Genomic DNA, 48,777 nt, shown 5'->3' with positions numbered 1-48,777 from the left:
TAGTAAGAGAATGATCAAGGTAACCAGATAGTAAGAGTACATAGACATGAACACAGAATTCATACAAAAATGAAAGGAGATCAGATTATGAAAGAGAGATATGAAGCACCGGAGATGGAGATTGTAGAGTTTGAAACGGAGGATATTATTACAACAAGTGGTGATCCAGAGACCCCTTTTGTGCCGTTTTCAGGAAATTGATAAAGGCTGTGGGGGTCATGTAGAAAGCGAGAAAGAGATGAAAAGCAGGAAAAAGATAATTACAGTATCAGGAATCTGCATCGTTGTGCTGGCAGTCGCGATTGGAGCTGCAGCAATGTCTCGGAAAGCCGGTCAAAGGATCACGAGTGACAAAGCTGCGTCGGGACAGACCACGGCTGATGATAACAGTGAGAATGGTGATCTGCCGATGATGCCGATTGCAAGCGGCGACTTAGAGGCGGATGGTGCGGCGGCACAGCAGAGAGAGAAAAGTTCTGCGGAGAAATCTGCACCGGAGGACGCTGCGGATATGGAAGAGCAGAAAAGCAATGCGCAATCAGACGATCAAAGCAGCATTGTTGCAAAGGACGGTAAGGCAAAGCAGGATCAGAGTTCGCCTGCGGCAAACATCCAAAAGCCGTCGAAGCCTCAGGGAGACAATCCTAAGGACGATGCGCAGCAGAATGCGGGAACCGGAAACGATCAGGCAGGTTCCAACAACTCAGGCAGCTCCGGTAAGACGGATGCCAAGTCGGATTCGACTACCAAGACGGATACTGCGTCCGGGGATGCCAAGAAGGATAATGACTCCAAGAAGTCTGATGGGAAGAAGAACGACAAGTCCAACAATAATACTTCTGATGGAAAGAAGAATGATAAATCGGATGATCAGGATTCTGGCGGGAAGAATGATAAATCGGATAATAAAGATACTGATCAGAAAAGTCCGGATACGATAGAATTACCGTTTATCCCGGCAAAATAATAACAGTAACGATACAGGAGGGCGGGGAATCCTGCCTTTCTGTTATATTGCGGCATTTGAAAAATCCATTTTAGAGAACATTACGGACACGCATATTTACAGTCGGAATGGGACATAATTCGAAGCGTTGAATACAGAAAGGATACATGATGACTGAACAAAGATCATTTACGATACAACTGGCAGAGAAAAGGATCCGTATCAAGCCGTTGTACGACATGATAAGAGAATATTGTAAAGAATACATTGTCTCAGACATTTGTGAGAACACTGAGAAGGCAGGCGGCAGTGAAAACGAAGATAAGACCGTTATTCCTTTCGCAGATCTGATCATTCAGACATCTCCCGAGGATATCGCGTATGAGAGAAAACGTTCTGCGAGTGAAACGGATCAGAACGGACATGCGGCAGAATACACGGATGCCTATTTGGAAACTCTTGCCGTATATCGGAAGATTGCAGAATGGATGCCAATGTATAACACGTTATTGTTTCATGGTTCTGTGATCGCAGTGGATGGGAAAGCGTATCTGTTTACGGCGAAAAGCGGTACCGGAAAATCTACCCACACAAGACTTTGGAGGGAGTATTTTGGAGAGCGGGCGGTGATGATCAACGATGATAAGCCGTTGCTCAGGATCACGCAGGAGGGCGTGTTTGCATATGGGACTCCGTGGGACGGAAAGCACCGGCTGAGCACGAATATCTCTGCACCGTTGGCTGGCATCTGCATTTTAAAAAGAGGAAATGATAATTCGATCCGGAAGATTACGGCACGCGAAGCCTGCCCGATGCTTCTGCAGCAGTGCTATCGCCCGATCGACGCGGGGGTGTTGGCGGTTACAGTGATGGTATTGGAGGAGTTAAAAAAGAAAACGAAATTCTATGAGCTTTTCTGTAATATCAGTCAGGAAGCGGTCGAAGTGGCGTACAATGGAATGAAGCAGGAATGAACATGTCGTCAAAATGAACGTTATGTCCTGACAAGTGTGAAAAGGAGTCACAATATGTGATTGAAAGATTCAGCTTTGACACTAAGAAATTATCACATTATTGTTTGATAAAATGTTGATAGGAATACATTTTAATATTCCAAAATGTTGACACAACACGATTTCGGAATGATAAAATGTTGATGCATGTTTTGACAGATAGATGTGAGGTGCTTTATGCTGAAAAGAAAAGTGACAGCATTTATGGATCAATGGATTCGTACAAAGGAAAAGAAATGTCTGGTCGTACAGGGAGCCAGACAAACTGGGAAAACCTATATAATCGAGCGTTTTGCGGAGGATAACTATGAGGAGTTGGTTGAAATTAATTTCAAGCAGCTTCCGTCGGCAATGGATATTTTTAGCGGAGATCTTACGGTGGACAACATGGTTATGGCGATGCGGTTCCGCTTTCCGGAAAAGAAGATCACGCCGGGAAAGACCCTGATTTTTTTGGATGAGATACAGGAATGTCAGGAAGCAATTACATCACTTAAGTTTTGGGCAATCGACAACAGGTATGATGTGATCGTATCAGGGTCCCTTCTTGGAATAGACTACAAACGGGCATCTTCATATCCGGTTGGATATGTTGATTATCTGAAGATGTATGGAGTGGATTTTGAAGAGGTTGACAAAATCCAAAGAAGCCTCTTGCAGGGATATCTGTACGATATCGCACATTACGCAACAGCAGAGGAGAAGGTAAAAGCAGAAAAATGCTACCTTTCTCTTGCCAAGCAGTTATTAGATAAGGAAAATCATAAATTTCAATATAAGGAAGTAGAGCATGGGGGCAGAGCACAAAAATATTTTTCCAGCATTGAGTGGTTACTTCGCGCTGATATGGTACATTTGTCCAAGCGCGTGACAGATGTTAGATTTGATCTGGATGATTATGCAAGAGAAGACTTTTTTAGGGCATATGCGACAGATTTGTCATTGCTGATGGCGATGAAAGACTTTTCGTTAAAGCAGCACATTGTTGAAAATACATTAGAAGGAAACTCAAAAGGCGGTATCTATGAATGTGCGATCGCAGATGCATTGTATAAGAAGGGGTATTCGTTATACTTCTATAAAAATGAAACATCCAAAAGAGAGATTGATATTATTATCCAAAAAGATGGAAAGGTGGTTCCTATTGAGGTTAAAAGCGGTAATACAAGGGCAACTTCATTACAATCGCTTCTGAAAAATAAAAAAGATATTTCTTTTGGATATAAGTTTGCAGATGGCAATATTGGTGTAAACGAAGATGGAATTATTACATTGCCATTGTACATGATTACATTTGTCTGAGCAGTTTTGGATTCGTTCAAAGAGATAAGGAGGCACAATATGCGATTAAAAGAAGGATTTATTACCCATGAGGGAGCCGATGAACATATCACCGTTCCGGTGGGAGGCTTGTCCTTTAGCGGCATGGTAAGAAGCAATAAGACCGCAGGGTTTATTGTCGAATGCTTAAAGGAGGACGTAACAGAGGAAGAGATCATCGAAAGGATGCTTGCAAAATATGACGCGTCAAAGGAGCAGATCACAGGGGATGTTGAGGATGTGCTTGATAAGCTTAGAGGCATCGGAGCGATTGAGGAGTAAAGCAGTTGTTGGATGGAATGGTTGCACAGGAGAAGGATATGGAAAAGTCTACATTTGAACAGGAACTGGAGCGAAAGGGGAACATTACTTATACCTGCCGGGGGATCAGTATGCTTCCTTTGCTCAGACAGAAGAGAGATCTGTTTACGATCACCAAGAAACAGGGGAGATGCAGGAAGTATGATGTGGCACTTTACAAGCGTGCAGATGGGGCTTATGTACTGCACCGCATCGTCAAGGTGCTGCCGGATGGATATGTATTTCTGGGAGACAATTGTCTGAATAAGGAATATGGAATTACCGATCAGGATATTCTCGGTGTGATGACCTCGTTTGTACGCGATGGTAAGGAGCATGCGGCAGATGCAGGAGGCTGTCGGCTGTATGCGAAGCTCTGGTACATGCTTTATCCGGTCAGAAGCCTGTGGAAGCGTTTGAAGATGAGAATAAGGAACATCATCCATAAATAGACTGCTTTTTGAGGAGCTATAGTTGTCGTGAAGAACGCATAAGGATCGTAAAGGAGGGCGTCGGTGAAGGAACAAACAATGAGTACGATACAATATGATATGCTCTATCTGCTTAGCTGTGGAGTGAACAAAACAAAGCCGCAACAAAACATTTTGGAGCAATACAAATCCGATGACCGGAAGCGGATGCTGTTGTACAGGTTTAGTAAGCATCATTTTGTGGAGGCACTCACCAGTACTGTTTTAAAGCAGGCGGGGGTTCCATTGCCCGACCCATGGGAGAAGGATATGGCAAAGGCGGTACGCAAGGTGATCCTGTTTGATGCGGAACGCGCCCGGATCCTTTCTTTTATGGAGCAGCGGGGAATCTGGTATCTGCCGCTCAAAGGCATTATTCTGAAGGAATTTTACCCATCCGTCGGGATGCGGCAGATGTCTGACAATGACATATTGTTTGACGAAGCCTTTGCGGAGCAGGTCCGGGAGTATATGGTTTCTCTTGGTTATGAGGTGATTTCGTTTGGGGAAGGCAATCATGATGTTTATGAAAAAGAACCGGTCTATAATTTTGAACTGCACCGTGCGTTGTACGGGGCTGCGCATGACAATAACTGGGAGCAGTATTACCGTGACGTAAAGGAACGGCTGATCCGGGAGGAGGGCAGTTCCTATGGATATCATATGAAGCCGGAAGACTTTTATATTTATATTATGTGTCACGGCTATAAGCATTATCAGGGCGGCGGAACCGGCATACGGACGCTGTTGGATTTCTATGTGTATTTAGAGAGCCTACATAGTGAAATGGATTTTGCATATATCGAGAAGGAATGTGAAACACTTGGTCTGTCAGAGTTTGAAAAGAGAAATCGGGCGTTGTGCCGGAAGGTATTTGGAGACAATGCATTTGCGGAGCTGCCGGCAGAGGAGAGAGTGCCGGATACAGCAGCACATACAACGAAGGAGATCATAACAAAGGCGCTGTCGCAGGAGGAGTTAGACATGTTGCAATATTATATGACCTCCGGTGTGTATGGTACTTTTGACCGCCGCATTGAAAATAATGTGAAAAAGTACAGTAAAAACGGCGGTTCGTCAAAGCTTCGTTATGTGATAAAACGTATTTTTCCGGGCATGGAGACATATCAGTATTATCCGTTTTTTTACAAGCATAAATGGCTTTTGCCGGTATGCTGGCTGTATCGTCTGCTTCGCGTTGTTTTCCAGAGGGAGCGCAGAGAGCGGATTCTGCGGGAAGCAGATGCGGTCAGGAAAGTGAAGGTGTGAAAAAAGCTTGACAAAAGGAGAGGATACGAATATAATCTAACCCAGTTAGATAACGGAGGTGTAGTATGGCAACAGATCAACAAATATCCAATTTGCTTCAGCAAATGGCAGCGGCACATCCGGGAGAGTTCTATAAGCATATGGGTGACACAAGAGCGGGGATCGGTGCAGTATTAAAACTGTTATATACGGCAGATACTTCTATTACCGCAGGGATGATCAGTGACCGTCTTGACATCAGTACTGCCAGAGTTGCAGTACTGCTAAAGAAGATGGTTGCGAAGGGTCTTATTACAAAAGAGAAAGATCCGATTGATGCCAGAGTAACGATCGTAAAGCTTACCGAATATGGGAGAGAGACGATTGAACACATGTGGGCAGACGTGAAGGCGCAGATGGGAAAGGTTATTGACGAGATCGGAGAGGACAGATTGTTAGAATATATAGAAATCAATAAAGAAATCCGGCGAATTGTTACTCCGCCGGTGTATCATCTCTGATCTGTATCGCATAAACATAAATAGGAAAATTAAAGTGTACATTTTTATTGTACACTTTGTTAAACGATAAATACCTAACTACGTTAGCAAAGGGTTAGATATTTGTTAAAAAAGTATAAAGGAGTAATAAACAAATGATTAAATTATTTAAAAATTTAAGAAAGCAGGAGTGGGGACTGATCGTGCTTGCACTTGTTTTTGTTGTGGCTCAGGTGTGGCTTGATCTGACAATTCCTGACTATATGGCTGATATTACAAGACTGGTGCAGACAGATGGAAGTACCATGAATGAGATCCTTACCGCAGGAGGGAAGATGCTTCTCTGTGCATTGGGAAGTCTCGTATCAGCTGTGCTGACAGCAATATGCGCTGCCAGGATCGCGACATCATTTGCGGCAACGATACGAGGAAAACTGTTTTCGAAGGTGCAGTCATTTTCGATGGAAGAGATTGGACATTTCTCTACGGCAAGTCTGATCACACGATCTACCAATGATGTTACACAGATACAGATGCTGATCGCTATGGGACTTCAGATGTTGGTAAAGGCACCGATTATGGCGGTTTGGGCTATTATGAAAATATCCGATAAGAAATGGCAGTGGACATTTTCAACGGCAGTAGCAGTGGTTGTGCTTCTCCTGATCGTAGGTGTGTGTCTGATGTTTGTAACACCGAAATTCAAAAAAATACAGTCATTGACGGATGATTTAAATCGTGTGACAAGAGAAAATCTGACGGGACTTTCCGTGGTACGCGCGTATAATGCCGAAAAATATCAGGAAGATAAGTTTGAAAATGCGAATGAGGCACTTACCGGAACAAATCTGTTTGCCCAGAGGACACTGGCATTTATGATGCCGGGTATACAGATTGTGATGAGTGGACTTACGCTGGCAATTTACTGGATCGGAGCAGTGTTGATCAATGATGCCGGGATGGTGGATAAGGTTCAGATATTCTCTGACATGATGGTATTTTCACAGTATGCGATTCAGGTTGTTATGTCATTTATGATGCTTGTTATGATATTTATGATCCTTCCAAGGGCATCCGTTGCTGCCAACCGTATTCAGGAGGTACTGGATACAAAACTTACCATAGAAGATGGTTCCGGTGTGCATGGCGATCCGGACAAAACAGGAGAAATTGTATTTGACAAGGTATCTTTTCGATATCCGGATGCAGAGGAAGATGTGTTAAAGGATATTTCATTTACCGCAGGAAAAGGTGAGACGGTTGCTTTGATCGGTGCAACCGGATGCGGAAAGAGCACAGTGATAAATCTGATTCCGCGCTTTTATGACGCAACAGAGGGGACGGTATCTGTCGACGGTGTAAATGTAAAGGATTATTCCCAGAAAGAATTGAGAAATAAGATAGGCTATGTGTCACAGAAAGCAACGCTGTTTACGGGGACGATAGAGTCAAATGTAGCATACGGTGATAATGGACAGAAAAATGCTTCAGAAACAGATATAAAAAAAGCTCTTGATATTGCACAGGCAAGTGAGTTTGTGGATTCTCTGGAGGATGGAAGTAAGGCATATGTGGCACAGGGAGGCTCCAACTTCTCAGGAGGACAGAAGCAAAGGATGTCAATTGCCAGAGCCATCGCCAGAAAACCGGAAATTTTAATCTTTGATGATTCATTTTCGGCACTTGACTATAAGACGGACCGGGTATTGAGAGAAGCATTGGCAAAATCCTGCAAAGATTCTACGAGAATCATTGTGGCACAACGGATCGGAACGATACGTGATGCGGACAGGATCATTGTGCTGGAAGATGGGAAGATAGCAGGAATGGGCAGACATGAAGAATTGATGCGTGACTGCGAGGTTTACCGGCAGATCGCACTTTCACAGCTTTCAAAGGAGGAACTTGCGTAATGGAAAATAAACAGTATAGACCAAGACGTGGCCCGATGGGGCGTTCAATGCGTGGTGGAGAGAAACCAAAGGATCTTGTGGGAATATGGAAAAAGCTGCTTGGATACTGTAAGAAATATACGGCTTTTTTCATCATTGCAGTAATATGTGCATCGGTGGGAACCGTCTGCACCCTTGTCGGACCGGACAAGCTTTCTGATATGACGGATGAAATTACAAGTGGCATCAAACCGGATACCGACGAACTGGAAAAGATAACAACAGCAGTGTCAGATAATATTTCGGACAATATGCAGAAAGTGCTTGGGAAGATAGCGGCGAATATGTCAGATCCTCAGAACATGAAACCGGAGATTAAGATCAATGGTTCTGACATTTCGCTGGAGGATCAAAAAGAAGCTTTAAAGCTGATCCGGGGAATGAATAAAAACAACTCCGATGCTGCTCAAAACATCATTAATAAATTACCTCAGTCTGTAAGAGCGGCATTATATACAGACATAGCAGTAGACGGCGTTACTATTACGGCACAGGATCAGTCCGATATGCTGGCAGTGATGGCAGATATCGATGCGAAGGCGCAGGAAAGCAGACTGAAGGCTTTTGATAAACTGCCGGACAGCGTACACGGACTGGTAAAACCTTCGATCAATATGGACAAGATCATGCAGATCGGACTGTTCCTTGTGGGGCTGTATGCTCTGAGTTATATTTTGTCCGCATTACAGGGCTGGATCATGTCAACGATCACCCAGAAGGTTTCTAGACAGATGCGGTCAGATATATCGTATAAGATCAACCGGCTGCCAATGTCATTTTATAATAAAACGACAACCGGTGATGTACTTTCTCGTGTGACAAATGATGTGGATACGATCGGGCAGTCATTAAATCAGAGTATAGGAACTCTGATCACAGCTGTGATCCTGTTTGTCGGAAGCTTGTTTATGATGATAAAGACCGATATATGGATGACTCTGACTGCGGTGTGCACCAGTCTGATCGGTTTTGCGATTATGTTTACGATCATGGGGCGCAGTCAGAAATATTTCCGGAGACAGCAGAAGAATCTTGGAGAAATTAATGGGCATATTGAAGAGATTTATACCGGACACACCGTGGTAAAAGCGTATAATGGAGAAGAACGTGCACAAAGTAAATTTGACGTGTTAAATGAGAAATTAATGCACAGTGGTTTTATGGCACAGTGCCTTTCCGGAATGATGATGCCGATCATGAATTTTATCGGAAATCTCGGCTATGTAGCTGTTTGCGTAGTGGGTGGTGCCATGGCACTGGATGGAAGGATCAGCTTTGGTGTTATCGTGGCATTTATGATGTATGTCCGATATTTTACACAGCCTCTTTCGCAGATGGCACAGGCTGTTCAGTCGATGCAGTCGGCAGGAGCTGCAGGAGAGCGTGTATTCGAGTTCCTCGGGGCAGAGGAAATGGAAAACGAAGATGGTAAGCTTGAAAAACTGGAGCTGGTAAAAGGCGGGGTAACTTTTGAACATGTAAAATTCGGATACGACGATTCGGATCGCATCGTTATTCATGATTTTTCGGCAAAGGCAAAACCGGGACAAAAAATAGCCATAGTAGGTCCTACCGGTGCCGGAAAATCAACGCTGGTCAATCTTCTTATGAGGTTTTATGAGATACAGGGTGGTAAAATAATGATCGACGGCGTACCAACAAACCAGATCAAAAGAGAAACCGTACATTCACAGTTTTGTATGGTGTTACAGGATACATGGCTTTTTGAGGGAACCGTCCGGGAAAATTTAGTTTACTGTACACAGAATGTGTCGGAAGAAAAGATGAAACAGGCATGCAAAGCGGTAGGTCTTGATCACTTTATCCGGACACTTCCCAAAGGGTATGATACGATATTAAATGATCAGGTAAATCTGTCACAGGGACAGAAGCAGCAGCTCACAATAGCGAGGGCAATGATCGCGGATAAACCGATGCTTATACTGGATGAAGCAACGTCATCCGTTGATACGAGAACAGAGCAGCAGATTCAGGCTGCAATGGACAAGCTGATGGAAAACAGAACGTCATTTGTGATCGCACATAGACTTTCCACCATAAAAAATGCCGATCTGATACTGGTGTTGAAGGATGGTGACATTATAGAGAGCGGAAATCACGAAGATCTTATGAAGCAGAATGGATTTTACGCTTCCCTGTATAACAGTCAGTTTGAACGGGTTTCGTGATACGTAATCTATAAATAACAGAAATATACAGACTCCCCATATGAACTATTTGTATGGGGAGTTTTTGATGCCGGAGCACGGAGGTATCGGAGTTGCTTGAAAAGTATAACGTGAATCCAAAGATCTGCTTTACAATCCGGGAAGATTATGCGATTATGTCAATGGTTGAGAAGGAATTGTGCTATGACCGGATTTTCATATGCAAAGTAATTTTGATATACTAAGAATAATCAGGAGAGATTGTTATGATTTTGGACATGGGTAAAAAGAGTCTGCAGATACTTCGGTCTGCGGCTGCCGCGTTGTTGATCGGAGTGATCGTTGGTGCGATCGATGCGGTATTTGGTCGGGGACTGTTAGCGATTACTGACTTTCGGACAGAGCATTTTAAGTATCTGATCCCGTTTCTGCCGGTGGCAGGTCTTTTGATCGTCTGGCTGTACCGGAGCTTCAGTGAATTGAGTCAGAAGGGAATGACACTTGTCCTGGAAACGGGACAGGGAAGGAGAGATGACATTCCGCTTCTTCTGGCACCATTGGTGTTAGTCACAACCTGGATCACGCATCTGTTCGGAGGCAGTGCCGGCAGAGAGGGTGTGGCGGTGCAGATCGGTGCTGTTGTTTCGTACCGGGTAGAGCAGAAGTTTCATCTCTGTGACGATGAGAAGAAAATGCTGATCACCGGTATGGCGGCGGGCTTTGGCGGCTTATTCCAGACACCGCTTGCGGCAGCGTTTTTTGCGGTTGAGGTGATCACGGCAGGGCGGATGGAGTATGAATCACTGGGATGTGCACTGCTTTCTGCGTATACGGCATCCCAGACATCGCATTTTCTGGGGCTGGAGAAGTTCGCCGTACCGGTTAAGGGGAGCTTAAAGCTGACGGACATCCGTGTTCTTTTGCCGGTGCTGGTGCTTGGCATTGCCTTTGGGCTGACCGGGCGGTTATTTGCAGTGCTGTTAAAATGGGCGAAGGAGAAGATGGCGAAAACCTTTACCAATCCATACATACGGATCGGACTGACAGCGATCCCGCTTGTGCTTTTGCTGGTGCTGTTTCATATGGGACGCTACAGCGGTCTTGGCACGAATCTGATCGATGCGGCGTTTCATGGTGGAACGATTCATTCCTATGACTGGATCGTGAAGTTGATTCTGACGGTTTTGACGCTTTGCATCGGATTTCAGGGCGGCGAGGTTACGCCGTTATTTTCGATGGGAGCATCCCTTGGCATTGTTCTCGGAAGTCTGCTTGGACTTCCGGGAGTGGTCTGTGCTGCGCTTGGATATGCGGCAGTGTTTGGCGGTGCAACGAATACACTGATCGCGCCGATGCTGATCGGGCTTGAGGTGTTTGGCGTGCAGAATGCACTGGCATTTGTGATCGTCTGCAGCGTGGCTTATATTGTAAATGGAAATCGTTCCATTTACACGGCACAGCAGCTTGCCGGGGAGACAAAAAGAAATGTGTGTCCGTAAAATGGGACAGATAAAATGGAGGTATGTATGACAACAAGAGAAGAAGCACTGGAGTATGGACTTTCCCTTCCGGGTACGTATCAGGATGCTCCGTTTCGGGACGATAACTGGCAGCTTGTCCGGGTGAAGGGCAGTAAGAAAGCATTTCTCTGGACCTATGAGAGAGAGGGGCTGCTGAATCTGAATGTCAAGGCAGACCCGGAGTGGCGCGATTTCTGGCGCAGCGCTTATGAGGCGGTGATCCCGGGATGGCATCAGAATAAGGAGCACTGGAACACGATCATTCTGGATGGAAGCATTCCGGAAAAGGACATTCGCCGGATGATCAAGGAAAGCTATGATCTGGTGACGGACAGCCCGTCAAAGCGGATCTATGAAGCGGTGAAGCGGATTCCGAAGGGAAAGGTGGCAAGCTACAGTCAGGTGGCGGCGATGGCAGGTAATCCGCGAATGTGCCGTGCTGTTGGCAATGCACTTCATCATAACCCGGATCCGGAGAATATTCCGTGCTACCGGGTTGTCAATGCAAAGGGTGAATTATCCGGTGCTTTTGCATTCGGTGGAGCCGACGAGCAGGAGAGACGTCTCGCTGCGGACGGAATCCCGGTTATCAATGGAAAAGTCGATCTGGAAAAGTACGGATATTATGAGAAATAAAAGATATCGTGGACTACTTCACTCGTAATGAAGGGGTTGCCGATGCCATTTAATAAGGAACCAAGACTTTCCATATCTTAAAATGGTGTACGCCCATAATATTTCTTATGTCCGCTTATTTAGAAATCATATTTTGCCTGCCAATATATTAAAAATCCGTGAGTTATGATCAAAAAATTGTCTTGTCACTTACGGATTTCGAAAAATCTAATTGCTTTGCTGCTTTGATCCTCGATAAACGCATCCTGCCGTACTCGCCCCAAGGTGGGAATCAGATGTTTCGAAAGGCACTTGCACCCGCCGGTACTTACGCCCCATACAATTCAAATATTATTCTGTTCTAAATATAAATTTGTATGGGGCGTTATGTACCGCTGCGTGGTGCAGTGGTAGCGGGAGCGTGCCGTCCGAAATAGCTGAGTCCACCTATGGGGCTCAGTCGTGCGGATGCGTATTTATCAAAGCATTGCAAAGCAAAGATTTTTCAGAAATCCTACTGATCTGCGTCAATTTTTTGATCATAACTCACGGATCAACTTATTCCTCAGGCAAAATAGATATTTTATTTTTCGGACATAAGAAATATTATGGGCTGTCTCTATTCTGATAATGGAAAGTCTTGGTAAGGAATTAAAACGAAGAACAATTGGTCTAAATCAGTCCGGCAGACTTGGAATCAGCTCGACATAAACCTGATCGAAGGACTTTTTTAATTCTTCACGGATCTCGTTGCGAAGCTGCAAAAGGATCGTGGTATTGATCAGATTGTTGTGGCTTGTCATGTAGATTTCCACCCAGGTTTTGCGCCCGGTCTGGATCACGTCGAGAAATTCAATGTCATAATGGACCTTATCCATATGATGTTCGGCAACGTGGCGGATCATATCCATGATCTCCTCTTCCGGTGCAAACAAAACGAGACTTTTGAGGTTCACAATGATCATCTTGACCGGTTCGACCAGAAGCAGACATGCCATGACAATCGCAACGACCGGGTCAACATAGGCGGCGAGCCATGCGTAATCGGTCCGGTGAAGTGCCATCTGGACGAAAAAGGCAATCGATACACCGAGACTGGAGATCACATCCAGCTTCCAGATGTAGATTTCCGCTTTGATCGTAAGTGATGCATAGCGCCTACTGAAATAGTGCAGCAGAAGATAAATGATCAGACAGCCGAGACAGACGGCAAGCTCAAAAAAAGCAATCTTGCCGCCGTCCACCTGACGTCCGCCGTGCAGCAGGGAACGGATATTGTCCCAGACAAGGCTGGCGGTGATCGCCAGCAAAACACTGTATTTGATCACGACAAACAAAGACTCTACCTGGGAAAAGCCGTAGGGTCTTTTCTCCGTGACCGGCTTGTAAAGCAGCGGTACCAGCAGAAGAAACGGTCCGATCATGATCAGATCCGTTACGTCAAAAATACAGTCCATCAACAGGGAATGTGATTTCGTGACATATGCCATGATTCCCTCTGACAGCATGAAAAGAATACTGCCGATCAGAGAAATATTCATGATCCTTTTTTCGTTTTTCATTTTACTTTCATTTTCATTTTTCAATGTGATTTACCAGCCTCTCGTGCATATATTTTGATCTGCCGATCAGAGATGTTTTTCGTATTTGCCGCCAATGCCGATGCCGTCTTTCTCAACAATAAAGGCATGTTCATCGATCTGGCGCAGCTCACGGCGCAGATGGGCACATTCATATTTGGAAAGAACTGCCATGACCATGTAGGTCTTACCCTCGGTATAACCGCCGCGTGCCTCCCACCAGGTTGCATCCCGGTTAAAATCCTTTACGATATAATCCATGATCTTTACCGGATTGTTCTTGGTGAATATTAATACCTCCGTGTTAATATTCTGTGTGTGTGCCCGGTCGGTCATTAACATGCTGACTGCGGAATAAATGATACAGTAGATGGCAGTCTGGACACCGAACAATACTGCGCAGATCCCGTAGATCACAGCATTGACGCAGAGGGAGATCCTGCCGACGCTGAAATCCTTGAATCGCTTGGTAAAGTACATGCCGATAATATCAAGTCCTCCGCTTGAGCCGCCGGCGCGCAGGGCGATGCCAATGCCGGAGCCGGCAACGATGCCGCCGATAATGCTTGCGGTCAGTGTGTCGTTGACCAGTGGCGTGGATGGGATTGGCAGAAAGCTCAAAAATATCGTCTGACTGATCACGCAGATCAGCGTCCGTACAAAGAAGGAACGACTGACATAGTGCCATGCGATAAAGCACAGAGGAATATTAAAGATCATGTTAATGATACCGGCAATGTCTGTGGAGCCGGAAAATAAATGAAGATATTTGACCAGAACTGTCCGGATCAGCTGGCTGATTCCAAGCATGCCGCCGTTATACAGATCGGCGGGAACGATGAAAAAATTAATGCCGGCGGAAAAAATCAGCATTCCGGCAATTGCAAGGGTGATCTTGCCTAAAAAGTCTTTTTGTGTCTGTTTCATATGCTGCCTCATACTTTCTCCTGTGTGATTATCAGATCTGGCGGGACGATCCCGTGTAAGTTCATTATAACCGAAACGCACGGTGTTGAAAACCTTTCTTTGTTTTGGTACAATATTTTACAGACTGGCAAGAAACTGAAGAAACGAAAGAAAAGGTCTGATCCCTGGTGCGCCGGGACAGATTGCAGAAGCAGTGTGCGCACGGAAATGAGGAAAAACATGGGCGGATTTTTTGGAGTAGCGTCAAAGCAGGACTGCGTATTTGATCTGTTTTTTGGAATTGATTATCATTCCCATCTGGGAACAAGACGTGGAGGAATGGCAGTGTATAAGGATGGAGTGTTTAATCGTTCCATTCATAATATTGAGAATGCACCGTTCCGGACAAAGTTTGACAAGGATGTTCAGGAGATGCAGGGAGAGATGGGGATCGGATGTATTTCTGATTTCGAGCCTCAGCCACTGATCATCCGGTCACATCACGGAACCTATGCGATCACGACCGTAAGCAAGATCAACAATCAGGACGAGCTGGCGCAGAAGCTTTTTGAACATGGTCATGCGCATTTCCTGGAGATGAGTGGCGGCGATATCAATGCGACTGAGCTTGTGGCGGCACTGATCAACCAGAAGGAGAATCTCATCGAGGGAATACAGTATGCGCTGGAGCAGGTGGACGGCTCGCTGTCACTGCTTCTGATGACACCGGCAGGAATTTATGCTGCAAGAGACAGATACGGAAGAACTCCGATCGTTATCGGTAAGAATGAGCAGGGCTTCTGTGCGACCTTTGAAAGCTTTGCCTACAAGAATCTGGGCTATGAGGATTATAAGGAGCTGGGACCCGGCGAGATTGATGTGATCACACCGGAGCAGTGTCTGACGCTGGTTCAGCCGGGCAAGGATATGAAGATATGTACCTTCCTATGGGTGTATTACGGCTATCCGGCAAGCTCCTATGAGGGGATCAGTGTAGAGCGGATGCGTTACAACTGCGGTGCGAAGATGGCAGCGCGCGATAATGTGAAGCCGGATATTGTCGCAGGTGTTCCGGACTCCGGTGTGGCGCATGCGATCGGCTACGCCAATGCATCCGGCATTCCGTTTTCAAGACCGTTTATCAAGTATACACCGACTTGGCCGAGATCGTTTATGCCGACGATCCAGAGCCGTCGTAATCTGATCGCCAAGATGAAGCTTTTGGCAGTACAGGATCTGATCAAGGATAAGAGCCTGCTTCTGATCGACGATTCAATCGTGCGCGGAACACAGCTTCGCGAGACAACCGAGTTTTTATATCAGAGTGGAGCGAAGGAGGTACATATCCGTCCGGCATGCCCTCCGCTGGTGTATGGCTGCAAGTACCTTAACTTCTCGCGTTCCTCTTCCGAGATGGATCTGATCACAAGACGTGTGATCGAGAAGCTGGAAGGAACAGAGGTGACAGATGAGATCCTGCAGGAGTACACAGATCCGGAATCGCCAAAGTATGAGCAGATGGTGGAGGAGATCCGTAAAGAATTAAACTTTACGTCCCTTCGCTTTAATCGTCTGGACGATATGCTGGATGCGGTGGAGATCGACCGCTGTAAGCTTTGTACCTACTGCTGGGACGGCAGGGAATAACAGTAAGAAAATACTGCAGCTTAAGCCGGATGATTATGTACTCAAACCGGCACAGAAGGAGCGTATTTTTGATGTGTTAAAAAAACATCTTGGAGCATAGAAAGATGAATATAATTCATCATTAAAATTAAAAAAACTATTGACAAGCAAAAATCAAAGTGGTATCTTTTTTGTCGAACAAAACAAATTCGATGAACAGAACAGGGTTTTCTGATCGGAACGCATGGCAGAGAGCTGTCGGCAGGTGCGAGACAGTATGCAGATCGGAGAGCTATCCTCTGAGAGAAGTGCACTGAAATGGCAGCGTGGCTGCGACGGTAAGTGTCACCGGGATTCTCCCGTTACAGAGAAGCTTATTGAAGAAGTATCCACGATGTCTATAAGGCTATACCGGTTAATGAGACGTCAGATATTTCAGGAGATAGGACAGAGAGGTCGCATATGCGGCAATTAAAGTGGTACCGCGGAAGATATCAGCTTTCGTCTTTGATAAAATGCGATAAGCATTTTTTAAGACGAGGGCTTTTTTATTTTACCGGAAATAATTCATTCCCGTAAAATAAAAGCCGTGGAAATAATCAAACACCCAAAGGAAAGAGGTAATATTATGAATGGATTAGTAATCGTATTGATCAGCATTGTTGCTCTTGGTGCGGGTTATCTTTTCTATGGAAGATGGCTTGCTAAAAAGTGGGGACTGGACGAGAAGGCAAAGACGCCGGCGTACCAGTTTGAAGATGGTGAGGATTATGTGCCATCCTCCAAATTTACGGTATTTGCCCATCAGTTTTCATCCATCGCAGGTGCAGGTCCTGTGACCGGACCAATTTTGGCATCCGTATTTGGATGGGTTCCGGTTTTGTTATGGCTGATCATCGGCGGTCTTTTCTTCGGAGCCGTTCAGGATTTCGGTTCTCTGTACGCTTCTGTTAAGAACGAAGGAAAGTCCATGGGAATGATCATTGAGAAATATATCGGTAAAGCAGGACGTAAGCTGTTTATGTTGTTTTGCTGGCTGTTCACACTTCTTGTTATCGCAGCCTTCACCGATATGGTAGCAGGAACCTTTGTCGGTAAGGGACTGGAGGACAGCAACGTTGCCTATGCAAACTCCGCAGCCGCATCTATTTCCATGTTGTTTATATTAGTCGCTGTTGTTTTCGGTCTGATCCAGAAAAAGGTCGGCAAAATGAACGAGGTTGTGAAAGCCGTTGTTGCAATCGCACTTCTGGTTGTGATGTTTGCCATCGGTATGCATCTGCCGATCTATCAGACAAAGAATGCGTGGATCGGAATCATCATGGTTTATCTGTTCCTGGCATCTGTTATGCCAATGTGGCTTCTGATGCAGCCAAGAGATTACATGACAACCTTCATGCTGTTAGGTATGATCTTCGGTGCAGTGATCGGTGTTCTTTTCGCACACCCAACCATGAAGCTGAATGCATATAACGGATTTAACATTGGCGGTCAGGGTCTGTTCCCGACATTGTTTGTAACGATCGCCTGTGGTGCCGTATCCGGATTCCACAGTCTCGTTTCTTCCGGTACATCATCAAAGACAGTAAGCAATGAGAAGGATACGCCGATGATCGGTTATGGCGCAATGATCGTTGAGTCACTTCTCGGTGTTGTAGCACTTGTTGTTGTCGGCGCTGTTGCCGTCAATGGAACAAAGCCGGACGGTACCCCATTTGCAATCTTCTCTGCAGGTGTTGCAGGTTTCCTTGAGAAGCTCGGTGTTCCGGTGCAGCTCGCAACTGTATTTATGACAATGTGTGTATCTGCACTGGCACTTACCTCACTCGATTCCGTTGCCCGTATCGGTAGAATGTCCTTCCAGGAGCTGTTCCTTGGAGATACAACAGATACCGCAAAGATGACACCGGTACAGCGTGTACTTACGAATAAATATTTTGCAACGGTGATCACATTATTCTTCGGTTTCCTTCTGACTCTGGGCGGATACAACAACGTATGGCCGCTGTTTGGTTCTGCAAACCAGCTGTTAGCAGCACTTGTACTGATCGCACTGGCTGTATTCTTAAAGACAACAGGAAGAACCGGCTGGACATTGTACATCCCAATGGTTGTTATGCTTGTTGTAACCTTCACGGCACTGATCCAGAAGACGATCGCACTGGTATCAAACATTGCTGCAGGTAAAGCAGTATTTTTGATCGACGGACTGCAGTTGATCGTTGCAGTTCTTCTGATGGTACTTGGTGTTATGGTTGCAATCAGTTGTTTAAAGAAGCTTAGTGAGATTCATTCAAAGCAGGATGTAGCAGAGTAAATGAATTCTTGTGAAATGTAAGAAATCCATCATCCCGCATTTTGCCGAGCTCCTTGGAGAGCGCACTGCGGTCCAGATTTAAGAAATCTGCCATCTGCTGGCGGTTGAACGGTATCTCAAAGCTTTCGCTTCCGCATTTCTGAGACTGGGAGGAAAGATAAGTGAGCAGACGTTCGCGGATGGTTTTCGGGCTGGTGCAGAAAATGCGGTGGGACAGGGTAAGATTTTTGTGGACAGAAATGCTGAGCATATTGCTCAGCATTTTTTGATGCCACGAATATCCGGACAAGCTGTTATCGCGAAGAAATGTGACATCCATAAAAAGGATCCGGCAGTCGCTTGCCGCCACAACATCCACCATCATCGGCTCATGGCTTAAGCTGTAGGTCTCGGCAAATACACCGCCGGCACCCACCTCGCTTAACAGACTTGTGCTGCCCCAGAAGTCCGTATTTTCAATATGAACACTGCCGGTCAGGATAATGCCGGTCTCCGTGACAAGGTCGGCGTTCTGGAAGATCAGTGCCCCCTTTGTAAATTCCTTCTCATGAATGCGGGTATGGTTGGTCAGCTCCTGATATTCGCCTGTAGTCAATCCGCGGAAAATCGGATGAAGATTATGATTCATAGGGACCTCTTTTCTATAGCTGGTTCAATGTATGGTTGCGGTAGGTGGTCGGCGTCATGCCGGAGTGTCGTTTAAATTCTTTGCAGAAATAATTCAGATTATTAAATCCGACACGCTCACTGATCTGCGAGACGCTCAGTTCGGAATGTGCCAGAAGCTCGCTGGCATGACGCAGCCGGATCTGTGTCACATATGCCATCGGACGGGTATTTAGACACTCGCGGAACATCCGGCACAGATGCTGCGGCGAGACGTGAAGCTGCTCGCAGAGCATCGGCTGTGTGATCTCCGAGTCAAAATTATGTTCAATAAATTCGATCAGTGGCGTAAGACGGCGGCGGTACTGTGCAGATTTCGGAGAGGAATGCTCCTTGTACTGGCGGTAAAACTCAAACAGGAATTCATAGGTGTAGGATGCCGAGAAAAAGATGCTTTCCTTTGTGTTGATCTGAAACGCCATATGGATTTTATTGTGGATCTCATCGAGAGCACCAAGATTGGTGATCGGAAAAATGCGGCACCGGTCAAAGCCAAACTGCTTTAACAGAGCAACCGTTCCATCGCCGTAAGGCACAAACCAGCGCACGTCCCAGATGTCCTCCGTGACCGCCTCATAGTAGTGGGGAACATTGGCAGGCAGAAATATGATCGAATGCTCCGGGATAATATGTGTCTTTCCCTCGGTGATCAGCTTTCCGCTGCCTTTGTTGCTGTAAAGAAACTGCGGATACGGATAGCCGTTTTCGCGTGGTGTCGGGTACTGCCACAGGTGCATACCGACGCTGATTGTATAAAACGGAAGCTCCTTAACCGGAGTGATGTCAGGATAACAGATAAACCACATAAGCTCTCCTTTCTTAAAATGCTCTGATATATATATGTTCATTTTGTTCAAATATGATAATATCATTGATTGCCGTAAATATCAATAAACTGTAAAATTGAAATATCTGGTAAAGTAAATAAATGCCAATATTCATGTTGTGGATGTGAACATTGGCGGGCAAAAAACAGGAGGTATTTGGAATGAGATGCAGGGTGTTTCAAAGAGTATGTGTTGGTATTCTGAGTCTGTCGCTTCTTGTGACCGGTATGCCGTTTTGCGGTGGGGGCGTGAAAACGCAGGCAGCAGGTGTACAAAGCGGCGTGACAGAGAAGAAGAGTGCTGCGAAGGAGAAAAGCGGCAGTATTACCGTGGATGGCAATGATATCCGCGCCAACAATGTGAACGGATTGACGTATAAGGGTTTTGGTCTGTTGAGTGCCAATTCCACCAGTGATCTTCTTATGGATTACAAGGCACAGAATCCGGAGGCATATGCAGAGCTTCTTCAGTATCTGTTCGGAGGAAAATATCCGATCATGACGCATGTGAAGCTGGAGATGGGAAATGACCGGAACAATTCGACCGGCTCTGAGGCTTCGACTAAGCGCAGCCGCTATGAGAAGGCAAATGTTCTCCGTAATCCGGGCTGGCAGCTGGCGGCAGATGCCAAAAAGATCAATCCGGATATCAAGGTCAGCATTTTACGTTGGAATGCGCCGGAGTGGGTTAAATCGATTGAGGATGTATACAAGTGGTATAAGGCAACGATCCTGGCAGCGTACCGTCAGTATGGTTATATGGTGGATTATATCAATCCAAATGTGAATGAAGCCTGGAATAAAAAGACCGATGTGGATTACACGAAGAAATTTGCGGGTTGGATTGCATCGGAAAATGAAAAGACAATTCCGGATGCAAAGGAGAGAGCTTTGTTTCAGAAGATAAAGCTTGTGGTGTCTGATGAGGCGACAAGCATTTCTTCAGACATTGTCGCTTCCATGAAATCAGACGGCGGCTTCTATCATGCGGTGGATGTGGTCGGTTATCACTATACCACCTCCGATGATAAAAACGGCGGCATGAAATGGCTTGCCGAGGGTGCTGATAAAGAGGTTTGGAACAGCGAAGCGCAGGCGGTGTTTTCAAACTCCGCATTCCGTCCGTCTAACAATGTCAAGGATCCAACGACCGAGGGAACAGGACTTGGCGGTACGGGAAGTGCGTTGGAGATGGGCAATACATTTATCAAGGGCTTCGTAAAGTCAAGACGAACCCATGTGGTCTATCAGCCGGCGATCGGTTCCTTCTATGAGGGAGGACAGTTTTCCTTTAAGGAGCTTGTCAGTGCGAGAGATCCATGGTCCGGCTGGATCCATTATGATGCAGGTCTGCTTGTTCTGGCACATCTGAGCAAGTTTGCTGTGACAGGCTGGGAAAATGAGGATAATACAGCGGGAATCTGGCGTGCGATTCCTGAGGCGAGCAATTCGACGGCATCCGGAACGAATCCGGTGGATGGAAGACGCGGCGGCGAAAACTATATGACACTCGCAGCACCGTCAAAGGATGCATTTTCTTCAGTGATCGTCAATGACAGTGAGTATCCGATGTCTTATCAGATCAATGTGAAGAACATGAAGCTTTCTGACAATCAGAAGCTTGCTGTATGGGAAACAAGGGCTGCTGATGATGGAAGATTTAATGAAAATTATATGAAATGTACAGGAAGCGTTTCAGCGGGAGAGGACGGCTCTTATGTGGTAAAGGTAAAACCGTTTTCAGTTGTGACAGTCACGACGCTTGATGTGGATGACGATGAGGAACACACAAAAGCACTTCCGGTTGAGGGAGAAAGAACGGTTCTTGATACCGATGAAACAGGAGATGCGCAGGACACCTCAAATGGTATTTTATATGCGGATGATTTTGAGTATACCGGCAAGCGTGTTGCTGTCATTGCCACACATGGCGCAGTCAGTCAGGAAACAGAGGATTATATCAGCTCTCGCGGTGGCGATTCCGGTGCGATGGCACGTTATACGCATACACTCAACGGTGCCTTTGAGGCATACAAAACAGTGGACGGAAACCGGGTGCTCCGCCAGCAGCTTGACCAAACGGAGAATGGTGTGGGACACAGCTGGAATGACGGAGATGCAGTTACCCTGCTCGGTGATTTCCGCTGGTGTAACTATACTGCATCGGTAGATGTTCTGTTTGAAAATAATGTGAGCAAAGCATATGGATCCGTGGCGATCCGTCAGACAGGAGGCTCTCAGAAACTGGAGGATAGCTCGGGCTACACCTTCCGTGTCAGTGCATCGGGAGCATGGAAGCTTTACAGAAAGGATAAGGTGGTGCTTTCCGGAACGGCTTCGGATCAGGAGAGCTTTAAGAAGGGCGCCTTTGTATGGAACAATTTAAAACTGAAGGGTGCAGGAGCAACGATCACCGCTTATATCAATAATTGTCCGGTGGCAGAATATACCGATGAAAATCCGATCACCTCAGGAAGGATTGGTCTTGGTTCTTCCTATACGCATACAGAGTTTGATAATCTGCGTGTGATGAAGATCAAAGGATATGTTCCGTATTATACAGAGCTTTTGGATAACATGGAGACCTATGATCTGACACCGGAGAAAAATACAAAGCTTGTTTATCAGGGAACATGGAGTCATGCAAATGGAAAGGGCATGTATGTATACCAGAGAAGCATGTCCGAGACAAGTGAGGCGGGAGCTTCACTCACATACAGCTTCACAGGAACCGGGATGGAGGTGTTAGCAAAAACAAGTGAGGCGGGTACTGTACTTGTCTCTGTGGATGGCGGACAGCCGGAGGAGAGAAAGCTTCAGAAGGCAGACAACATGAATATGAGTTGTTCTGTTTCCGGGCTGGAATATAAGAAGCATACCGTCACGATCGCCCTGAAGGAGGGAAAATTCTTTGTGGATATGGTCGGTGTACTTGGAGATGTCTGTGAAATCAGTGATGAAAATACATTGACAGAAAACTGGAAGGATAAGAGAAATAACGATCCGACGGTTATTCCGACACAGACACCAACGCCGGAGGGTCCGGAGGAGGCACTGATACCGGATGCTCTGACAACGCCGGTGCCAACGGTGCCATCGATCGTTTATACGACACCGTCACCGGTAACACCGGCACCGGTAACGCCGGCACCGCAGGAGACAGCACCGTCACCGGTCATGACACCGGCAACAAGTGGACAGCCGCATGCAACTCCTGTCGTATCGGGAACACAGGACGGCACCGGGCAGATTGCGCAGACACAGGCACCACAGGAGACAACGGCACAGGATCAGTATTTTACCTCAGGCAATGCAACATACCGGATCATCAGTGCTAAGAAAAAGACTGCTGCATTCGTGGGTCTGCAGAAGAAAAATGTCAAAGCCTTTGTGATTCCGGCATCCGTAAAGGACAAACGCACGGGAAAGGCGGTTGTTTACCGGGTGACTGCGATTGATAAGAAGGCATTCGCCGGCTGTGGCAAGTTAAAAAAGCTGCAGATCAAATCGAAAAAGCTTACATCCATCGGGAAAAATGCATTTACCGGAATACAGAAAAATGCAGTGATTTCCTGTCCGTCCGCTTGTCGCAAGGCATACAGGAAGCTCATTACCGCCAAAACAGGTTTTAAAAAGAAGACCATGAAAATTTTATTCTAGTCTTTTTTGACACAGCCTTCATTTCCATATATAATGAAAGGAAAGCACAGACTTGAATAAGAGGAAACGGACATACGGCAGCCGGAGGTGTTTGGATGACCGGAAGGTGCTTTGGAATGGAGGAGACTAGATAAAATGAAACAGGTTATTTTGACCGGAGACCGTCCGACCGGACGTCTTCATGTAGGACATTATGTAGGTTCCCTGAAGGAGCGTGTGAGACTGCAGAATTCAGGAGACTTTGATGAGATTTATATTATGATCGCAGATGCACAGGCACTTACTGACAATGCGGAGCATCCGGAGAAGGTTCGCAGCAATATCATGCAGGTAGCACTGGATTATCTGGCATGCGGACTTGATCCGGAGAAGTCTACGATTTTTATTCAGTCCATGGTACCGGAGCTGACAGAGTTATCCTTTTATTATATGAATCTGGTGACTGTATCCAGAGTGCAGAGAAACCCTACGGTAAAGGCTGAGATTAAGATGCGTAATTTCGAGGCAAGTATCCCGGTCGGTTTCTTCTGTTACCCGATCAGCCAGGCAGCAGATATCACGGCATTCCGTGCAACGGTCGTTCCGGCAGGTGAGGATCAGATGCCGATGGTGGAGCAGTGTAAGGAAATCGTACATAAGTTTAATTCCGTGTATGGCGAGACACTGACGGATCCGAAGATCGTGCTTCCGGACAATTCCGCATGCTTACGTCTTCCGGGTATCGATGGAAAGGCGAAGATGAGTAAATCACTCGGCAACTGCATTTATCTGTCTGAGGAGCCGGAGGAGATCCGGAAGAAGGTCATGTCTATGTATACTGATCCGAACCATATCCGCGTAGAGGATCCGGGTCAGATTGAGGGCAACACAGTGTTTACTTATCTGGATGCGTTCTGCAAACCGGAATATTTTGAGGAATTTCTGCCGGACTACAGCAGTCTTGATGAGTTGAAGGAGCATTATTCCCGCGGCGGGCTCGGCGATGTCAAGGTGAAGAAGTTCCTGAACAACGTAATGCAGACGGAGCTGGCACCGATCCGTGAGCGTCGTCAGATGTGGGAGAAACGTCTGCCGGATGTTTATGATATCCTCAGGGAGGGCAGCAGGAAGGCAGAGGCGGTAGCTGCACAGACACTGGCTGATGTGCGTCATGCAATGCGTATTGACTACTTTGTTGATGATAACCTGCTGAAGTAATACAAGGGGCAAAACAGATAGCAATGAAGCAATCCGTTGTCTCATTTAGCAGCACAGAATTTTTGTCTTGATATTAATGAAATATATACAATTGACGGATAATCTCATGTTTTACCGGAAGACAGACTCCTGCGACAGCGGGGGTCTGTTTTTTCTTTGGGGACTATGATAAACTGGAAATGACGAAGGTACGATTATAATAATGAAAAAAACGGAAAGATTTTCGTTCCGCAAATGTTTTATAATCAATGAAGTATGACATTATAAAACATTACATAAGAACAAGAAGATAAAAGTTGGTGAAATATGAAAGTAAATGGAAGAGAACGGTGTGTTGGCTGCATGAAGCCGTTGACCGCAGAGGGACGCTGTGCTTATTGCGGGCTGCAGCAGGATAAATACCGCCCGATACCGCGTTGTCTGCGCCCCGGTATGTGTCTGCGTGACCGGTATGTTCTCGGCAGGGTGCTCGGGGAGGGCAGCTTCGGGATCAGTTATATTGCATGGGACTGCCTTCTGGATACGGTGGTAGCGATCAAGGAATATTTTCCGGCAAGCCTTGTCAGCCGCCATATCAGCGAGGAGGACGAGGATACCAATGTATACATATATGAGAAAAGGGAAAGCCGGAAGTATCAGGAAAGCTTAAAGAAATATCTGGGAGAGGCGAAAAGTCTTTCTGCTTATTATGATCTGGACGGAATCGTATCGGTGCGGGACTTTTTCTATGCCAACAATACCGCTTATATCGTGATGGGGTATGTGGATGGCATCAGTGTGAAGGAATATGTGGAAAAGAACGGTCCGATCGAGGGAGAGAAGTTTCTGCGGATGCTGGAGCCGGTGATCAAATCACTGGCAAAGGTACATCAGACCGGAGTTTTACACAGGGATATCAGTCCGGATAATATGCTGCTGACCCGTGATGAGAAGCTTGTGCTGATCGACTTTGGTGCCGCAAGAAAAGAAAATATCAATATGACGCGCAGTATGACGGTTGTGTTTAAGCGTGGCTTTTCGCCGGAGGAGCAGTATCGGACGAGAGGGCAGCAGGGGGCGTGGACCGATGTGTACGCACTTTGTGCCACGGCATATTATGCACTGACCGGCAAGGCTCCGGACGAATCGATCCAGCGTGTGCTGGAGGATGATATGCCATCGTTGACGGAGATGACGGACGTTGATCTGCCGATGCGGCAGAAGAGAGCGTTTATGAAGGGAATGACGGTGGATTTTCATCACCGTTACCAGACGATGGATGAGCTGTATCAGGGACTTTATCAGCAAGGCAGAGATAAGAAGCGTCTCGGGGTGTGGTTTGCGGGAACGGCTGCTGTGCTTGCCTGTGTGGCATTGCTTGGAACGGGGGCGGCATACGGACTTCATAAGCACAGTCAGGCGAAGAAGGATGCGATACAGACAGAAGCGCCGCAGCAGACAGCATTTGCAGTGGCAACGGTGACACCGTATGCGGCAGATGTGCAGGAATACCAGATGATCAGCTTCAAGAGCATGACGAAAAAGGAAGCATTAAAAGCACTAGCCGGGCAGGATACGGAGCTTTCCGTGCAGTGGAAGTACAGGTACAGCAGCCGGATCAAAAAGGGCAGGATCGTATCGCAGAGTATTCCGGCAAAGACAAGATACCGCGGGGAAACCTATTCCAAAATTGTGCTGACGATCAGCAAAGGCAAAAGAAAAACAGAAGTTCCAAAGCTGACCGGCGTGAGCAAAGAGCGTGCGCGCACCCTTCTGAAGGAAAGAAAGCTTCACTGGACATGGAAAGAGGTCGAACAGGAAGGAACGGAAAGAATTGTTGCTTCGCAGAGCAGGACGGCAGGAAGTAAGGTTCCGGTAGGGACAACGATCGTTGTGACCATTACCAGAAAGCCGAAGCAGCAGATCGTGGCAACAGCGCAGCCGAAGGCTACGGCAGCACCAAAGACAGGGACAAAGGCACAGAAGAAATCCGATTCGGGGCAGTTTGTAGGCGTGATTCCGTGATCATTATAAAACAGGGAGAGAGACAATGGGAACACATAGAAAAACATTTACCATGGCATTGATGAATATCAAGCAGGAGGCACATTTCCGTGATTTTTCCGAATTTATCATGGAAAAGCTGGATATGCTTCCGGAGGATGAGATCACGGAGGAGATGCGAAGAGAGGCATACAAAAGATTTCGGGAACAGACGGGAAAGGAAGCCTTTGCAACGCTTCCGACGATCCGCAAGTGGTTTGGGATCGGCGGCAGTGCTGTTCCGGACAGGGAACAGGTTTACCGGATCTGTCTGGCGATGGGACTGAGCGTGGCGGACTGTCAGGAATATCTGATCTATGGGATTCATGAGCCGGCATTTCAGGTCAATGATTACCGGGAGGTGATCCTGGTATACGGTCTGGAGAATCACAAAAACTACGAGCAGTGCCAGCAGATGATCCTTGACTTTGAACAGCGGCTGACCCATGTGATGAGCTTTGCACAGACCTGTGGAACACAGACGCTGATGGGCGAGTTTCAGGTGCGAAAGACTTTGGAATGGGAGGAGTTTCTTGGCTGGATGTTGGAAAATGCCTCCAGCTTCAAGGGTTACAGCAAGACAACGTTAGATTATTTCCACAAATACAAAAAGCTGATCCTGCAGTATGCCAAGAAGGATGCGCAGGAGGAACTGGAACGTCTTTTGTCAGAGACGGATTACTCCGTGTGGTGCCAGCATCGTCTGTATGATCCGCGCAATTACCGCAAAAACGTCCGTAAGTATGTGAATGCGCAGTCTAAGGGCAGAAAGAAAACGATTTCGGATGGTCTGAAGGCCAGCATTACCGAACTTTGTTCGTTAGCGTATACCGAGAAGGAATCCAATGCACGACTGTTATCGGAGGTGTTTCAGCCCAAGAAGGATGATAAGGAAAGTACGCCGGATTTTCAGTCGGTCAACAGCATGACGGAGAAGCATCTTTCGGATCTGCTCAACGTTCCGCTTCATAAGGAAAGATTCTTTCAGACAAGACAGGCGGAGCTTGAGCTGGAGAACATGGGTGAGGAGAGCGAATGTCCGGTATGGATCTTAAAGCTTTCGCAGGAGTATGGGCGCGGAATGAACAGGAATGCAACGGTGGGAGAGGCAAAGGAATGGATCGCATCCTACCGGAAGGAGAATAAGCGCCGTTGTCTGCAGATTCAGAGACAGGATATTCTTCCTCTGATCCTTTATGTGGCGCAGCACCGTTATCTGGAGGAAATCGGGCAGGATATGTCCTCATATCGTCAGAAGGATGCCCTGGAGTTGTTTCGGACACTGGCGGACTCCACACTGGCAGCCTGCAACATGAGCCGGCTGAACGAAGCATACGAGCTTGATGTTGTTCTCTGTGCCTGCTATCAGGCGGAGGAAATGTTTGGCTATGCGGAGCTTCTGGAGCTGAAACTGACAAAATAGGAATTACATGTATAATAAATCTGCCGGTGTGTGGCTTTGAACATACCTGTTTTCGAAGAATTTACGGCATACAAAAACGCATATGAATACATTCAATAAGACCTGGACCGGGAGTGATAGCTGCTCCCGGTTCAAGTCTTATTTTTCTCTAAATTGTGTGAAGAAGGAGTTGAAATCGGGCAGGCTACATGTTATGATGAAACATGGTTAAAGTCTCTGAAGTACGCAATTATGATGGGAAATGGGGATTCATATGGTAAACGAGGAAAAGCTTCGAATTATGGTAAATTTGGCAAGATATGAGCAGGAACCGCTGCACACGGAGCTGAAGGAAGCCGGTTATTACCGGATCGACTATATTCGTTCTCATCTGCTGGTGACACTTTGGAGTTATTCGGTGGCTTATGTACTGGTGCTTCTTCTGGTGGCACTGTACCATTTTGAATATATTTTCTCAAAGGTCAGACTTCCTGATATTGGCAGTCTTGCGATTGGAGCGCTTGCGGTCTATTTACTTATTTTGCTGGGATGTGCTTTTTTTACGGTACTTATTTCTTCGGCAAAGTATCACCGGATCCAGAGCAAGCGCAGAGCTTATCTGACAGAGCTTAAGAAAATGGAATTATTTTATGAACAGAGCAGGGAGGTAGGAAACGAATGACGCATTTATTGGAGATCAGGGAACGATTGATCCGGTTTTACCAGAATCATGCCCGTATTGTAAATGCAGTTTTTCGTTTTCTACTTTCTTTTCTGACGTTTTTTTCGATCAATCAGCTGATCGGTTATAATCCGGCACTGAACTCTTGGTATGTGGTGCTGGCATTTTCGGTTGTCAACACGGTTCTTCCGATTTCAGTGCTTTTATTTCTGGCGGCGGCATATATTGTATTTCATGTGTATTATGTATCTGTTTCGCTGGCGTTAGTGACACTTCTTGTGCTTTTGACGGCATATCTGGTGTATCTGCGTTTTCTGCCGGAGCATGGCTATGTGATCCTGGCAGTTCCGATCATGTATGGTCTGCGTCTTCCTTATCTGGTGCCGATCCTTTTGGGACTGATCGGTGCACCGGTGGCAGTGATCCCGATGAGCTGCGGGGTTATATGCTGCTATGCATTGAAGTGCATTACCACGGTGGTCGGAACAGCAACGGAGGACAGCATGGTGCTGTTTAACCAGACCTTTCAGATGATCTTTACGAATCAGGAGATGTATCTGACCATTGCGGTGTTTGCAATCGTGATGGTAGTTGTCAATATGATCTGCAGCCAGGAGTTTCATTATGTTTATGAGACGGCGATCGTTGTCGGTGTGATCGTCAATATTCTTCTGTTCCTCGCGGTCAGCTTTCCGTTTAATATTGAAGTTCATGTTCTGCCCCTGATGATCGAAACGGTGATCTGCGGTGTGTTGGCATGGATTGTTCAGTTTTTCCAGCTTGTGCTGAATTATACGGCAGTAGAGTATCTTCAGTTTGAGGATGACGAATACTACTATTATGTCAAGGCGGTGCCGAAAATGAATATCGCCGTAGGAGAGAAGCGGGTTAAGAGGTTTAATGCACATCTGCTGGGAGGCGGGCGCTTTGGCGGATCGGCAGGTAAGGATGAGTCGGAGCCGCCGGCAAAGGAAATGAGCCGGCCGAAGGATAGTGCAGAACAGGAAATATAGCAGGATAGACGAGATTAGGAGGAAGTATGAACTCTATTGTTACATCCTTAAAAAAATATATACATTTGTTTGATCTGCCGAAGGTATCAGTCATCGATGTGTTGGAGATCGTGATACTGGCATTTGTAATTTATCATGTGGCATTGTGGATCAAGAATACCAGGGCATGGACGCTGCTCAAGGGAATCATTGTTCTGCTGGCATGCTATGTGATCGCTTATATTCTTGGTATGAACGTGATCGTATGGATCTTTGAAAGAACGATCTCCATCGGTATCACGGCATTGATGATTGTGTTCCAGCCGGAGCTTCGCCGGGCACTGGAGGAGCTTGGACAGAAAAACATCGTTTCCACCCTGATCCCGTTTGACGACACGCGCAATCAGAACGAGCGGTTCTCGGAGCGCAGTATTAACGAGATCGTCAAGGCGACTGTTGAGATGGCAAAGGTGAAGACCGGTGCGCTGATCATTATTGAGAAGGACATTGATCTTTCCGAGTATGAGAGAACCGGCATTGAACTGGATTCTACGATCAGCAGTCAGCTTCTGATCAATATATTTGAGCATAATACACCGCTTCACGACGGTGCGGTGATCATTCGCGGCGACCGGATCGTATCAGCAACCTGTTATCTGCCGTTATCAGATAACATGGGGCTTTCCAAGGAGCTTGGAACAAGACACCGTGCCGGTGTTGGTATCAGTGAGGTGACAGACAGTCTGACGATCATTGTCTCTGAGGAGACGGGACGCATCTCGGTTGCTGTCGGAGGAAAGCTTCTTCGAAATATTGACGGTGATCTTCTGAAAAAGAAACTGACAGAGATGCAGGGCAAGTCTGGTGATGAGATGGAGAAGAAGCGCTGGAAAGGGCTGAGAAGAAACTAAAAGACCCGGGGCGCACAGATGATTGGAAAGGCATGGTAATGAATATGCAGCAAGGCAATTCTGGTGGAGAAACCAAAAAGGACTTTATTCAGAAATATGTTTTCAATAATATAGGGATTAAGCTGCTGGCACTTTTTTCTGCAATTGTAGTGTGGGTAGCGATTGTCAACATTGAGGATCCGTATAAAGAGAGAACCTTTAATGTTGAGGTTGAGACGATCAACGAGGATGCACTTTCCTCGGTGAATAAGGTATATGAGATCATTGAGGGAAGTACGGCACAGGTACGTGTCAGGGGCAAGAAGAGCGTGGTAGACCGTCTGAAAGCAGATGATATCCGTGCAACAGCGGATCTGTCGGATCTTTCGGCAGTCAATGCGGTCGCGATCGTGCCTGAGCTTAAGAAGAATGTTTCCGATGAGCCGACGCTGGAGTGCAGCACGGTTTTGAAGGTGTCACTGGAGGATAAGGCGAGCAAGCAGATCAAGGTCACGGTAGCAACGCAGGGAACACCGCAGAATGGCTATAGTGTCGGTGAATGCATGGCAAGTCCGAATATGCTGGAGGTGACCGGCGGCAAGACAGTCATTGACAAGATTGATTCCGTGCGTGTCACAGTCAATGTCAGCGGCGTCGGAGAGGATTTCCGTAAGAGGGTAACACCGGTGGCATATGATGCAGATGGTAAGGCGATCGAATCAAGCACTCTGGATTACGGCGTAAAGAGAGTCAGAGTCAGTGTTCATGTACTCCGGACGAAGACGATCCCGGTCAACATTAAGATTACCGGAAAACCGGCGGCAGGCTATGAGTTTGTCGATGCGGAATGTCAGCCTGAGACGATTCGGGTGGCCGGTGACAGAAAAGAGCTTGCCAATATCAGTGAGGTGAATGTACCGGTAGATATTACCGCCATGAGAAGTACAAGTGGTTCGGTAGAACAAAATATCAGTATTCAGGATTATCTTCCGGAGGGAGTTTTTGTGCTGACAGATTATGCACAGGTTTCTCTGCGGATCGGTATTGAGAAGCAGATGAGCAGAAAGGTTTCCATTCCGGTGGAGGATATCAAGTTTGCCTCTCTGGCGGATCATTTGTCGGCGAAGATCCTTGGAGATAAGAGTGTAGTCAGCATCACACTTCAGGGAATCTCTTCTGTGTTAGATGAGATCAATGCGGATGATTACAGTGCATATGTGGACTGCGAGGGACTCCGCAAAGGAAAATATCGTCTGAAGGTTCATCTGGATCTGGGAGACAGCAGTGCAATCGTCAAGACGGAATTTGTGACGGTTAAGATCGACAGGGACGATGGAGGCAGTGACACTTCAAACGGCAGCACTGAGGCAACAGAGAAACCGAAGGCGACACCGGCTCCTTCTGCATCCGATGGAAGCAGCCAGGATGAGGGAGATAAGGAATGAGAGTGATCACCGGTACGAACACGGCAGAACAATTTCATACATGGATCGAAGAGCAAAGGGACAGTCATGTGGCTGTCCTTTTGCGTTCCGGGCAGGGAGCAGAAGATTTTTGGGAGAGCGGGGCTGTGACCGAACTACGTCTGCATTGTCAGGTGGAAAAGCTCGTCTGGAAGAATCCGGAGGAGCTTGCGGACAGGCTGCGGGCATGTAAATGGAGAGAACCTGCCGACAGAGTATATCAGAGTAAGCAGGTGGAATCTGTCAGAACGTGTCAGTGTGCAACGGATCGTCTGCTGGCATTTGGCGGCCTTTATGAACTGCAGGAAATCTGTGTGGCAAGAGCCCTGTGGTTAAAAGGTGGTAATGCGCTTATAGGGAATGAGGTGATGCCTCTTCTGTTCCTGGCGCAGAATATGATACCGGCATCCATGCTTCCGGAGGAATTGCTGTGGCACAGAAATCGGGAGGGTGAGACCTGTTATTTAGGATCATTTCCGGAAGGGACGGCGGATACTGTTATAATGCCGTCGGCTCGCGGACAGGAAAAGCGGTTTTACAGTCTGTTTGTGAAAATGGAAGCGGAAACGGGAAGTTCTCTGTGGAAGGAGCTGGCTAAACCCTTGTGGCTGCGGTACGGAATTCCGGAATATCTGGCAGGTATTCTGGCACTTAGCTTTGTTTACCGCACGATCAAGGGGACAGATTTCCCGGCGATGGAGAAGTTTCTTGCGCAGAAGGATGTGGCGTTGCGGGATATGGTGTGGGTTGCAAGAGAGGATGTTTTACTGCTGGCAGAGATGGCAATGGCGGGAATAGAAATGCTGCCACGACAGGAATGTCTGTCATGGCAGCAGATCAAAGCGTTTTATATCTCATTGTGTCGATAGCGCAGTACCGAAAAGGTATGCGGCTTAATTATTCTGTGCGTTCTTTTTGCTGCGGAAGCGGAGAGTGGAATCCAGGATCTTCTTACGGATACGCAGGCTTTTTGGTGTGATCTCTAAAAGCTCGTCTGTGTCGATGAACTCCAGTGCCTCTTCGAGACTTAACTTCTTCGGCGGAACCAGCTTTAATGCGTCATCTGCGGAGGAAGAACGTGTATTGGTAAGATGCTTTGTCTTGCAGACATTTAACTCAATATCCTCTGCCTTACCGTTCTGACCGATGACCATTCCGCTGTATACCTTTTCGCCGGGTCCTACAAACAGTGTTCCGCGGTCCTGTGCATTAAACAGTCCGTATGCAACGGTCTCGCCGGTTTCGAAGGCGATCAGGGAACCCTGTTTTCTATAATTCATATCGCCCTTATATGGACCATACTCCTCGAATGTCGTGTTGATGATACCATTTCCCTTGGTGTCTGTCATGAACTCACCACGATAACCGATCAGACCACGGGATGGGATCAGGAACTCGAGACGGGTATATCCGCCGCCGATGGAACCCATGCCCTGCAGCTCGCCCTTACGGTTGCTGAGCTTCTCGATAACGCTGCCGGAGAATTCATCCGGTACATCGATAAAGGCACGCTCCATTGGCTCGAGCTTCTTGCCGCGTTCGTCCGTATGATAGAGAACCTCTGCCTTGCTGACTGCGAACTCATAGCCCTCACGGCGCATATTCTCGATCAGAACGGAAAGGTGAAGTTCACCGCGTCCGGATACCTTGAAGCTGTCCATGTTGTCGGTTTCCTCGACACGGAGGCTGACATCGGAGTTAAGCTCGCTGAACAGACGGTCACGTAAGTGGCGGGAGGTGACGAATTTACCCTCCTGGCCGGCAAGCGGACTGTCGTTGACCATGAAATGCATGGCGATCGTCGGTTCGGAGATCTTCTGGAATGGGATGGCAACCGGATTTTCCGGTGAGCAGATAGTATCACCGATGTGGATGTCTGTAATACCGGAGATTGCAACGATCGATCCGATGGTTGCTTCCTGTACCTCAACCTTCTGGAGACCGTCAAACTCATAAAGCTTTGTGATGCGGACTCTCTGGGACTTGGAATCATCGTGATGGTTGACGATAACAACATCCTGATTTACACGGACGGAACCGTTATCGATCTTGCCGATTCCGATACGTCCGACATATTCATTGTAATCAATTGTGCTGATCAGCACCTGTGTGCCGGCATCCGGATCGCCCTCCGGAGCAGGAATATAATCGAGGATCGTATCAAACAGAGGAACCATGTCCTTGCCCGGCTCGTCTGCACTGTAGGAAGCGATACCTTCCTTTGCGGATGCATAAATAAACGGGCAGTCGAGCTGCTCCTCGTTGGCATCCAGATCAATGAAAAGCTCCAAGACTTCATCGACAACCTCCTCCGGACGCGCCTCCGGACGGTCGATCTTGTTGATGCAGACGATAACAGGAAGCTCCAGTTCCAATGCCTTTTTCAGTACGAACTTCGTCTGAGGCATTGCTCCCTCGAAGGCATCAACAACAAGAACAACACCGTTTACCATTTTAAGGACACGTTCTACCTCGCCACCGAAATCGGCGTGGCCCGGTGTGTCGATAATATTGATCTTTGTATCTTTATAAGTGATAGCGGTATTCTTGGATAAGATCGTAATACCGCGTTCCCGCTCGATATCGCCGGAATCCATGACACGCTCAGCGACCTCCTGATTGGAACGAAATACACCGCTCTGCTTCAAGAGCTCGTCCACCAGAGTTGTTTTGCCGTGGTCTACGTGTGCAATAATTGCAATATTTCTGACGTCTTCACGTTTCTGCATCATAATTATTCAAGTCCTTTCTCATATAAGGCGATATTCATCGCGTTTCTACAATTTACAAAATAAATCACCAATACACTAGTATACCGATTATTGTGTCAATATACAAGTAAGAAAAAGTAACAAAAATGAACCTGTGGAATGGGAAAGATATGATGACATTGTCAAGAAAAAACGGTTTTTTTGGGGCGAAGGAGATCGGATGACTTGATCTTATCGTGGGAAGCGTCGTGATTTGTCGCAAAAATCAGTGTTTAAAACAGGAAATTTGTGGCATAATGATTATAGCACGAAAATATAGATGTATTAACTAAGTTACTGCGAACACAGCCGGGAGACTGTGAAAGGAAAAGGGAGGAAAAAATATGTTGGATAAAGTCTTTACAAATAACCAGGTCACCATTGCGGGAAAAGTGGTCAGCGAATTTGCGTACAGCCACACGGTATACGGTGAGGATTTCTATACGGTGGATATTGAGGTCAGCCGTCTGAGTAATTCGAACGATATCATACCGGTTATGGTGTCGGAGCGGATTCTGGATGTTCATGAGGATTACCGTGGATATGTTCTGCATGCGAACGGACAGTTCCGTTCCTACAACCGTCATGAGGAGACGAGAAACCGTCTTGTTCTCTCTGTATTTGCCAGAGAGGTTGCGGTTATGGAGCCGGAGGAGGATGAACAGGATCCAAACCATATCTTTCTGGACGGGTATGTCTGCAAGAAGCCGGTATACCGCAAAACCCCGCTTGGCAGGGAGATTGCCGATGTGCTGCTGGCAGTGAACCGCCCGTATGGCAAGTCGGATTATATTCCGTGTATCTGCTGGGGAAGGAATGCCCGTTATGCCGATCAGTTTGAGGTTGGTACGCATGTGCAGATCTGGGGCAGGATCCAGAGCAGAGAGTATCAGAAAAAGATTGGTGAGGACGAATATGAGAAGCGGACCGCCTATGAGGTTTCCGTCAGCAAGCTGGAATACCGGTCTGACGATGAGGAAATCTAAAAGAGTGGATTTTTCATTATAAATATGATAGAATGACTGGAGTTAAAGAGGAAGTTCTTTATCTCCGGTCATTTTTTTCAGAGGAGTATTTCACGGAATGACCGGACATTATACAGGAAAGTACAGAGGTGAATTATGGACAGGCGTATTGTTCAGGTTTTTTACGGACCGGGAAAGGGAAAGACCTCGGCAGCCGTGGGTCAGTGTATCCGGGCGGCAAGTCTTGGTCAGTCCGTGATCATTATCCAGTTTCTGAAGGGAAATGATGCGGAGGAATTTAACTTTTTGGAGAAGCTGGAGCCGGATATCAAGTTGTTCCGCTTCGAGAAAGAGAGGGAGTCATTTTCTGAGCTTCTGGCATCCCAGAAGAAGGAGGAGAAGCAGAATATCATCAATGGTGTCAATTTTGCCCGTAAGGTGATCGACACCGGCGGCTGTGATGTTCTGGTGCTTGATGAGATCCTTGGATTGATCGATCTGGAGATCATTACGGTGGATGACATTATTCACCTGATCGAGCTGCGGGATGATTATACCAGACTGGTGCTTACCGGACAGAATCTGCCGCCACAGCTGGCAGAATATGCAGATGTAATTTCCAAAATAGAACTGGAGAAGGATGACATGATCAATTGATGATCACAGACAGAATAAGGAGGATAAAATGACAGATATTATTATGGTAGGCTGTAACGGCCGTATGGGACAGATGATCACAGGACTGGTAAATGAGGATGCGGATTGCAGGATCGTGGCAGGCATCGATATTGTGGACAACAGAGACAATGATTATCCGGTGTTTACGGATATTGATACATGTGATATCAAGGCAGATGTCATCATTGATTTTTCTTCTGCAAACGGATTTGAGAAGCGCATGGATTATGCAGCAAAGACAGGAACACCGATCGTGCAGTGCTCGACCGGTATGAGCGAGGAGCAGCTTGCATATCTGCGTGAGACCAGTGAGAAGGTAGCAGTGCTTAAGTCTGCCAATATGTCACTCGGCATCAATCTTTTGATGAAGCTTTTGCAGGAGGCAGCACAGAAGCTTTGTGCGGAGGGCTTTGATGTGGAGATTGTTGAACAGCATCACAATAAGAAGTTAGATGCCCCGTCCGGTACAGCACTTGCATTGGCAGATTCCATCAATGAAGCGATGGACAATCAGTTTGAATATGTCTATGACCGTTCAGGGGTCAGAAAGCAGAGAGATAAGAAGGAGCTTGGTATTTCTGCGGTTCGTGGCGGGACGATTGTTGGCGACCATGAGGTGATCTTTGCCGGAACAGACGAGGTCATCACCTTCAAGCATACCGCATATTCGCGTGCGGTCTTTGCAAAGGGATCCATCGCAGCAGCTAAGTTTCTGAAGGGTAAGGGAGCCGGTCTGTATGATATGGCGGATGTGCTTCTGTAATCAGAATAAAGAGGGAATCATATGAGTATTACATCATATACAGACATTGTGATCGCCATTTGTATTCTGGTGTCTGTTCTAGTGGGATATCATAGAGGTTTTTTGGTGACCATTGCCCGGATCGTGGCAATGGTTGCTTCATATATTGGAGCAATTCTTGCGGCAGAGATGCTCAAAAAGACGCTGGCGCAGACTCTGTTTGTCCCTATGATCCGGCAGGGACTCGGGAACGGTGCATTTGCGGATCTGGCGCAGGAAGCACTTTTACAGACGGCGGAGGGCATTGCGTACTCGGTAGTGTTTTTTGTGGTATTTGCGCTGCTTCAGTTTGTTTTGCTGCGTGCGATCCACGTCCTGAAGCTTGTGGATCATATTCCGGTGCTCGGTACGATGAATAAGTTAGCCGGGGGTGTGCTTGGATTTTTCTGGGTATTCATTCTCTGTATCCTGCTTGGCAGAGTGTTTTTTACATATGTGCCGGATTCGCTGCGCAGCCAGTGGGGCTTTACCGGCAAGGCGGTGCAGCAGACTGTATTATTAAATGCTTTTGTGCCGGACGAGACCGGTAAAGATAAGCCATAAGCAGATGATTGCAGGCTGGTATTTCATCGGAAAGGGCGGATATATGATTCGCCAGATTGATGATCAGAAAGAACGGGATATGCTATGAATAAGATAAATTATCAGAAAGAGCTGGATAAGGTGATTGAAATGCTGCAGCGGGAGGACAGGGTTCCGAAGCTGTTAATGCACAGCTGCTGTGCTCCGTGCAGCAGCTATTGCCTGTCTTATCTGGCGCAGTATTTTCATATTACGGTTTATTACTATAATCCGAATATCACAGAGAGCGCGGAATATCAAAAGCGGGTGGCAGAGCAGCAGAGACTGTTAAAAGAGCTTCCTGTTCGTTATCCGGTCTCTTTTGTGGAGGGAGAGTATGAACCGGAGGTGTTTCTTTCCATGGCGAAGGGTATGGAGGAGCTTCCGGAGGGCGGCGAGCGTTGCTTTGCCTGCTATGAGCTCAGACAGAGAAAGGCGGCACAGTATGCGGTCAGTCATGGGTTTGACTATTTTACCACGACGCTGTCGGTAAGCCCGCACAAGAATGCGGCGAAACTTAATGAGATTGGTCTTTTGCTGGCGCAAGAATATGGCATACCGTATCTGGTGTCCGATTTCAAGAAGAAGGGCGGTTATCTTAAATCAATTGAACTATCCGGAATATATGACCTCTACCGGCAGGACTACTGTGGCTGTGCATACAGCAAAGCGGCAAGAGAACGCGAAAAGCAGCAGAAGGAACAAGGAATTACACAGCATCAGATTAAGGAAACGGAGTGACAGGTTATGGACAAGAAATACATGAGAAGAGCCATTGAACTGGCTGCAAAGGGAGAGGGGCATGTGAACCCCAATCCATTGGTTGGAGCGGTGATCGTAAAGGATGGACGGATCCTTGCGGAGGGCTATCATGCACGATATGGAGATCTTCATGCGGAGCGGAGTGCATTTGCCAATCTGAAGGAGGATGCCACCGGCGCGGAAATGTATGTGACGCTGGAGCCGTGCTGTCATTTTGGAAAGCAGCCGCCGTGTACGCAGGCGATCATCGAGCATAAGATCAGCAAAGTATATGTTGGCTCCGATGATCCCAATGCACTTGTCGCAGGCAAAGGAATCCGGCAGCTTGAGGATGCCGGTATTGAGGTGCAGACGCATGTACTCAAGAAAGAGTGTGATGCGCTCAATACGGTGTTTTTCCATTATATTACGACGGGAACGCCATATGTGGTGATGAAGTATGCGATGACGATGGACGGCAAGATCGCCTGCCATACCGGTGAGAGCAAGTGGGTGACCGGCGAGGAGGCAAGAGCGCATGTTCAGCGGATGCGCAACAAATATACGGGGATCATGGTCGGCGTGCAGACAGTGCTTGCGGATGATCCGCTTTTGACCTGTCGCATTCCGGGAGGGCGCAATCCAATCCGTATTATCTGCGACAGCAGCTTAAGAACACCTCTTGACAGCCGGATTGTGCAGACAGCAGGTGAGGTAAGGACGATTCTTGCCACGGTATCCGAGGATGCAGATAAGATCCGGAACTATGAGGCACATCAGGTGGAGGTTCTTGTCACCGCACAGAAGGATGGCAGAGTAGATCTTAGAGATCTGATGAAAAAGCTTGGAGAACAAAAGATTGACAGTATTCTTCTGGAGGGTGGCGGCATGCTCAACTACAGTGCACTTTCCGATGGAATTGTTCAGCATGTGCAGGCATTTATTGCACCGAAGCTGTTTGGCGGTGATGCCGGTTTTACACCGGTTCGCGGAATCGGCGTGGATGCACCGGATCAGGCATGGAGGCTGACAGACCAAAAGATTACCTCCTTTGGGGAGGATCTTTTGATCGAGGCGGATATTTGCTCTTGCAAAGGATAGAAGGCTGTGCTATGATATAGGATGAATGAAATAAACTTCGGGGCAGCGTGTAATTCGCGACCGACGGTATTTGTGCATGGGACGTTTTCCTGTGACACATCAGCCCGTGAGTCACAGTGTGACAGGATTTGGTGAGATTCCAAGGCCGACAGTATAGTCTGGATGTGAGAAGTGCAGATCAGTGATTTTTTGATGTCCCCGTTTTTGGGGACATTTTTATTTTGTAAGGAGAATGAGATGTTTACTGGTATTATTGAAGAGGTAGGCACGGTAGACCGCATTGCCATCGGCGCGGAATCAGCAGTGCTTACGATCTCTGCAGACAAGGTGCTGGAGGGGACGAAGCTTGGTGACAGCATTGCGGTCAACGGTGTGTGCCTGACGGTGACATCTCTGCAGGGAGACAGATTTCAGGCAGATGTTATGGCGGAGACTCTGCGGAGAAGTTCTCTGGGGGCGCTTGGCCGTGGCAGCAGGGTTAATCTGGAACGGGCGATGGCTGCAGGCGGACGCTTTGGCGGTCATATCGTAGCCGGTCATATTGATGGGACGGGAACCATTCTTTCCACAAGGAAGGAGGGCAATGCCGTCTGGGTTGAGGTCGGAGCAAGTGCGAAGATCCTGCGTTATATTATCGAGAAGGGATCCATTGCAATCGATGGGATCAGCCTGACGGTGGCACTTCTGACCGATTACAGCTTTTCGGTATCGGTGATTCCGCATACCGGTGAGGAGACGACACTTCTTCACAAGAAAAAGGGAGATGTGGTCAATCTGGAAAATGATCTGGTCGGTAAGTATGTGGAACGTCTTATCACGTTTCCGGAGCCGGAGGAAACAGAGAAGAACCGACAGGGGATCACGCTTGAGATGTTGACGAAGTATGGATTTTAAAGAGATAGAGAGGTTGGTATATCATGGAGACAAAATTTAACACAATTGAAGAAATTCTGGAGGATCTGCGTCAGGGAAAGATTGTTATGATGATGGATGATGAAGACAGGGAGAATGAAGGAGATGTGATCTGCGCGGCAGAGCATGCCACACTGGAGAACGTCAATTTCATGGCGACCTATGCCAGAGGACTGATCTGTATGCCGATGTCACAGGAGTATACAGATAAGCTTCATCTGCCACAGATGTGCAGTGAAAATACAGACAATCACTGTACTGCATTTACCGTATCTATCGACCATAAAGACACGACGACAGGCATTTCGGCAGAGGAGAGAGCCCTGACAGCGCGTATGGTTGTCGATGATCAGGTACAGCCATGGGATTTTCGTCGGCCGGGACATATGTTTCCGCTTCTTGCCAAAAAGGGCGGGGTGCTCGAGCGTAACGGTCATACGGAGGCAACTGTGGATCTTTGTCGTCTGGCAGGCTTGAAGCCGGTAGGACTTTGCTGCGAGATCATGAAGGAGGATGGTACGATGGCAAGAAAGCCGGACCTTCTTCAGTTTGCAGAGGATCACAATCTTAAATGCGGCAGAATTGCTGATCTGGTTCAGTACCGTAAGGAACATGAAGTGCTTGTGGAATGCGTGGCAAAGGCAAAAATGCCGACAAGATACGGTCAGTTTACGATCTACGGTTATGTCAATAAATTAAATGGAGAGCATCATGTGGCACTTGTGATGGGGGATATCACAGATGGCAAGCCGGTGCTTTGCCGTGTACATTCAGAGTGTCTGACCGGTGATGCTCTCGGCTCGGCTCGTTGTGACTGCGGACAGCAGTATGATGCTGCCATGAAGATGATCGCCAAGGAAGGCAGGGGCGTGCTTCTTTACATGCGTCAGGAGGGACGTGGCATTGGTCTGATCAATAAGATCCGTGCATATGAGCTGCAGGATCATGGTCGTGATACCGTAGAGGCGAATCTGGAACTGGGGTTTCCTGAGGATGCCAGAGATTATACGATAGGCACGCAAATCTTAGTAGATCTTGGGATTCATCAGCTTCGTCTGATGACCAACAATCCGGCAAAAGTGTATGGTCTGGCAGGCTATGATCTGGAGATTGTTGAGAGAGTGCCGATTGAGATGGAGCCGGGCAAGTATGACAGCTTCTATCTGAAGACCAAGAAAGAGAAGATGGGTCATATTCTGAAGCTGTAATTACAATGCGGCAGGAGTGAGTCAGACTGTTATCCTATTATAAGGATAAGTAAATAATGTATGAAAATGAGCCGAAAAAGGCTTATATAGAATGGAGGATCATAAAATGAAAGTATTAGAAGGAAAAGTAGTAGCAGATGGCGCCAAGATCGGTATCGTAGCAGCACGTTTTAACGAATTTATCGTGTCAAAGCTCATTTCCGGAGCAAGAGACGGTCTGGTACGTCACAATGTAGAGGATGATGATATTACACTGGCATGGGTTCCGGGAGCATTCGAGATCCCTGTGATGGCAAAGAAGATGGCAGAGTCCGGTAAGTATGATGCTGTGATCTGTCTTGGTGCAGTGATCCGTGGTGCGACAAGCCATTACGATTATGTATGCGCAGAGGTATCCAAGGGCATTGCAAGTGTATCCTTAGAAACCGGTGTTCCTGTTATGTTTGGTGTTGTTACGACTGACAATATTGAGCAGGCACTTGAGCGTGCCGGTACAAGGGCGGGCACCAAGGGTTATGATTGTGCACTTGGTGCGATTGAAATGATCAATTTGGCAAAGCAGATGTAAGGAGGCTTTCATGTTTCAGCAGTTTTATCCGAGGGAGGATTATCCGTCGGCCTATGAGATTCCGTTTGAACTGTATTATCAGAAGGGATATCGAGGGATCCTGTTTGATATCGACAATACGCTGGTAGAGCATGACCAGCCGGCGACCGCACGGGCTGTCCGTCTGTTTGAGCATCTGCGTGAGCTGGGGTTTGAGACCTGTGTGATCTCCAACAATAAGGATTATCGTGTGAAACCATTTGCGGATGCTGTCAGAACACAATATGTATATAAGGCGGATAAACCATCTCCGAAGGGATATCAGGAGGGGATGCGCCGCATGAACACGACGCCGGAGACGACATTGTTTGTCGGAGACCAGTTGTTTACGGATGTCTGGGGTGCTAATCGTGCCGGTATTTATTCCATCCTTGTGAAACAGATTGCGAAGCATGAGGAGATTCAGATCGTTCTGAAACGAAAGCTCGAAAAGATTGTTCTGCGGGAGTACCGCAGCCGGAAATAGATAACAGAGAGGAGGCTTGTCTGTCATGAAACTTCTTCCAGGTGTTTTTCAGGCACAGAAAAAGAACGGAGAGATTTATTTCCGGTCTTCGGTGACGTTTCGTGGCAGACATATCAGTCTCGGCAGTTATTCATCCCAGGAGGAAGCGCACAGTGCTTACTGCACGGCGAGCCGTCTTTTAAAGTCGGAGACCTCCTTCCTGCCGGATGATTATCAATCTTGTGAACTTCCCTTTTCTAAGTGGGTTGTTCTGACCAATTTCATAAATAATCGTCTATATATCAAAACACCGATCTATCTGCAGTCGAATTATTTTGAGTATTATCTGAATGAGGAGGATGTACTTCTTTTCGATGTGGATGATCTTTTCTATTATTCCCATCATTCGATCATGCGCCGCGGAGGTCACCTTTTTGTGGCGGATTATGGCATGCAGGTCAATATTGCGTCCCGTTACGGCATCAAAAATTTCGCCGTGATGAACAAAGATTACCGTTTTGTCAATGGAAATGACCATGACTACCGCTATGCGAATATTGAAATCTTAAATTCCTATCATGGTGTCAGCCGGGAGGCAGAGGTCTATCCGCCTGTTTATGTGACAAAGATCCATGTGAACGGGGATCGTATTGTCGGCAGATATGCAACCGATACCGAAGCGGCAGTGGCATACAATAAGGCAGCCGAAATGCTGCAGGCAGCAGGGATACCGATCCGTTACATCTCCAATTATATCCCGGAGCTGTCCACACAGGAATACCGCAAATTGTACGACCACATTATGTTCGAGACGCGTTTCCTGAAATTTATAGCTTCCCTGTAAAATAAAATATCCGGTCACACTTTTGTCGAAGGATGCCGGAATTTTTTTAGAAAAATCTGGAAATACATGTATAAAATTCATCAAATGTTACAAAAATATAAACTAATACGAATAAAAGAGAAAGAATGAAAATATAATTTGTAATGTTTTTGTAACAATGTAAAAAATGGCTCATAAGATAATGCAATAGATCATGAGCCGGGAAAGGTTTGGTGAAGAATACCATGAGGAAAACGAAAGTTGTACGGGGGGTGGCGATATTTGCGATCAGCACGGGGCTGTCATTGTGGAATATGGAGTCACAGGAGGTAGTAGCGCTGGCACCGGTCAGTATTGAGAGCAGCCTGAAATCCCGTGTGCAGCTGTGGCAGGAAAGTCTTCCGGCAGCGGATGCTGCCTCAGTGACTTGTAAAATAAAGAAGTTGGATCATGTGCGCAAGATCCGGGTTCGTCAATATGAACAGGAATTAAAACGGATCCGTGAGGAAAACGCGCGAAGGAAAAGAATGTTGGAGATACGCAAATACTGTGGTGTCAACATCACTGACAGTGACCGTGTGATCCTTGAAAAGATCGTACAGGCAGAGGCGGGAAATCAAGACCATCAGGGAAAGCTTCTGGTGGCAAATGTGATCTTAAACCGTGTGAAAAACGAAAAGTTCCCGTCAACGATCCGCGAGGTTGTGTTTGCACCAAGACAGTTTTCACCGATCGCAGACGGAAGCTATGCAAAGGCGTGTGCCTCGCAGGATACCAAAAAGGCAGTCGACGAGGCACTGCACGGTGTTGATGGCTCACAGGGGGCGTTATATTTCATGGACCGCCGTTATGCGGACGGCGGAAATGTAAGCTGGTTTGACCGAAGTCTCACAAGACTGTTTCAGCATCAGGGTCACGAATTTTATAAGTAAATATTTTGGGACTGCTCCTGAAATGTCAGATGCAAAGCGCGGGATTTTATACCTGCGCTTTGAGTTATGTCTTGAAATAAGGGCATTGATATGGTAAAATGCCCGCGAGGGAAATAATATTTCTGAATTTGATATTTGCACAGGAGAACAGGAGGAAAGACATGGAACCAATGTATAGAAGTACCAGAAGTGAAGGAAAGGCAGTAACTGCTTCCCAGGCAATTTTAAAAGGACTTGCAGAGGATGGAGGACTTTTCGTTCCTACAAGCATTCCGGCTCTGGACAAGTCATTTGCGGAGATCGCAGGACTGAATTATCAGGAGACGGCATACGAGGTTATGAAGAAGTTCTTTACGGATTTTACGGAGGAAGAGCTGAAAAACTGCATCGCAAAGGCCTACGACGATAAATTTGACACCAAGGAGATCGCTCCTCTGGTGGAGAAGGATGGTACATACTATCTGGAGCTGTTCCATGGCGCAACCATCGCTTTCAAGGATATGGCATTATCTATTCTGCCACATCTTCTTACTACATCTGCGAAGAAGAACCACATTACAAACGAGATCGTGATTCTGACAGCAACCTCCGGTGACACCGGAAAGGCTGCTCTTGCCGGTTTTGCAGATGTTGAGGGCACAAGCATTATCGTATTTTATCCAAAGAACGGTGTCAGCCGTATTCAGGAGCGCCAGATGGTGACTCAGAAGGGTAAGAACACAAAGGTTGTCGGTATTACCGGTAACTTTGATGATGCGCAGAGCGGTGTTAAGGCGATGTTTAACAATAAAGAACTCGCAAAGGTAATGGCGGATAAGGGATATCAGTTCTCATCTGCTAACTCCATCAATATCGGTCGTCTGGTGCCGCAGGTTGTTTATTATGTATATTCCTATACAAGACTTCTTGGTCAGGGCGTAGTCAAAGAGGGCGAAGCAGTCAACTTCGTTGTACCGACCGGTAACTTTGGAAATATCCTTGCCGCATATTATGCAAAGAACATGGGTGTTCCGGTTGGCAAGCTGATCTGCGCATCCAATGAAAATAAAGTCCTGTTTGATTTCTTTGAGACAGGCGTTTATGACAGAAACCGTGATTTCATTCTGACAACGTCTCCATCTATGGATATCCTGATCTCTTCCAATCTGGAGAGACTGATCTTTAAGATTGCCGGAGAGGATGCCGCCGCAACAGCAGCTATGATGGATGCCCTTTCATCTACCGGAAAGTATTCGCTGACAGATGATATGAAGGCACAGCTCAGGGATTTCGTCGGAGGCTGGGCAAGCGAGGAAGAGTGCGCCGCAGAGATCAAGCGTGTTTATGAGAAGACCGGTTATGTGATGGATACCCATACGGCAGTTGCTTCCGCAGTATATCATGCATATAAGGAAAAGACCGGCGACAGTGCCAAGACGATCATCGCATCAACAGCAAGTCCTTATAAGTTCGGTACCAGCGTTATGGGAGCCATTGATGACAAGTACAAGGGTATGGATGACTTTGATCTGATCGATGAGTTAGAGAAGGTATCCGGTACAAAGGTGCCAAAGGCGGTGGAGGAAATCCGCAGTGCTCCGGTACTTCACGATACCGTATGTGAGACTGAGGATATGCAGAAGACGGTTGAACAGATCCTCGGACTGTAATATTATAAGAAGATAATTTGCAATGCAGACAGGCAGATACCTGTCTGCATTTTTTTCGCAAAGAAAAATACAAAAAATATTGTTACCCCCTTGTCAACAGGAAGGTTTTATGATAATCTAATCAAGTGCGTTTGCGACAGGTCTGTCCATTGCGCACAGAAACAAGTAAACACATATGCGGATCACGCATTGGTGCCGTGCTCACGGTCATGCGCCGGAGTCGATCCGGGAAGCATATGGAAGAACAATAACCAATTGGAGGTAAACAAAATGAGCGTTATTTCAATGAAACAGTTACTGGAAGCAGGTGTTCACTTCGGACATCAGACAAGAAGATGGAACCCTAAAATGGCTGAGTACATTTACACAGAGCGTAATGGTATCTACATCATCGATCTGCAGAAGTCTGTAGGCATGGTTGATACTGCTTACAATGCGGTAAAGGATATCGTTGCAAACGGTGGTAACATCCTTTTCGTAGGTACAAAGAAGCAGGCTCAGGACTCTATCAAGACAGAGGCAGAGCGTTGCGGTATGTACTATGTAAACGAGAGATGGCTCGGTGGTATGCTCACCAACTTCAAGACAATCCAGACTCGTATTAAGAGACTCAAAGAGATCGAGGCGATGGCAGAGGATGGTACATTTGATGTACTGCCTAAGAAGGAAGTTATCGGTCTGAAGAAGGAGTGGGAGAAGCTTGAGAAGAACCTTGGCGGAATCAAGGAAATGAAGAAGATTCCGGATGCTATCTTCGTTGTAGATCCTAAGAAGGAGAGAATCTGCATTCAGGAAGCACATACATTAGGTATTCCACTGATCGGTATCGCTGATACAAACTGTGATCCGGAAGAGCTGGATTATGTTATCCCGGGTAACGATGATGCGATCAGAGCCGTTAAGCTTATCGTTTCTACAATGGCTGATGCCGTTATCGAGGCAAACCAGGGCGAGTCAATGAGCGAGGATGCTCCGGCAGAGGACGCAGAATAATAAATCAACAGATCCGGGGGATTCCCGGCGGATCAGAATGGAGGAATCACAATGGCAATTACAGCTTCACAGGTAAAAGAGCTTAGAGAGATGACTGGTGCAGGTATGATGGACTGTAAAAAGGCATTAACTGCAACAGAGGGAGATATGGACCAGGCAGTAGAGTGGTTAAGAGAGAATGGTCTTGCAAAGGCAGCTAAGAAGTCCGGACGTATTGCAGCAGAGGGTATCGTTGCTGTCGATGTCGATGAGGATGGCAAGGTTGCTTCTATCGTAGAGGTAAACAGTGAGACTGATTTCGTGGCAAAGAACGAGAAGTTCCAGGCATATGTTGCTGAGGTTGCTGCTCAGGCAAAGAACTCCAGCGCTGCAAGCATGGAAGAGTTCATGGCTGAGAAGTGGGCAGCAGAGGATGCCGGAAGCGTTGAGGAGAAACTCAAGGCTATGATCGCCGTGATCGGTGAGAATATGAACATCCGTCGTTTCGAGAAGGTTACAACAGACGGTCTTGTTGTTCCTTACATCCATGGTGGTGGAAAGATCGGTGTTCTCGTAGTAGCTGATACAGATTCTGACAGTGATGCAGTTAAGGAGTGCCTGAAGAACGTAGCAATGCAGGTTGCGGCTCTTCGTCCACAGTATGTTTCTACAGACGATGTAGATGCTGATTACAAGGAGCATGAGAAGTCAATCCTTCTTGCTCAGGCTAAGAACGATCCTAAGAATGCAAACAAGCCGGATGAGATCATTGAGAAGATGATCACAGGTCGTCTGAACAAGGAACTCAAGGAAGTTTGTCTTCTGGAGCAGGAGTACTTCAAGGGCGAGAACAAAGAGTCTGTTGGCAAGTATGTAGAGTCTGTTGCAAAGGCAGAGGGTTGCAAGCTTGTTGTTGAGAAGTTCATCCGTTTCGAGACCGGTGAAGGTATCGAGAAGAAGGAAGAGGATTTCGCAGCAGAGGTTGCTGCTCAGATGCAGTAAGAGCAGTTCTCATTGAATTTAAACGATAATTTTATCTTATAAATTTACAAAAACCCTGAATCTCCCTATGAATATAGGGCGGTTCAGGGTTTTTGTGCTGATGAGGGATGTTTTATATAAATTTAATGACTCAAACTTCGCACATAAAATATATCACTGCGCCCATACTATTTCTTATGTCCGAAGCCTAATTTGGTTTTTTGCCTTGATTTTTTGAACAACCGTGAGCTGGTGGTATTAAAATTGGCGCAGATCAGTAGGATTTCTGAAAAGTCTTTGCTTTGCAATGCTTTGATAAATACGCATCCGTACGACTGAGCTCCGTAGGTGAGCTCAGCTATTTCGGAC

At 46.8% G+C, this 48,777-nt stretch carries 43 protein-coding genes, 1 riboswitch and 1 other annotated feature; of the genes, 37 read left to right on the top strand and 6 right to left on the bottom strand.

The annotated features are described in order from the left end of the window. The first annotated feature begins 238 nt into the window (after positions 1–238). From ACZLMD_RS07110 to ACZLMD_RS07060, 11 genes are all read left to right on the top strand, one after another. Positions 239–967, top strand: coding sequence for a hypothetical protein (locus tag ACZLMD_RS07110; protein ID WP_489495418.1), 729 nt, complete (start codon positions 239–241; stop codon positions 965–967). A 149-nt stretch (positions 968–1,116) separates the two neighbouring features. After that, entirely contained in the window at positions 1,117–1,920 is an 804-nt protein-coding gene (locus tag ACZLMD_RS07105; RefSeq protein WP_489495416.1) for a hypothetical protein, read from the top strand. A gap of 216 nt (positions 1,921–2,136) precedes the next feature. Beyond that, on the top strand, positions 2,137–3,261 hold the full coding sequence (locus tag ACZLMD_RS07100; protein WP_489495414.1) for an ATP-binding protein: 1,125 nt from the start codon (positions 2,137–2,139) through the stop codon (positions 3,259–3,261). 39 nt (positions 3,262–3,300) lie between these two features. Beyond that, complete coding sequence (locus ACZLMD_RS07095) at positions 3,301–3,561, top strand: PqqD family protein (protein WP_118560143.1); 261 nt, start codon at positions 3,301–3,303, stop codon at positions 3,559–3,561. Positions 3,562–3,566: 5 nt separating this feature from the next. Then, positions 3,567–4,031: a S24/S26 family peptidase gene (locus ACZLMD_RS07090; protein ID WP_489495412.1), complete on the top strand. Its 465-nt coding sequence runs from the start codon at positions 3,567–3,569 to the stop codon at positions 4,029–4,031. Between the two features lie 63 nt (positions 4,032–4,094). Further along, positions 4,095–5,318, top strand: a complete 1,224-nt coding sequence (locus tag ACZLMD_RS07085) for a nucleotidyltransferase domain-containing protein (RefSeq protein ID WP_484106856.1) — start codon at positions 4,095–4,097, stop codon at positions 5,316–5,318. A 65-nt stretch (positions 5,319–5,383) separates the two neighbouring features. Then, entirely contained in the window at positions 5,384–5,818 is a 435-nt protein-coding gene (locus ACZLMD_RS07080; protein ID WP_118560139.1) for a MarR family winged helix-turn-helix transcriptional regulator, read from the top strand. Positions 5,819–5,952: 134 nt separating this feature from the next. Next, positions 5,953–7,710: an ABC transporter ATP-binding protein gene (locus tag ACZLMD_RS07075; protein ID WP_484106858.1), complete on the top strand. Its 1,758-nt coding sequence runs from the start codon at positions 5,953–5,955 to the stop codon at positions 7,708–7,710. Beyond that, positions 7,710–9,938 (top strand): ABC transporter ATP-binding protein, encoded by a 2,229-nt coding sequence (locus ACZLMD_RS07070; protein ID WP_482523031.1) that lies wholly within the window; start codon positions 7,710–7,712, stop codon positions 9,936–9,938. Before ACZLMD_RS07075 ends, ACZLMD_RS07070 begins: the two co-directional genes overlap by 1 nt. A gap of 245 nt (positions 9,939–10,183) precedes the next feature. Next, positions 10,184–11,416 (top strand): chloride channel protein, encoded by a 1,233-nt coding sequence (locus ACZLMD_RS07065; protein ID WP_482522156.1) that lies wholly within the window; start codon positions 10,184–10,186, stop codon positions 11,414–11,416. A 27-nt stretch (positions 11,417–11,443) separates the two neighbouring features. Continuing rightward, positions 11,444–12,073: a methylated-DNA--[protein]-cysteine S-methyltransferase gene (locus ACZLMD_RS07060; RefSeq protein ID WP_118560131.1), complete on the top strand. Its 630-nt coding sequence runs from the start codon at positions 11,444–11,446 to the stop codon at positions 12,071–12,073. 656 nt (positions 12,074–12,729) lie between these two features. Here the strand turns inward: ACZLMD_RS07060 and ACZLMD_RS07055 are convergent. Together ACZLMD_RS07055 and ACZLMD_RS07050 are read right to left on the bottom strand one after the other, a co-directional pair. Continuing rightward, the gene (locus ACZLMD_RS07055; protein ID WP_243100592.1) at positions 12,730–13,614 is read right to left on the bottom strand and encodes a cation diffusion facilitator family transporter; all 885 of its coding nucleotides are present in this window, start codon (positions 13,612–13,614) and stop codon (positions 12,730–12,732) included. 66 nt (positions 13,615–13,680) lie between these two features. Next, on the bottom strand, positions 13,681–14,559 hold the full coding sequence (locus ACZLMD_RS07050) for a YitT family protein (protein ID WP_484106860.1): 879 nt from the start codon (positions 14,557–14,559) through the stop codon (positions 13,681–13,683). Positions 14,560–14,778: 219 nt separating this feature from the next. Here ACZLMD_RS07050 and ACZLMD_RS07045 point away from each other — a divergent pair, with 219 nt between their 5' ends. Together ACZLMD_RS07045 and ACZLMD_RS07040 are read left to right on the top strand one after the other, a co-directional pair. Beyond that, complete coding sequence (locus tag ACZLMD_RS07045) at positions 14,779–16,185, top strand: amidophosphoribosyltransferase (protein ID WP_022305420.1); 1,407 nt, start codon at positions 14,779–14,781, stop codon at positions 16,183–16,185. Between the two features lie 182 nt (positions 16,186–16,367). Beyond that, positions 16,368–16,676: a binding site (T-box leader), on the top strand. Between the two features lie 116 nt (positions 16,677–16,792). Then, positions 16,793–18,481 carry a carbon starvation CstA family protein gene (locus ACZLMD_RS07040; RefSeq protein WP_118560127.1) on the top strand — a complete coding sequence of 563 codons (1,689 nt, stop codon included), beginning with the start codon at positions 16,793–16,795 and terminating at the stop codon, positions 18,479–18,481. Here ACZLMD_RS07040 and ACZLMD_RS07035 read toward each other — a convergent pair. Then, positions 18,444–19,109: a Crp/Fnr family transcriptional regulator gene (locus ACZLMD_RS07035; protein ID WP_482522152.1), complete on the bottom strand. Its 666-nt coding sequence runs from the start codon at positions 19,107–19,109 to the stop codon at positions 18,444–18,446. The genes ACZLMD_RS07040 and ACZLMD_RS07035 overlap by 38 nt on opposite strands. A 13-nt stretch (positions 19,110–19,122) precedes the next feature. After that, positions 19,123–19,953, bottom strand: a complete 831-nt coding sequence (locus tag ACZLMD_RS07030) for an AraC family transcriptional regulator (protein WP_158577176.1) — start codon at positions 19,951–19,953, stop codon at positions 19,123–19,125. 182 nt (positions 19,954–20,135) lie between these two features. Here ACZLMD_RS07030 and ACZLMD_RS07025 point away from each other — a divergent pair, with 182 nt between their 5' ends. The 9 genes from ACZLMD_RS07025 to ACZLMD_RS06985 all read left to right on the top strand — a co-directional run bounded on the left by ACZLMD_RS07025 (position 20,136) and on the right by ACZLMD_RS06985 (position 33,150). Beyond that, entirely contained in the window at positions 20,136–23,633 is a 3,498-nt protein-coding gene (locus ACZLMD_RS07025; RefSeq protein WP_489495409.1) for a 3-keto-alpha-glucoside-1,2-lyase-like domain-containing protein, read from the top strand. A gap of 135 nt (positions 23,634–23,768) precedes the next feature. Further along, positions 23,769–24,830, top strand: a complete 1,062-nt coding sequence (gene trpS / locus ACZLMD_RS07020) for a tryptophan--tRNA ligase (protein ID WP_482523028.1) — start codon at positions 23,769–23,771, stop codon at positions 24,828–24,830. A 306-nt stretch (positions 24,831–25,136) separates the two neighbouring features. Further along, complete coding sequence (locus tag ACZLMD_RS07015; protein ID WP_489495408.1) at positions 25,137–26,834, top strand: protein kinase domain-containing protein; 1,698 nt, start codon at positions 25,137–25,139, stop codon at positions 26,832–26,834. A 25-nt stretch (positions 26,835–26,859) separates the two neighbouring features. Beyond that, a complete protein-coding gene (locus ACZLMD_RS07010) occupies positions 26,860–28,275 on the top strand; it encodes a hypothetical protein (RefSeq protein ID WP_489495407.1) in 1,416 nt (471 codons plus the stop codon). Positions 28,276–28,528: 253 nt separating this feature from the next. Continuing rightward, positions 28,529–28,936 carry a hypothetical protein gene (locus ACZLMD_RS07005; RefSeq protein WP_482521533.1) on the top strand — a complete coding sequence of 136 codons (408 nt, stop codon included), beginning with the start codon at positions 28,529–28,531 and terminating at the stop codon, positions 28,934–28,936. Next, complete coding sequence (locus ACZLMD_RS07000) at positions 28,933–29,949, top strand: hypothetical protein (protein WP_489495406.1); 1,017 nt, start codon at positions 28,933–28,935, stop codon at positions 29,947–29,949. The genes ACZLMD_RS07005 and ACZLMD_RS07000 overlap by 4 nt, the downstream gene beginning before the upstream one ends. A gap of 26 nt (positions 29,950–29,975) precedes the next feature. After that, positions 29,976–30,839 carry a diadenylate cyclase CdaA gene (gene cdaA, locus ACZLMD_RS06995; RefSeq protein WP_489495405.1) on the top strand — a complete coding sequence of 288 codons (864 nt, stop codon included), beginning with the start codon at positions 29,976–29,978 and terminating at the stop codon, positions 30,837–30,839. A gap of 38 nt (positions 30,840–30,877) precedes the next feature. After that, entirely contained in the window at positions 30,878–32,263 is a 1,386-nt protein-coding gene (locus ACZLMD_RS06990; protein WP_489495404.1) for a CdaR family protein, read from the top strand. Next, positions 32,260–33,150, top strand: a complete 891-nt coding sequence (locus tag ACZLMD_RS06985) for a hypothetical protein (protein WP_489495403.1) — start codon at positions 32,260–32,262, stop codon at positions 33,148–33,150. Before ACZLMD_RS06990 ends, ACZLMD_RS06985 begins: the two co-directional genes overlap by 4 nt. A gap of 24 nt (positions 33,151–33,174) precedes the next feature. Here the strand turns inward: ACZLMD_RS06985 and typA are convergent, their stop codons facing one another. Next, positions 33,175–35,013 carry a translational GTPase TypA gene (typA, locus tag ACZLMD_RS06980; RefSeq protein ID WP_482521528.1) on the bottom strand — a complete coding sequence of 613 codons (1,839 nt, stop codon included), beginning with the start codon at positions 35,011–35,013 and terminating at the stop codon, positions 33,175–33,177. Between the two features lie 362 nt (positions 35,014–35,375). Here typA and ACZLMD_RS06975 point away from each other — a divergent pair, with 362 nt between their 5' ends. The 15 genes from ACZLMD_RS06975 to tsf all read left to right on the top strand — a co-directional run bounded on the left by ACZLMD_RS06975 (position 35,376) and on the right by tsf (position 48,429). Continuing rightward, positions 35,376–36,017 (top strand): single-stranded DNA-binding protein, encoded by a 642-nt coding sequence (locus ACZLMD_RS06975; RefSeq protein WP_118560105.1) that lies wholly within the window; start codon positions 35,376–35,378, stop codon positions 36,015–36,017. 135 nt (positions 36,018–36,152) lie between these two features. Further along, on the top strand, positions 36,153–36,653 hold the full coding sequence (locus tag ACZLMD_RS06970; protein ID WP_022305437.1) for a cob(I)yrinic acid a,c-diamide adenosyltransferase: 501 nt from the start codon (positions 36,153–36,155) through the stop codon (positions 36,651–36,653). Positions 36,654–36,681: 28 nt separating this feature from the next. Next, positions 36,682–37,437: a 4-hydroxy-tetrahydrodipicolinate reductase gene (gene dapB, locus ACZLMD_RS06965; protein ID WP_118560103.1), complete on the top strand. Its 756-nt coding sequence runs from the start codon at positions 36,682–36,684 to the stop codon at positions 37,435–37,437. 21 nt (positions 37,438–37,458) lie between these two features. Beyond that, positions 37,459–38,019, top strand: coding sequence for a CvpA family protein (locus ACZLMD_RS06960; protein ID WP_482523020.1), 561 nt, complete (start codon positions 37,459–37,461; stop codon positions 38,017–38,019). An 84-nt stretch (positions 38,020–38,103) separates the two neighbouring features. Then, entirely contained in the window at positions 38,104–38,778 is a 675-nt protein-coding gene (locus tag ACZLMD_RS06955) for an epoxyqueuosine reductase QueH (RefSeq protein ID WP_022305440.1), read from the top strand. Between the two features lie 6 nt (positions 38,779–38,784). Beyond that, positions 38,785–39,879, top strand: a complete 1,095-nt coding sequence (gene ribD / locus ACZLMD_RS06950; RefSeq protein WP_489495402.1) for a bifunctional diaminohydroxyphosphoribosylaminopyrimidine deaminase/5-amino-6-(5-phosphoribosylamino)uracil reductase RibD — start codon at positions 38,785–38,787, stop codon at positions 39,877–39,879. Positions 39,880–39,908: 29 nt separating this feature from the next. Continuing rightward, positions 39,909–40,057: riboswitch (FMN riboswitch) on the top strand. 59 nt (positions 40,058–40,116) lie between these two features. Beyond that, positions 40,117–40,773 (top strand): riboflavin synthase, encoded by a 657-nt coding sequence (locus ACZLMD_RS06945; RefSeq protein WP_484104593.1) that lies wholly within the window; start codon positions 40,117–40,119, stop codon positions 40,771–40,773. Positions 40,774–40,796: 23 nt separating this feature from the next. After that, entirely contained in the window at positions 40,797–41,999 is a 1,203-nt protein-coding gene (locus ACZLMD_RS06940; protein WP_022305443.1) for a bifunctional 3,4-dihydroxy-2-butanone-4-phosphate synthase/GTP cyclohydrolase II, read from the top strand. A 106-nt stretch (positions 42,000–42,105) separates the two neighbouring features. Beyond that, positions 42,106–42,567: a 6,7-dimethyl-8-ribityllumazine synthase gene (gene ribH / locus ACZLMD_RS06935; protein ID WP_489495400.1), complete on the top strand. Its 462-nt coding sequence runs from the start codon at positions 42,106–42,108 to the stop codon at positions 42,565–42,567. Positions 42,568–42,577: 10 nt separating this feature from the next. After that, on the top strand, positions 42,578–43,072 hold the full coding sequence (locus ACZLMD_RS06930) for a YqeG family HAD IIIA-type phosphatase (RefSeq protein ID WP_022305445.1): 495 nt from the start codon (positions 42,578–42,580) through the stop codon (positions 43,070–43,072). Positions 43,073–43,097: 25 nt separating this feature from the next. Continuing rightward, positions 43,098–43,895, top strand: coding sequence for a hypothetical protein (locus ACZLMD_RS06925; RefSeq protein WP_482521525.1), 798 nt, complete (start codon positions 43,098–43,100; stop codon positions 43,893–43,895). A 224-nt stretch (positions 43,896–44,119) separates the two neighbouring features. Continuing rightward, on the top strand, positions 44,120–44,806 hold the full coding sequence (locus ACZLMD_RS06920; protein ID WP_022305447.1) for a cell wall hydrolase: 687 nt from the start codon (positions 44,120–44,122) through the stop codon (positions 44,804–44,806). Between the two features lie 161 nt (positions 44,807–44,967). Continuing rightward, positions 44,968–46,455 (top strand): threonine synthase, encoded by a 1,488-nt coding sequence (thrC, locus tag ACZLMD_RS06915; RefSeq protein ID WP_482523634.1) that lies wholly within the window; start codon positions 44,968–44,970, stop codon positions 46,453–46,455. Between the two features lie 270 nt (positions 46,456–46,725). Then, a complete protein-coding gene (gene rpsB, locus ACZLMD_RS06910; RefSeq protein WP_118560091.1) occupies positions 46,726–47,448 on the top strand; it encodes a 30S ribosomal protein S2 in 723 nt (240 codons plus the stop codon). A gap of 51 nt (positions 47,449–47,499) precedes the next feature. Next, positions 47,500–48,429: a translation elongation factor Ts gene (gene tsf / locus ACZLMD_RS06905; protein WP_022304830.1), complete on the top strand. Its 930-nt coding sequence runs from the start codon at positions 47,500–47,502 to the stop codon at positions 48,427–48,429. A gap of 167 nt (positions 48,430–48,596) precedes the next feature. On the opposite strand, the gene ACZLMD_RS06900 is transcribed toward tsf, so the two are convergent. Beyond that, positions 48,597–48,777 (bottom strand): hypothetical protein (locus tag ACZLMD_RS06900; protein WP_489495399.1); only part of this gene is annotated, 181 nt, incomplete at its 5' end.

Source organism: Jutongia sp., assembly GCF_057878315.1.
Note: the sequence above shows the minus strand (reverse complement) of the source record. Positions and strands in the feature narration are given on the sequence as shown.

Excerpts from the sequence above, each read along its gene's own strand:
- ACZLMD_RS07110 (WP_489495418.1), top strand. The coding sequence starts at position 239 with ATGAAAAGCAGGAAAAAGATAATTACAGTATCAGGAATCTGCATCGTT.
- ACZLMD_RS07105 (WP_489495416.1), top strand. The coding sequence starts at position 1,117 with ATGACTGAACAAAGATCATTTACGATACAACTGGCAGAGAAAAGGATC.
- ACZLMD_RS07100 (WP_489495414.1), top strand. The coding sequence starts at position 2,137 with ATGCTGAAAAGAAAAGTGACAGCATTTATGGATCAATGGATTCGTACA.
- ACZLMD_RS07095 (WP_118560143.1), top strand. The coding sequence starts at position 3,301 with ATGCGATTAAAAGAAGGATTTATTACCCATGAGGGAGCCGATGAACAT.
- ACZLMD_RS07080 (WP_118560139.1), top strand. The coding sequence starts at position 5,384 with ATGGCAACAGATCAACAAATATCCAATTTGCTTCAGCAAATGGCAGCG.
- ACZLMD_RS07075 (WP_484106858.1), top strand. The coding sequence starts at position 5,953 with ATGATTAAATTATTTAAAAATTTAAGAAAGCAGGAGTGGGGACTGATC.
- ACZLMD_RS07070 (WP_482523031.1), top strand. The coding sequence starts at position 7,710 with ATGGAAAATAAACAGTATAGACCAAGACGTGGCCCGATGGGGCGTTCA.
- ACZLMD_RS07065 (WP_482522156.1), top strand. The coding sequence starts at position 10,184 with ATGATTTTGGACATGGGTAAAAAGAGTCTGCAGATACTTCGGTCTGCG.
- ACZLMD_RS07060 (WP_118560131.1), top strand. The coding sequence starts at position 11,444 with ATGACAACAAGAGAAGAAGCACTGGAGTATGGACTTTCCCTTCCGGGT.
- ACZLMD_RS07055 (WP_243100592.1), bottom strand. The coding sequence starts at position 13,614 with ATGAAAAACGAAAAAAGGATCATGAATATTTCTCTGATCGGCAGTATT.
- ACZLMD_RS07050 (WP_484106860.1), bottom strand. The coding sequence starts at position 14,559 with ATGAAACAGACACAAAAAGACTTTTTAGGCAAGATCACCCTTGCAATT.
- ACZLMD_RS07045 (WP_022305420.1), top strand. The coding sequence starts at position 14,779 with ATGGGCGGATTTTTTGGAGTAGCGTCAAAGCAGGACTGCGTATTTGAT.
- ACZLMD_RS07040 (WP_118560127.1), top strand. The coding sequence starts at position 16,793 with ATGAATGGATTAGTAATCGTATTGATCAGCATTGTTGCTCTTGGTGCG.
- ACZLMD_RS07035 (WP_482522152.1), bottom strand. The coding sequence starts at position 19,109 with ATGAATCATAATCTTCATCCGATTTTCCGCGGATTGACTACAGGCGAA.
- ACZLMD_RS07030 (WP_158577176.1), bottom strand. The coding sequence starts at position 19,953 with ATGTGGTTTATCTGTTATCCTGACATCACTCCGGTTAAGGAGCTTCCG.
- ACZLMD_RS07025 (WP_489495409.1), top strand. The coding sequence starts at position 20,136 with ATGAGATGCAGGGTGTTTCAAAGAGTATGTGTTGGTATTCTGAGTCTG.
- trpS (WP_482523028.1), top strand. The coding sequence starts at position 23,769 with ATGAAACAGGTTATTTTGACCGGAGACCGTCCGACCGGACGTCTTCAT.
- ACZLMD_RS07015 (WP_489495408.1), top strand. The coding sequence starts at position 25,137 with ATGAAAGTAAATGGAAGAGAACGGTGTGTTGGCTGCATGAAGCCGTTG.
- ACZLMD_RS07010 (WP_489495407.1), top strand. The coding sequence starts at position 26,860 with ATGGGAACACATAGAAAAACATTTACCATGGCATTGATGAATATCAAG.
- ACZLMD_RS07005 (WP_482521533.1), top strand. The coding sequence starts at position 28,529 with ATGGTAAACGAGGAAAAGCTTCGAATTATGGTAAATTTGGCAAGATAT.
- ACZLMD_RS07000 (WP_489495406.1), top strand. The coding sequence starts at position 28,933 with ATGACGCATTTATTGGAGATCAGGGAACGATTGATCCGGTTTTACCAG.
- cdaA (WP_489495405.1), top strand. The coding sequence starts at position 29,976 with ATGAACTCTATTGTTACATCCTTAAAAAAATATATACATTTGTTTGAT.
- ACZLMD_RS06990 (WP_489495404.1), top strand. The coding sequence starts at position 30,878 with ATGAATATGCAGCAAGGCAATTCTGGTGGAGAAACCAAAAAGGACTTT.
- ACZLMD_RS06985 (WP_489495403.1), top strand. The coding sequence starts at position 32,260 with ATGAGAGTGATCACCGGTACGAACACGGCAGAACAATTTCATACATGG.
- typA (WP_482521528.1), bottom strand. The coding sequence starts at position 35,013 with ATGATGCAGAAACGTGAAGACGTCAGAAATATTGCAATTATTGCACAC.
- ACZLMD_RS06975 (WP_118560105.1), top strand. The coding sequence starts at position 35,376 with ATGTTGGATAAAGTCTTTACAAATAACCAGGTCACCATTGCGGGAAAA.
- ACZLMD_RS06970 (WP_022305437.1), top strand. The coding sequence starts at position 36,153 with ATGGACAGGCGTATTGTTCAGGTTTTTTACGGACCGGGAAAGGGAAAG.
- dapB (WP_118560103.1), top strand. The coding sequence starts at position 36,682 with ATGACAGATATTATTATGGTAGGCTGTAACGGCCGTATGGGACAGATG.
- ACZLMD_RS06960 (WP_482523020.1), top strand. The coding sequence starts at position 37,459 with ATGAGTATTACATCATATACAGACATTGTGATCGCCATTTGTATTCTG.
- ACZLMD_RS06955 (WP_022305440.1), top strand. The coding sequence starts at position 38,104 with ATGAATAAGATAAATTATCAGAAAGAGCTGGATAAGGTGATTGAAATG.
- ribD (WP_489495402.1), top strand. The coding sequence starts at position 38,785 with ATGGACAAGAAATACATGAGAAGAGCCATTGAACTGGCTGCAAAGGGA.
- ACZLMD_RS06945 (WP_484104593.1), top strand. The coding sequence starts at position 40,117 with ATGTTTACTGGTATTATTGAAGAGGTAGGCACGGTAGACCGCATTGCC.
- ACZLMD_RS06940 (WP_022305443.1), top strand. The coding sequence starts at position 40,797 with ATGGAGACAAAATTTAACACAATTGAAGAAATTCTGGAGGATCTGCGT.
- ribH (WP_489495400.1), top strand. The coding sequence starts at position 42,106 with ATGAAAGTATTAGAAGGAAAAGTAGTAGCAGATGGCGCCAAGATCGGT.
- ACZLMD_RS06930 (WP_022305445.1), top strand. The coding sequence starts at position 42,578 with ATGTTTCAGCAGTTTTATCCGAGGGAGGATTATCCGTCGGCCTATGAG.
- ACZLMD_RS06925 (WP_482521525.1), top strand. The coding sequence starts at position 43,098 with ATGAAACTTCTTCCAGGTGTTTTTCAGGCACAGAAAAAGAACGGAGAG.
- ACZLMD_RS06920 (WP_022305447.1), top strand. The coding sequence starts at position 44,120 with ATGAGGAAAACGAAAGTTGTACGGGGGGTGGCGATATTTGCGATCAGC.
- thrC (WP_482523634.1), top strand. The coding sequence starts at position 44,968 with ATGGAACCAATGTATAGAAGTACCAGAAGTGAAGGAAAGGCAGTAACT.
- rpsB (WP_118560091.1), top strand. The coding sequence starts at position 46,726 with ATGAGCGTTATTTCAATGAAACAGTTACTGGAAGCAGGTGTTCACTTC.
- tsf (WP_022304830.1), top strand. The coding sequence starts at position 47,500 with ATGGCAATTACAGCTTCACAGGTAAAAGAGCTTAGAGAGATGACTGGT.